This window comes from Actinacidiphila oryziradicis, assembly GCF_005047355.1.
In the GTDB taxonomy this organism is placed as follows: Bacteria; Actinomycetota; Actinomycetes; order Streptomycetales; family Streptomycetaceae; genus Actinacidiphila; species Actinacidiphila oryziradicis.
In genome coordinates, this window is the sequence record NZ_SUMC01000008.1 from 1 (window position 1) to 54,553 (window position 54,553).

At 69.7% G+C, this 54,553-nt stretch carries 58 protein-coding genes, 3 tRNA genes and 3 pseudogenes; 38 read left to right on the top strand and 26 right to left on the bottom strand.

Annotated elements, in window-relative coordinates:
• On the top strand, positions 1-990 hold a 990-nt coding region (locus FCI23_RS10850), incomplete at its 5' end, for a DEAD/DEAH box helicase (RefSeq protein WP_136723293.1).
• A 124-nt stretch (positions 991-1,114) separates the two neighbouring features.
• Here FCI23_RS10850 and FCI23_RS10855 read toward each other — a convergent pair.
• Positions 1,115-1,651 carry an ATP-binding protein gene (locus FCI23_RS10855; protein ID WP_169316759.1) on the bottom strand — a complete coding sequence of 179 codons (537 nt, stop codon included), beginning with the start codon at positions 1,649-1,651 and terminating at the stop codon, positions 1,115-1,117.
• A 437-nt stretch (positions 1,652-2,088) separates the two neighbouring features.
• Between FCI23_RS10855 and FCI23_RS10860 the strand changes: the two genes are divergently transcribed.
• From FCI23_RS10860 to FCI23_RS10875, 4 genes are all read left to right on the top strand, one after another.
• On the top strand, positions 2,089-3,363 hold the full coding sequence (locus FCI23_RS10860; RefSeq protein WP_136723295.1) for an FAD-binding protein: 1,275 nt from the start codon (positions 2,089-2,091) through the stop codon (positions 3,361-3,363).
• A gap of 56 nt (positions 3,364-3,419) precedes the next feature.
• Positions 3,420-4,007 (top strand): HhH-GPD-type base excision DNA repair protein, encoded by a 588-nt coding sequence (locus FCI23_RS10865; RefSeq protein WP_136723296.1) that lies wholly within the window; start codon positions 3,420-3,422, stop codon positions 4,005-4,007.
• Between the two features lie 150 nt (positions 4,008-4,157).
• Positions 4,158-4,454 carry a type II toxin-antitoxin system VapB family antitoxin gene (locus FCI23_RS10870; protein ID WP_136723297.1) on the top strand — a complete coding sequence of 99 codons (297 nt, stop codon included), beginning with the start codon at positions 4,158-4,160 and terminating at the stop codon, positions 4,452-4,454.
• A 135-nt stretch (positions 4,455-4,589) separates the two neighbouring features.
• Positions 4,590-5,261 carry a LytR C-terminal domain-containing protein gene (locus FCI23_RS10875; protein WP_136723298.1) on the top strand — a complete coding sequence of 224 codons (672 nt, stop codon included), beginning with the start codon at positions 4,590-4,592 and terminating at the stop codon, positions 5,259-5,261.
• 72 nt (positions 5,262-5,333) lie between these two features.
• On the opposite strand, the gene upp is transcribed toward FCI23_RS10875, so the two are convergent.
• Positions 5,334-5,969: a uracil phosphoribosyltransferase gene (gene upp, locus FCI23_RS10880; RefSeq protein ID WP_136723299.1), complete on the bottom strand. Its 636-nt coding sequence runs from the start codon at positions 5,967-5,969 to the stop codon at positions 5,334-5,336.
• Positions 5,970-6,073: 104 nt separating this feature from the next.
• Here upp and FCI23_RS10885 point away from each other — a divergent pair, with 104 nt between their 5' ends.
• The 8 genes from FCI23_RS10885 to FCI23_RS10920 all read left to right on the top strand — a co-directional run bounded on the left by FCI23_RS10885 (position 6,074) and on the right by FCI23_RS10920 (position 11,259).
• Positions 6,074-6,283 (top strand): hypothetical protein, encoded by a 210-nt coding sequence (locus FCI23_RS10885; RefSeq protein WP_136723300.1) that lies wholly within the window; start codon positions 6,074-6,076, stop codon positions 6,281-6,283.
• A 159-nt stretch (positions 6,284-6,442) separates the two neighbouring features.
• Positions 6,443-6,985, top strand: a complete 543-nt coding sequence (locus FCI23_RS10890; protein ID WP_136723301.1) for a tRNA adenosine deaminase-associated protein — start codon at positions 6,443-6,445, stop codon at positions 6,983-6,985.
• Positions 6,986-6,989: 4 nt separating this feature from the next.
• Entirely contained in the window at positions 6,990-7,514 is a 525-nt protein-coding gene (gene tadA, locus FCI23_RS10895; RefSeq protein ID WP_246143631.1) for a tRNA adenosine(34) deaminase TadA, read from the top strand.
• A gap of 10 nt (positions 7,515-7,524) precedes the next feature.
• Positions 7,525-7,611, top strand: a tRNA-Ser gene (locus tag FCI23_RS10900).
• A 493-nt stretch (positions 7,612-8,104) separates the two neighbouring features.
• A complete protein-coding gene (locus tag FCI23_RS56305; protein WP_169316760.1) occupies positions 8,105-8,269 on the top strand; it encodes a hypothetical protein in 165 nt (54 codons plus the stop codon).
• A 200-nt stretch (positions 8,270-8,469) separates the two neighbouring features.
• The gene (locus tag FCI23_RS10910) at positions 8,470-9,378 is read left to right on the top strand and encodes an RNA polymerase sigma factor SigF (RefSeq protein WP_407645946.1); all 909 of its coding nucleotides are present in this window, start codon (positions 8,470-8,472) and stop codon (positions 9,376-9,378) included.
• A gap of 178 nt (positions 9,379-9,556) precedes the next feature.
• On the top strand, positions 9,557-10,456 hold the full coding sequence (locus tag FCI23_RS10915; RefSeq protein ID WP_136723304.1) for an RNA polymerase sigma factor SigF: 900 nt from the start codon (positions 9,557-9,559) through the stop codon (positions 10,454-10,456).
• Between the two features lie 101 nt (positions 10,457-10,557).
• The gene (locus FCI23_RS10920; RefSeq protein ID WP_136723305.1) at positions 10,558-11,259 is read left to right on the top strand and encodes a hypothetical protein; all 702 of its coding nucleotides are present in this window, start codon (positions 10,558-10,560) and stop codon (positions 11,257-11,259) included.
• A gap of 45 nt (positions 11,260-11,304) precedes the next feature.
• Here the strand turns inward: FCI23_RS10920 and FCI23_RS10925 are convergent, their stop codons facing one another.
• Entirely contained in the window at positions 11,305-11,490 is a 186-nt protein-coding gene (locus FCI23_RS10925) for a hypothetical protein (protein WP_136723306.1), read from the bottom strand.
• Between the two features lie 184 nt (positions 11,491-11,674).
• Between FCI23_RS10925 and FCI23_RS10930 the strand changes: the two genes are divergently transcribed.
• From FCI23_RS10930 to FCI23_RS10955, 5 genes are all read left to right on the top strand, one after another.
• Entirely contained in the window at positions 11,675-12,589 is a 915-nt protein-coding gene (locus FCI23_RS10930) for an aldo/keto reductase (RefSeq protein WP_136723307.1), read from the top strand.
• 194 nt (positions 12,590-12,783) lie between these two features.
• Complete coding sequence (locus FCI23_RS10935; RefSeq protein ID WP_136723308.1) at positions 12,784-13,269, top strand: MarR family winged helix-turn-helix transcriptional regulator; 486 nt, start codon at positions 12,784-12,786, stop codon at positions 13,267-13,269.
• A 12-nt stretch (positions 13,270-13,281) separates the two neighbouring features.
• Positions 13,282-15,795, top strand: a complete 2,514-nt coding sequence (locus FCI23_RS10940; protein ID WP_136723309.1) for an MFS transporter — start codon at positions 13,282-13,284, stop codon at positions 15,793-15,795.
• Between the two features lie 351 nt (positions 15,796-16,146).
• Positions 16,147-16,977: a YceI family protein gene (locus FCI23_RS10950; RefSeq protein WP_136723311.1), complete on the top strand. Its 831-nt coding sequence runs from the start codon at positions 16,147-16,149 to the stop codon at positions 16,975-16,977.
• 100 nt (positions 16,978-17,077) lie between these two features.
• Positions 17,078-17,548 carry a PPOX class F420-dependent oxidoreductase gene (locus FCI23_RS10955; protein WP_136723312.1) on the top strand — a complete coding sequence of 157 codons (471 nt, stop codon included), beginning with the start codon at positions 17,078-17,080 and terminating at the stop codon, positions 17,546-17,548.
• Between the two features lie 82 nt (positions 17,549-17,630).
• Here FCI23_RS10955 and FCI23_RS10960 read toward each other — a convergent pair whose 3' ends face one another.
• Together FCI23_RS10960 and FCI23_RS10965 are read right to left on the bottom strand one after the other, a co-directional pair.
• Positions 17,631-18,011 carry an ATP-binding protein gene (locus FCI23_RS10960; protein WP_136723313.1) on the bottom strand — a complete coding sequence of 127 codons (381 nt, stop codon included), beginning with the start codon at positions 18,009-18,011 and terminating at the stop codon, positions 17,631-17,633.
• Between the two features lie 80 nt (positions 18,012-18,091).
• A complete protein-coding gene (locus FCI23_RS10965) occupies positions 18,092-18,430 on the bottom strand; it encodes a hypothetical protein (protein ID WP_136723314.1) in 339 nt (112 codons plus the stop codon).
• Positions 18,431-18,711: 281 nt separating this feature from the next.
• Here FCI23_RS10965 and FCI23_RS10970 point away from each other — a divergent pair, with 281 nt between their 5' ends.
• Together FCI23_RS10970 and FCI23_RS10975 are read left to right on the top strand one after the other, a co-directional pair.
• Positions 18,712-19,569 carry a helix-turn-helix domain-containing protein gene (locus FCI23_RS10970; RefSeq protein WP_136723315.1) on the top strand — a complete coding sequence of 286 codons (858 nt, stop codon included), beginning with the start codon at positions 18,712-18,714 and terminating at the stop codon, positions 19,567-19,569.
• Entirely contained in the window at positions 19,566-19,793 is a 228-nt protein-coding gene (locus FCI23_RS10975) for a DUF397 domain-containing protein (RefSeq protein ID WP_136723316.1), read from the top strand. Before FCI23_RS10970 ends, FCI23_RS10975 begins: the two co-directional genes overlap by 4 nt.
• Positions 19,794-20,179: 386 nt before the next feature.
• Here FCI23_RS10975 and FCI23_RS10980 read toward each other — a convergent pair whose 3' ends face one another.
• The 6 genes and pseudogenes from FCI23_RS10980 to FCI23_RS11005 form a co-directional block, all read right to left on the bottom strand.
• The gene (locus FCI23_RS10980) at positions 20,180-20,764 is read right to left on the bottom strand and encodes a hemopexin repeat-containing protein (RefSeq protein ID WP_169316761.1); all 585 of its coding nucleotides are present in this window, start codon (positions 20,762-20,764) and stop codon (positions 20,180-20,182) included.
• A 229-nt stretch (positions 20,765-20,993) separates the two neighbouring features.
• Positions 20,994-21,173 (bottom strand): annotated as a pseudogene (locus FCI23_RS10985) (ABC transporter permease); the annotation flags it as partial.
• 89 nt (positions 21,174-21,262) lie between these two features.
• On the bottom strand, positions 21,263-23,695 hold the full coding sequence (locus tag FCI23_RS10990) for an ArnT family glycosyltransferase (RefSeq protein WP_246143632.1): 2,433 nt from the start codon (positions 23,693-23,695) through the stop codon (positions 21,263-21,265).
• Positions 23,692-25,227 (bottom strand): bifunctional glycosyltransferase family 2/GtrA family protein, encoded by a 1,536-nt coding sequence (locus FCI23_RS10995; RefSeq protein WP_136723318.1) that lies wholly within the window; start codon positions 25,225-25,227, stop codon positions 23,692-23,694. Before FCI23_RS10995 ends, FCI23_RS10990 begins: the two co-directional genes overlap by 4 nt.
• Before the next feature lie 26 nt (positions 25,228-25,253).
• Positions 25,254-26,717: a sensor histidine kinase gene (locus FCI23_RS11000; RefSeq protein ID WP_136723319.1), complete on the bottom strand. Its 1,464-nt coding sequence runs from the start codon at positions 26,715-26,717 to the stop codon at positions 25,254-25,256.
• Positions 26,718-26,827: 110 nt separating this feature from the next.
• Positions 26,828-27,571 carry a response regulator transcription factor gene (locus FCI23_RS11005; RefSeq protein WP_136723320.1) on the bottom strand — a complete coding sequence of 248 codons (744 nt, stop codon included), beginning with the start codon at positions 27,569-27,571 and terminating at the stop codon, positions 26,828-26,830.
• A gap of 230 nt (positions 27,572-27,801) precedes the next feature.
• On the opposite strand from FCI23_RS11005, the gene FCI23_RS11010 reads away from it, so the two are divergent.
• The gene (locus tag FCI23_RS11010) at positions 27,802-28,647 is read left to right on the top strand and encodes an LLM class F420-dependent oxidoreductase (protein ID WP_136723321.1); all 846 of its coding nucleotides are present in this window, start codon (positions 27,802-27,804) and stop codon (positions 28,645-28,647) included.
• Between the two features lie 66 nt (positions 28,648-28,713).
• On the opposite strand, the gene FCI23_RS11015 is transcribed toward FCI23_RS11010, so the two are convergent.
• From FCI23_RS11015 to FCI23_RS11040, 6 genes are all read right to left on the bottom strand, one after another.
• Entirely contained in the window at positions 28,714-28,926 is a 213-nt protein-coding gene (locus tag FCI23_RS11015) for an EF-hand domain-containing protein (RefSeq protein WP_136723322.1), read from the bottom strand.
• Complete coding sequence (locus FCI23_RS59440) at positions 28,913-29,350, bottom strand: ester cyclase (protein WP_246143651.1); 438 nt, start codon at positions 29,348-29,350, stop codon at positions 28,913-28,915. Before FCI23_RS59440 ends, FCI23_RS11015 begins: the two co-directional genes overlap by 14 nt.
• Positions 29,351-29,423: 73 nt before the next feature.
• Positions 29,424-30,092 carry a histone deacetylase gene (locus FCI23_RS11025; RefSeq protein ID WP_407645952.1) on the bottom strand — a complete coding sequence of 223 codons (669 nt, stop codon included), beginning with the start codon at positions 30,090-30,092 and terminating at the stop codon, positions 29,424-29,426.
• A gap of 47 nt (positions 30,093-30,139) precedes the next feature.
• Positions 30,140-30,616: a hypothetical protein gene (locus FCI23_RS11030; RefSeq protein WP_136723323.1), complete on the bottom strand. Its 477-nt coding sequence runs from the start codon at positions 30,614-30,616 to the stop codon at positions 30,140-30,142.
• A gap of 212 nt (positions 30,617-30,828) precedes the next feature.
• Complete coding sequence (locus FCI23_RS11035; RefSeq protein WP_136723324.1) at positions 30,829-31,380, bottom strand: DUF3455 domain-containing protein; 552 nt, start codon at positions 31,378-31,380, stop codon at positions 30,829-30,831.
• Between the two features lie 145 nt (positions 31,381-31,525).
• Entirely contained in the window at positions 31,526-32,506 is a 981-nt protein-coding gene (locus tag FCI23_RS11040; RefSeq protein WP_136723325.1) for a serine hydrolase domain-containing protein, read from the bottom strand.
• Between the two features lie 180 nt (positions 32,507-32,686).
• Here FCI23_RS11040 and FCI23_RS11045 point away from each other — a divergent pair, with 180 nt between their 5' ends.
• The 4 genes from FCI23_RS11045 (at position 32,687) to FCI23_RS11060 (ending at position 34,614) form a co-directional block, all read left to right on the top strand.
• Positions 32,687-33,100, top strand: coding sequence for a MerR family transcriptional regulator (locus FCI23_RS11045; protein ID WP_136723326.1), 414 nt, complete (start codon positions 32,687-32,689; stop codon positions 33,098-33,100).
• A gap of 41 nt (positions 33,101-33,141) precedes the next feature.
• Entirely contained in the window at positions 33,142-33,474 is a 333-nt protein-coding gene (gene trxA, locus FCI23_RS11050; RefSeq protein WP_136723327.1) for a thioredoxin, read from the top strand.
• A 40-nt stretch (positions 33,475-33,514) separates the two neighbouring features.
• Positions 33,515-34,285, top strand: coding sequence for a maleylpyruvate isomerase family mycothiol-dependent enzyme (locus FCI23_RS11055; RefSeq protein ID WP_136723328.1), 771 nt, complete (start codon positions 33,515-33,517; stop codon positions 34,283-34,285).
• Between the two features lie 125 nt (positions 34,286-34,410).
• Positions 34,411-34,614, top strand: a complete 204-nt coding sequence (locus FCI23_RS11060; protein WP_136723329.1) for a GNAT family N-acetyltransferase — start codon at positions 34,411-34,413, stop codon at positions 34,612-34,614.
• 445 nt (positions 34,615-35,059) lie between these two features.
• On the opposite strand, the gene FCI23_RS11065 is transcribed toward FCI23_RS11060, so the two are convergent.
• Positions 35,060-36,463, bottom strand: coding sequence for an ABC transporter substrate-binding protein (locus tag FCI23_RS11065; protein WP_136723330.1), 1,404 nt, complete (start codon positions 36,461-36,463; stop codon positions 35,060-35,062).
• Positions 36,464-37,298: 835 nt separating this feature from the next.
• Here FCI23_RS11065 and FCI23_RS11070 point away from each other — a divergent pair.
• Together FCI23_RS11070 and FCI23_RS11080 are read left to right on the top strand one after the other, a co-directional pair.
• A pseudogene (locus tag FCI23_RS11070) lies at positions 37,299-38,271 on the top strand (ATP-binding protein); the annotation flags it as partial.
• A gap of 261 nt (positions 38,272-38,532) precedes the next feature.
• Positions 38,533-39,012: a hypothetical protein gene (locus FCI23_RS11080; RefSeq protein WP_136723333.1), complete on the top strand. Its 480-nt coding sequence runs from the start codon at positions 38,533-38,535 to the stop codon at positions 39,010-39,012.
• Between the two features lie 79 nt (positions 39,013-39,091).
• Here the strand turns inward: FCI23_RS11080 and FCI23_RS11085 are convergent, their stop codons facing one another.
• The 3 genes from FCI23_RS11085 to FCI23_RS11095 all read right to left on the bottom strand — a co-directional run bounded on the left by FCI23_RS11085 (position 39,092) and on the right by FCI23_RS11095 (position 40,865).
• The gene (locus FCI23_RS11085; RefSeq protein ID WP_136723334.1) at positions 39,092-39,412 is read right to left on the bottom strand and encodes a DUF6233 domain-containing protein; all 321 of its coding nucleotides are present in this window, start codon (positions 39,410-39,412) and stop codon (positions 39,092-39,094) included.
• 123 nt (positions 39,413-39,535) lie between these two features.
• Positions 39,536-40,093, bottom strand: coding sequence for a class IV adenylate cyclase (gene cyaB, locus FCI23_RS11090; RefSeq protein ID WP_211265283.1), 558 nt, complete (start codon positions 40,091-40,093; stop codon positions 39,536-39,538).
• A 16-nt stretch (positions 40,094-40,109) separates the two neighbouring features.
• Entirely contained in the window at positions 40,110-40,865 is a 756-nt protein-coding gene (locus tag FCI23_RS11095; RefSeq protein ID WP_246143633.1) for a helix-turn-helix domain-containing protein, read from the bottom strand.
• Positions 40,866-41,058: 193 nt separating this feature from the next.
• Between FCI23_RS11095 and FCI23_RS11100 the strand changes: the two genes are divergently transcribed.
• The 8 genes and pseudogenes from FCI23_RS11100 to FCI23_RS11130 form a co-directional block, all read left to right on the top strand.
• Positions 41,059-41,454 (top strand): hypothetical protein, encoded by a 396-nt coding sequence (locus FCI23_RS11100; protein ID WP_246143634.1) that lies wholly within the window; start codon positions 41,059-41,061, stop codon positions 41,452-41,454.
• Positions 41,451-41,705 carry a hypothetical protein gene (locus FCI23_RS11105; protein ID WP_136723336.1) on the top strand — a complete coding sequence of 85 codons (255 nt, stop codon included), beginning with the start codon at positions 41,451-41,453 and terminating at the stop codon, positions 41,703-41,705. The genes FCI23_RS11100 and FCI23_RS11105 overlap by 4 nt, the downstream gene beginning before the upstream one ends.
• Entirely contained in the window at positions 41,702-41,947 is a 246-nt protein-coding gene (locus tag FCI23_RS11110) for a DUF7848 domain-containing protein (RefSeq protein WP_136723337.1), read from the top strand. Before FCI23_RS11105 ends, FCI23_RS11110 begins: the two co-directional genes overlap by 4 nt.
• Before the next feature lie 108 nt (positions 41,948-42,055).
• Positions 42,056-42,508 (top strand): glycine-rich domain-containing protein, encoded by a 453-nt coding sequence (locus tag FCI23_RS11115; protein WP_136723338.1) that lies wholly within the window; start codon positions 42,056-42,058, stop codon positions 42,506-42,508.
• 43 nt (positions 42,509-42,551) lie between these two features.
• Positions 42,552-42,725: a hypothetical protein gene (locus tag FCI23_RS56310; protein ID WP_169316763.1), complete on the top strand. Its 174-nt coding sequence runs from the start codon at positions 42,552-42,554 to the stop codon at positions 42,723-42,725.
• An 82-nt stretch (positions 42,726-42,807) separates the two neighbouring features.
• Positions 42,808-43,032, top strand: a complete 225-nt coding sequence (locus FCI23_RS11120; protein WP_136723339.1) for a hypothetical protein — start codon at positions 42,808-42,810, stop codon at positions 43,030-43,032.
• Positions 43,033-43,397: 365 nt separating this feature from the next.
• A complete protein-coding gene (locus FCI23_RS11125; protein ID WP_136723340.1) occupies positions 43,398-43,925 on the top strand; it encodes a hypothetical protein in 528 nt (175 codons plus the stop codon).
• Between the two features lie 27 nt (positions 43,926-43,952).
• A pseudogene (locus FCI23_RS11130) lies at positions 43,953-44,471 on the top strand (site-specific integrase); the annotation flags it as partial.
• A gap of 78 nt (positions 44,472-44,549) precedes the next feature.
• Here FCI23_RS11130 and FCI23_RS11135 read toward each other — a convergent pair.
• Positions 44,550-44,622, bottom strand: a tRNA-Arg gene (locus FCI23_RS11135).
• A gap of 167 nt (positions 44,623-44,789) precedes the next feature.
• Positions 44,790-44,880 (bottom strand) — tRNA-Ser (locus tag FCI23_RS11140).
• 261 nt (positions 44,881-45,141) lie between these two features.
• On the opposite strand from FCI23_RS11140, the gene FCI23_RS11145 reads away from it, so the two are divergent.
• Both FCI23_RS11145 and FCI23_RS11150 read left to right on the top strand, forming a co-directional pair.
• The gene (locus FCI23_RS11145; RefSeq protein WP_136723342.1) at positions 45,142-45,564 is read left to right on the top strand and encodes an SSI family serine proteinase inhibitor; all 423 of its coding nucleotides are present in this window, start codon (positions 45,142-45,144) and stop codon (positions 45,562-45,564) included.
• Positions 45,565-45,793: 229 nt separating this feature from the next.
• Entirely contained in the window at positions 45,794-49,642 is a 3,849-nt protein-coding gene (locus FCI23_RS11150; RefSeq protein WP_136723343.1) for a response regulator, read from the top strand.
• A 52-nt stretch (positions 49,643-49,694) separates the two neighbouring features.
• On the opposite strand, the gene FCI23_RS11155 is transcribed toward FCI23_RS11150, so the two are convergent.
• Positions 49,695-50,447, bottom strand: coding sequence for an SDR family NAD(P)-dependent oxidoreductase (locus FCI23_RS11155; protein ID WP_136723344.1), 753 nt, complete (start codon positions 50,445-50,447; stop codon positions 49,695-49,697).
• A gap of 299 nt (positions 50,448-50,746) precedes the next feature.
• Positions 50,747-51,481, bottom strand: a complete 735-nt coding sequence (locus FCI23_RS11160; RefSeq protein WP_136723345.1) for an alpha/beta fold hydrolase — start codon at positions 51,479-51,481, stop codon at positions 50,747-50,749.
• Positions 51,482-51,544: 63 nt separating this feature from the next.
• On the opposite strand from FCI23_RS11160, the gene FCI23_RS11165 reads away from it, so the two are divergent.
• A complete protein-coding gene (locus FCI23_RS11165) occupies positions 51,545-52,711 on the top strand; it encodes a helix-turn-helix transcriptional regulator (protein ID WP_136723346.1) in 1,167 nt (388 codons plus the stop codon).
• 145 nt (positions 52,712-52,856) lie between these two features.
• On the opposite strand, the gene FCI23_RS11170 is transcribed toward FCI23_RS11165, so the two are convergent.
• Positions 52,857-54,506 carry a long-chain fatty acid--CoA ligase gene (locus FCI23_RS11170; protein ID WP_136723347.1) on the bottom strand — a complete coding sequence of 550 codons (1,650 nt, stop codon included), beginning with the start codon at positions 54,504-54,506 and terminating at the stop codon, positions 52,857-52,859.
• Between the last annotated feature and the right edge of the window lie 47 nt (positions 54,507-54,553).

Consider the following 54,553-nt stretch of genomic DNA (forward strand, 5'->3'; position numbering starts at 1 on the left):
GCCACGGTGGTCGGCGGTATGTCGATCGGCCGGCAGTCCAGTGCGCTGCGCGGCGGCGCCGAGGTCGTTGTCGCGACCCCGGGACGGCTCAAGGACCTGATCGAACGTGGCGACTGCCGCCTGGACCGGGTAAAGATCACGGTGCTGGACGAGGCCGACCAGATGGCCGACATGGGCTTCATGCCGCAGGTCACGGCCCTGCTGGACCAGGTGCTCCCCGGCGGCCAGCGGATGCTGTTCTCGGCCACCCTGGACCGTAACGTCGACCGGCTGGTGCGCCAGTACCTGCACGACCCGGTGGTCCACTCGGTGGACCCCTCAACCAGCACGGTCACCACGATGGAGCACCACGTGCTGCATGTTCACGACGCCGACAAGCGCGCCACGACCACCGAGATCGCGGCCCGCGACGGCCGGGTGCTCATGTTCCTGGACACCAAGCACGCCGTCGACCAGCTGACCAAAGAGCTGCTGAACAGCGGCGTACGGGCGGCGGCGCTGCACGGTGGCAAGTCCCAGCCGCAGCGCACCCGCACCCTCGCCCAGTTCAAGACCGGTCACGTCACGGTGCTGGTGGCCACCAATGTCGCGGCCCGCGGCATCCACGTCGACAACCTCGACATGGTCGTGAATGTGGACCCGCCCACGGACCACAAGGACTATCTGCACCGTGGCGGCCGCACCGCCCGCGCCGGTGAGTCCGGCATCGTCGTCACCCTGGTGCTGCCCAGCCAACGCCGGGAGATGACGCGCCTGATGGCCGACGCCGGCATCACCCCGCGCACCGCCCAGGTCCGCTCCGGTGACGCCGAGCTGACCCGTATCACCGGCGCCCAGGCGCCCTCCGGCATCCCCGTCACCATCACCGCTCCGGTCGCCGAGCGGCCGCAGCGCAGCGCCGCCTCGGCCCGTGGCCGGCGCAGCCGCCCCGCGCAATCGCGCCGCACCGGAATGACGGACCGATCAGGCCCCCGCAGGGCCGCCGCCTGAGCCGGTCTCGTAGGCCATGACTGGCCATGAACTGGAGGCTCCCACCGCTGAGCGAGCGGTGGGAGCCTCCAGCGTTCGGTGGGGGCTTTCAGCGAGCGAGCCGTGAGCTCACGGCCGACGGTCGTCAGGGACAGCCGAGGAGGCAGCCGAGGCTCAGCTCGCACCAGACCACCTTGCCGCCGGCCGGCGCCGGGAACCAGCTCCACCGGTCGGCCACGGCGGCGACAACCGCCAGGCCCCGGCCGTTGGTGCTGCCCGGGCTGCTGCAGCGGGGCACGGGCGGGCGGTCGTCGTGGTCCCACACCTCGATCCGCAACCGCGACTTCGTGCGGCGCAGGGTCAGCACCACGTTCTCCGTCGTGCCGGTGTGCACCACCGCGTTGGTGACCAGCTCGGTGACGGCGAGCTCGGCGGAGTCCACGGCGTCCTGGTCGGCGTCCCAGGAGGACAGCGCCGCCCGGGTATGCCGGCGCGCCCGCGCCGGCGCGGTGTACTCGGCGGCCAGCTCCACCCGGATCACGGACGCCGGGCCGGCCGTGACGGGGGACGTCACGGCGGGCGTCAGAGTCGGAGTCGGCGTCACCGCCGCCGGCTCCGGGCCGGGCTGCCGGGGCAGAACGCCCATGAGGGCTGCCATGGGGTGCGGCGGGGAAGTGTTCACCGGGCGGCCTCCTGTGGGGCGGTGGCCAACCGCGCGGTTCGCCCGTGCAGTTGCCCGTACGTGGGGGTCCCGGGCCGTCAGTTCGCCGCCGCTCGCGGGTGGCGCCCCGAAAGCGGCAAGCAGGTCCTCCGCTCGCTGTTCCGGGCTGGTCATCGTGGCTCCTGTGGGCCAGAAGTGCGGACAGGGCGGAGTCGGGTGCGGGCATGTTGCCGACGCCCGGTAGAGGCGCGGGGTCCGACCATGTTCCCCGTGCCGGAGCGGATGGGCTACCCCCGGATGGGGGGGCTCTGCACACCCCTCTGCAGGCGGTCGTCGCCACCCAGCGGCTGGACCTGCTGCCCTGATCGGCCCTGACCGGCCCTTACCGTCTTCGTCCGGCAAGGTCGTACGCTCCAATCCGACAGGAAAAGGGAAAACGGGGACCGGAGAGGGGCACGATGGCCGCGAACGCGAAACTGACGAACTGGGCGGGCAATGTCGAGTTCACGGCAGAGCGGCTGCACCGCCCGGCATCGGTGGCGGAACTCCGGGCCATCGTCACCGTTGCCGCCGCCGGGAACGGCCGGCTGCGCGCCCTGGGGACCGGCCACTCCTTCAACCGTGTCGCGGACACGCCCGGCGCATTGATCACCCTGGAGAAGCTTCCCCGCCTCGTGGAGATCGACCCCGTCGGACGGACGGCGCGGGTAGGGGCCGGCCTGACCCTCGGCGAGCTGTGCACGGCGCTGAGGCAGCACGGGCTGGCGCTGCCGAATCTGCCTTCGACGCCGCATTTCACCATCGCCGGTGCGTGCGCCACGGGCACCCACGGTTCGGGGAACTCCAACGGCACGCTGGCCTCGTTCGTCAGCTCCATCGAGCTGATCACCGCGGATGGCACGCCCACCACGCTCTCGCGCGGCTCGGAGGGGTTCGAGGGGGCCGTGACCTCGCTCGGCTCGCTCGGGATCGCCACCGCCCTCACCTTGGACCTGCGCCCGGCGTTCGAGGTCGAACAGTACGTCTACGAGGGCCTGGCCTGGCCCTCACTCATCGAGCACTTCGATGACATCTTCGCCGCCGCCTACAGCGTCAGCGCCTTCACCGACTGGTCCGGCGCCGTCCGCCTGTGGGTGAAACGCCGGGTCGGCGACCCCCTCCCCGACCTCGCCCCGACCGGCGCCCGCCCCGCCGAAGGACAACGCCACCCGATCGACGGCATGCCCCTGGCCAACGCCACCGAGCAGCTGGGCGTCCCCGGGCCCTGGGACGAGCGGCTCCCCCATTTCCGCGCCGGGTTCGTGCCCAGCGTGGGAGCCGAACTGCAGTCGGAGTACTTCGTCGCCGCCGCCGACGCCCCCGAGGCGGTGAAGGCGCTCCGGGAGCTTCAGCCGTGGATCTCCCCCGTACTCCTCGTGTCCGAGATGCGCACCATCGCGGCCGACACCTGCTGGCTCAGCCCCAGCAACGGCAGGGCCAGCGTCGCCTTCCACTTCACCTGGATCGCCGACCCCGAGGCCGTCGCCCCCGTACTCGTACGCATTGAAGAAGCGCTCGCGCCCTTCGATGCCCGCCCGCACTGGGGAAAGCTCTCCTCCACCGCCCCGGAGACACTCAGCGCCTCCTACAAGCACTGGGAGAGCTTCCGCGGCCTGCTCAGCCGCTTCGACCCCGCGGGCACGTTCCGCAACCCGCTGATCGATCACTACTTTCCGCGCGAAACGGCCGGATAGGGAAAAATGGGTTCACAAGCACCGCGCCGCAAGCCGGAAAGGAGGGCGCGACCACCATGGACACCACACTGCGACTCGCCCAGCAGCCGGAAGCCGACGCACTGCTCAGCCGCAGCCCGTTGGCCCTTCTGATCGGCATGCTCCTCGATCAGCAGGTCCCCATGGAGTGGGCCTTCTCCGGCCCTTACACCATCGCGCAACGCCTCGGCCGCGACGACCTGGACGCCCACGAGATCGCCGGCTACGACCCCGACGCCTTCGTCGCGCTCCTCTCGGCCAAGCCCGCCGTCCACCGCTACCCGGGGTCCATGGCGAAGCGCATCCAGCAGCTCTGTCAGTATCTCGTCGAGCACTACGACGGCGACGCCGCCGCCGTATGGCGTGACGTCCGCACCGGCAAGGAACTCCTCGACCGCCTCATGGCCCTTCCCGGCTTCGGGAAGCAGAAGGCCCAGATCTTCCTGGCCCTCCTGGGCAAGCAGTTCGGCATCCGGCCGGAAGGCTGGCGCGAGGCCGCCGGCCCGTACGGGGAAGAGGGCTCGTACCGTTCGGTCGCCGATATCACCGGCCCCGAGTCACTGGAAAAGGTCCGCGCCTACAAACAGCAAGCCAAACGTGCCGCCAAGGGGGCCGCGGCCGGCTAGCGGGGCAGCCCGGCCTGCCATCGCCGGCCCGCTCCTCAGCCCTCCCCACCGCTTCGGTCATGGCTAACTCACCCTATCGGAGCGTTTGTCCGCCATTGCGCTCCTCGGTCATTGCTGCGCCGGTACGCGCTTGACCGGTAGGCTTTCCGTGTGATCTTCAAGCGCATCGGAAGCGGGCGGCCGTACCCCGACCATGGCCGGACAAGTACCCGCGAATGGGCGGACGTCGCGCCGCGCCCGGTACGTCTCGACCAGCTCGTCACCACAAAGGGAAATCTCGACCTGGAGACCCTTCTGGCCGAGGACTCCACCTTTTACGGGGATCTCTTCGCGCATGTCGTGAAATGGCGGGGTGATCTCTATCTGGAGGACGGCCTGCACCGCGCGGTGCGGGCCGCGTTGCAGCAGCGCCAGGTGCTGCACGCGCGCGTGCTCGAAATGGACTGACGTCCGATCAAGGTGCCCGATGGCGAGGCCGATCACGAGTCCATCTGGGCGGCCGTTCCCCCTTTCGGGTCCATCTAGGGCCGATTGGTTGATCATTTAGTAGGCCTGGCTCGATTCCCGCACTACGCTTCACTTATGAGCATGCTCACTCCCCCCGGCATGGGCGGGAAGTACCGTGTCACCGGGACCCAGTACCCGAGGATGCGCCGCACCAGAAGCCGCCGCCGCATCGTCGCGTCCACCGTCGCGGTGACCGTAGCGCTGAGCTTCGCCGGCTGGGGCACGCTACAGCTCATCGATACCTTCGGTGGCCGCAGCGGCAGCAAGAAGGCGAACGCCGCCCCGGCGTCCTGCAGGCGGTCCACGCCCTCCGCGACAGCGTCGGCGGCGAAGGCGGTGCCTTCTTCGGCGCCTTCGGCGGCGGCATTGCCGAAGCCGGGTGCCATCACCGTCAACGTCTACAACGCCACGTCCAAGAGCGGCCTGGCCAAGTCCACCGCTGACGCGCTGGCCGCCCGCGGCTTCAAGATCGGGACATTCGGCAACGCCCCGGCTACGTACGACAAGAAGGTCATGCAGTCCGCCCTCCTCGTCGGCGGCGCGAAAGCCGGGCCCGCCCTCAGTGTCGTCAGCGCCCAGATCACCGGCACCGCCACCAAGACCGACCCCAAGCTCGCCGGCACCACCGTCGACCTGATGATCGGCAAGGCCTTCACCAAGCTCTCCAGCGACGCCCAGGTCAAGCAGGCCCTCACCGCCCTCGCCCACCCCTCGCCCGCGGCAGGCAGCACCGGCAAGGCCTGCTGACCCCGACCCAGGACAGCGCCGTGCCCCCAACCCATGGGCGGGGGCACACGGCAGCGCGAACGTGTCCCGCCGTTACCCCACAGTGCCGTAAAGCCGGTCGCCCGCGTCGCCGAGCCCCGGCACGATGTAGCCGTGCTCATTGAGCCGCTCATCCACCGCGGCCGTCACCACAGTGACCGGCAGGCCGGTGAGCTGCCGCTCCATCGTCTCGACGCCTTCCGGCGAAGCCAGCAGCACGACAGCGGTGACGTCATCGGCGCCGCGCTCGATGAGCAGTTCGATCGCGGCGATGAGCGTGCCGCCGGTGGCGAGCATGGGATCGAGGACATAGACCTGCCGGCCGGAGAGATCCTCCGGCATACGCGTGGCGTACGTCTTGGCCTGCAGGGTCTGCTCGTCGCGGATCATGCCGAGGAAGCCGACCTCGGCGGTCGGCAGCAGCCGCATGAGGCCTTCCAGCATGCCCAGACCCGCCCTGAGGATGGGGACGACCAGAGGCCGGGGGTGGGAGAGCCGGACGCCGATGGTGGGGGCGACGGGGGTGACGATGTCGACCTGCTCGGTCCGCACGTCACGGGTCGCCTCGTAGGCGAGGAGGGTGACCAGTTCGTCGGCGAGCCGACGGAAGGTCGGCGAGTCGGTGCGCTCGTCGCGCAGGGTGGTGAGTTTGTGCGCCACCAGGGGGTGGTCGACGACATGGATCCGCATGCGCACGACTCTAACCGGGCCCCGGCCGTGCCCGCCGCCCTGCGAAAGCCGCGGCTTCGAACGACACTGATGGGGGAAGGCGCCCGTACGAGAGGTGATGCCTCATGCCGGAGCAGTCGGAGCGGCCGGAGGAGCCGGAGACGGCGGACGAACCGAGCACGCAGCGGGAGCACGACGCACAGCGCCGGCGGCGCCGCGCAGTGTTCCTGCGGGAGCTCAACGAGGCCAAGGAACTGCGTGAGCGGGTGCAGCCACGCCGGGCACGCGCGGCCCGTATGCGGCAGCAGATGCGGATGCGTACCTTCCGCTGGTGACCAGCCAAATGCAAAAATGGCGGAAGGCCTCGCACGACGCAGGCCCGAAGACCCTTCGCATCGGCCCGCTTTCTGCCACGATGCCGATGGGAGGGCCGACAAACGTGCAAAGAGGCCCTGCCCAGTCCGGACGGCCTTTAGACCTGTGGGAGAGTCACGGTGTACTTCGCCGCACTGCTCGCGCGCAACGAGGACGGTTGGCAAGCGAGCGAGCCCGATCTCGACGATGTGGAAACCCTCGGGGACCTGAGTGACCTGGCCCGCCAGGCCTCAGCCGAGGAGGAAACGGTTTTGGTCTTCATCGAACAGGAGGACGCCTGGTTCGGCGTCGTCCGTGTCGACGGTGAAGAGGACCCCCGGATCTACGTGTCCGACGCGGCGGCCGCAGCCCGCAGCTCGTACGGCGAGATCCTGCTCACCGATGAACTTCTCGGCCGCGACCCCGAAGACCTCGAGGACCTGGTCGACCTTGACGGCACCGAGGACGGTGACACCTCGGACGACGATCCAGAGGCCGACGCCGGCCTCATGGACGACCCGGTCCCCGTCGGTCCGCTCGGCGACGCCGACATACTGACCGACCTGGGCCTCAGCCGCAAAGAGCTGCTCGCTCTCAGCGGCGACGGTGCCCTGACCGGCGAAGCCCTCGGCGAGATCGCCGAAGCCATCGGCTGCGCAGATGTCCTGGAGGCGGTCCGCTGATCCCATGAGCACCCCGTCAGACCCTCTGCGCGCCCCCTGGGCCGCGCCCATGCGGCTCGCCCTCACCGAGGCCGCGCTCGCCCCGCTCACCGGTGACGTCCCGGTGGGCGCGGTCGTGCTCGGCCCCGACGGCGCCACCGTCATCGGCCGCGGCCACAATGAGCGCGAAGCCACCGGCGACCCGACCGCCCACGCCGAAATCCTCGCCATCCGCGAGGCGGCCGCGGCGGTCGGCGAGTGGCGCCTCACCGGCTGCACCCTCGTCGTCACCCTGGAGCCCTGCACCATGTGCGCCGGCGCCACCGTCCTGTCCCGCGTCGATCGCGTCGTCTACGGCGCGCTGGACACCAAGGCCGGTGCCGCCGGGTCCCTCTGGGACGTCGTACGCGACCGCCGGCTCAACCACCGCCCCGAGGTGATCCACGGCGTCCTGGCCGAGGAGTGCGCGGGGCTCCTCACCGCCTTCTTCCGGTCAGCCGGACCATCGGCGCGAGGAAGGGATTTCGGAGCACGCCCAGGCGTCCGCTAAGCTCTCTCTCGGTAGCGTGTCCGAGCGGCCTAAGGAGCACGCCTCGAAAGCGTGTGAGGGGGCAACTCCTCCGTGGGTTCAAATCCCACCGCTACCGCTCTGAGCAGGTAAAACGAAGGGCCCGACCATCATAACGGTCGGGCCCTTCGGCAGCTCGGTCTCAATTTCCGTCTCACTTCGCCGGGACGAGCGCCGCCCCGGCGCGAACGTCATCGCCGTCGTCCGACGCCCACGAGGAGATGGGGGGTTGCCCGTCCAGCGCGTGTCGGACGGCACCTGCTCGCCGCGCATGACCAGGGAGGAGGGGCCTATCACGGTGCCGTCGCCGACGGTGGCGCCGGGCAGCACGATCGAGTGCGGGCCGAGCGTGGCGCCCGGGTGCGGTCGGACGCGGAACCCGGAAGCCCGTCCGGCGACAGCTCTCCCAGGAGGTCGGTCCTCCACCGCCGACGCCACCCCTCACGTGGGGCGAAACCTTCATCAGATGATCGGCTCGGGCCCGTTCCCGTACGCCATTCGGCGGATAGACTCCAGCGAATGCGTATGTGGGACCGTCGTTTTGGCGGGGCTGCGGCCGGGGAGGCAGAGGCATGGCGCAGGCGAAGAAGATCACCATGTATGTGATCGTGGTGTTTGTGCTGTACACGATCATCACGTCGCCGGCGCGTGCGGCCGATCTCGTGCAGGTGGGGTTCCAGGGCATATCCGACGCCGCTCGGGGCATCGGACAGTTCATGACTCAGCTGATCAAGTAACTCGGCGGACGCCGGCGCGACAGGCGTCACCGACCGCTCATTCCAGGGACAGGTGTTCCCGCAAGCCCCTCACCGGACCGGTGTGGGGCTTTTTGTCGCCCGTCAAGTCCAACTCGCCTTCAACACGGCATTATGCGGTGCTTGCGCACGGTACACATGAATTGTGATGCTATGACCGCTTTTGACGGATGAGTGGACCGATGAGGGTGGGTGGAATGTCCGTGTCGGCCCATACGGCGTCACCAGCGACACCAGCAGTACCGGCTGCCCCAGTGGCACCGACTGCACCAGCGGCACCAGCCGCCGCTCCACCGCCGACCCCACCGGCGCGGGTCCCCAACAGCAACGCCGTAGAAGCACGGGCGCTGACACAGGTGCTGTTCGACGAGCTCTCCGATCTGGAGCCGGGCACATCCGAGCACTCGAGGGTGCGGGCCGCGCTGATCGAGGTCAATCTGCCGCTGGTGCGGTACGCGGCGGCGCGCTTCCGGAGCCGTAACGAGCCCATGGAGGACGTGGTGCAGGTGGGTACCATCGGGTTGATCAACGCGATCGACAGGTTCGACCCGGAGCGCGGAGTGCAGTTCCCCACCTTCGCGATGCCGACGGTGGTGGGGGAGATCAAACGCTACTTCAGGGACAACGTCCGGACAGTGCATGTGCCACGCCGGCTGCACGAGCTGTGGGTGCAGGTGAGCGGTGCGATCGAGGACCTGACGGTGCTGCACGGCCGCTCGCCGACGACGGCCGAGATCGCGGACCGGCTGAAGCTGTCGGAGGAGGAGGTGCTGGCCTGCCTGGAGGCCGGGCGGGCGTACCATGCGACGTCCCTGGAGGCGGCCCAGGAGGGCGGGGACGGGGCGCCCGGGCTGCTGGACCGGCTCGGGTACGAGGACCCCGCGCTGGTCGGCGTGGAGCACCGGGACCTGGTGCGGCATCTGCTCGTTCAGCTGCCCGAGCGGGAGCGGCGGATTCTGCTGCTGCGGTACTTCGGGAATCTGACACAGTCGCAGATCAGTGCGGAGCTGGGGGTGTCGCAGATGCATGTGTCGCGGCTGCTGTCGCGAAGCTTCGCCCGGTTGAGATCCGCAAATCAGCTCGAAACGTAGCTGAAACGGATGTAAGCGGACCAGTAACCGCAGGGAGATTTGTCGACATGGCGCTACAGCGTGTTGCCGACATGTGACATTCTGCGGGAACTGCGTTTGTCGCGGCCCGGCCTCCGGTATTCAGGTGGAGGAACCAACCGTCGCCCGCGACACCCGTCCGCGACCTCAAGGGGGTGGCATGTCCGTAGAAGTGGGCAGTCCGAAGGTGCTCAGTGCTAACGACTCAGCACCGCACGATGCTCGCAACGGCGAGGCCATCGACATCGTCGTCGTCGACACTGCCGTCGACACAGCCGTCACCGTTGTCGACACTGCCGTCGACACCCGCACCCTGTCCCGCTCGCTCTTCGTGCGGCTCGCGCAGCTCTCCAAGGGCAGCGTCGAACACACATATGTGCGGGACACGCTGATCGAGCTGAACCTGCCGCTCGTGCGGTACGCGGCGGCGCGCTTCCGCAGCCGTAACGAACCGATGGAGGACATCGTCCAGGTCGGCACGATCGGTCTGATCAAGGCGATCGATCGCTTCGACTGCGAGCGGGGTGTCGAATTCCCGACCTTCGCCATGCCTACGATCGTCGGCGAGGTGAAGCGGTTCTTCCGCGACACGTCGTGGTCGGTGCGCGTGCCGCGCCGGCTTCAGGAGCTGCGGCTCGCGCTGACCAAGACGAGTGACGAGCTGGCTCAGAAGCTCGACCGCTCGCCCACTGTGGCCGAACTCGCGGTCGCCCTCGGCGTGTCCGAGGAAGACGTCGTCGACGGCCTCGCGGTCGGCAACGCGTACACCGCGAGCTCACTGGACTCCCCGCCCCCGGAGGACGACGGCGGCGAGGGCACCCTCGCGGACCGACTGGGGTACGAGGACACCGCGCTGGAGGGCGTGGAGTACCGGGAGTCCCTCAAGCCACTACTGGCCCAACTACCCCCGCGCGAGCGGCGGATCATCATGCTCCGCTTCTTCGCCAACATGACGCAGTCGCAGATCGGCGAGGAGGTCGGCATCTCCCAGATGCACGTCTCCCGGCTGCTGACCCGGACTCTGACCCAGCTCCGGGCCGGACTCACGGCCGAGCCGTAGCCGACGGGGACCCGGGTCCCCGTCGACCTGCCCTCCCCCGTCGCCGGCCTACCACCGACCTACCACTGACTTTCCTGACGTCGCGTCAGTACACTGGCGCCATGGTGCGAATCAGTGCGCTGCACCGCCACAGCCGCCTGGGCGCGGTCCTTGCCGCCGCCTCTGCGGCTGTGGCGTTCCTCGGGCTCGTCGCGACCTTCAGCCCGGGCAATAGCGGCCATTCCAGTCATATAGCCGTCGGCGCGGTCGGCGCCTCACCCGGCCCTACGGCGAACATTCCCCCGGACGAGGGCGTGGCCCTGGTTCCCCTGGACCCTTCCAGCTCCCGTTCCCCGTCCGCGTCGCGGCCGGACCCCGCCGCCATAGGTACGAGCGCAGGCACAGGCGCAGGTACGGGCGCAGACGGGACCGACGCCTCGCACGCGTCCGCGATCCCCACGACGGGCGCCGACGCACCGCAGAGCTCGCCATCGGCACCCGAAGGGTCTTCCGTACCCGCCAAGCCGGCCCACCTGATCGTGAGCGCGGTCGAGCGCACGCCGGAGGACGTCCGGTGGTGCGAAAGGGTGACCGTCACCTTTCGCAACACCGGCGACAGAGCAGCCACCTCCGGCGCCGTGGCCTTCGGCACCCATATCATCGATGCGTTCGGCATAGACTGGGCGACCGTCGGGACGGACGAGCCGGTACCGGTACCGATCAGGGGCGGCGCGAAGAGGGAGAAGGCCTGGGAGGTCTGCGTGGACGCCTGCCGGGTACCGCTGGGCATGCACATAGAGACCCAGGACGTCTCGCTCGCCTGAGAGCCGCCCGTACGCGCCTACGGGGCCGTACGGGGCTGTACGGGGCTACTTGAACGCGACGAAAACGATCACAGCGAGCACCACCACGACGGCGACCACGCCGACGATCAGACCCGTCTTACTGCCGCCGGACGCCACCGTTGCCGGCTGCGGCGGCTCCTCGTCCACGAAGGCACGGAACATCTGTGTGCTGCCGGCCGGGTCGTAGTTGTTCTCAGGGTTGTGAGCCATAGGCCAGGACCCTAGCGAATCCACAGCCCCACCGGCACCCCCGGGCTCCCTGTCATCCCCGCCGCACACTCGCGCTTTGAGCTCATATGCCCGGTAAGACGGATTTGCCACCCGCGGCCGGCGGATACATTCACGCCACCGCCACACAGGAATGCACCTCGGCCATGAGCCGTTGAAATATGCCATGACACGTATTGGCACCTCAAATCTCGACGTCTTCCCGCTCTCCCTCGGCGGCAATGTCTTCGGCTGGACGGCCGACGAAGCGGCCTCCTTCGCCGTACTCGACGCCTACGCCGCGGCGGGCGGCAATTTCATCGATACCGCGGACATGTACTCCGGTGGGGAGTCGGAGACGATCATCGGAAAGTGGCTGGCGGCGCGCGGCAAGCGCGACGAGATCGTGGTCGCCACGAAGGTGGGCGCGCACCCGGATCTCAAGGGCCTGAAGCCGGAAACCATCAAGCGGGGCGCCGAGGGCTCGCTACGACGGCTGGGCACGGACCACATCGACCTTTACTACACCCACTTCGACGACCCCGAGATCCCGGTCGAGGAGATCATCGGCACCCTCGACCAGCTGGTCCGGGAGGGGAAGGTACGGCACATCGCGGCGTCCAACATCAGCCCGGAGCGGCTGGCAGCGTCGCTCGCCTTCTCGGAGCGCGAGGGGCTGGCGAAGTACGTCGCGCTGCAGCAGCACTACAACCTGGTGGAACGGGCCGGTTACGAGGGCCCGCTCGCGGCCGTCGTCAAGGAGCACGGGCTCTCGTCCGTGCCGTATTTCGGGCTGGCGAAGGGCTTCCTGACCGGTAAGTACCGCCCCGGCGTGGTGGTGGACAGCCCGCGGGCGGGCAGGGCCGGGGAGTACCTGGAGAGCGAGCGCGGGCAGCGGGTGCTGGCGGCACTGGACGAGGTGTCGGCGGCGCGCGGCGCGGAGCAGGCGACGGTGGCGCTGGCATGGCTGCGGGCGCAGCCGACGGTGGCGGCGCCGATCGCGAGCGCGCGGTCGGTGGAGCAGCTGCCGGCACTACTGGCATCGGTGGAGCTTGAGCTGACTGCGGACGAGCTGGCGAGGCTGACCGTGGCGTCCGCCTGAGCGTTGACCGAGTGACAGCTGAGCGGTGACCGAGCAGCGCTCAGCTGCACTTTTTACAGCCTCCAGTGGCTCTCTTTGCCAAGAGCAGTCAGAGAATTTGGTCTTTCTTGACCTCTCGATGGCAAATCAGCTTGCATTCAGCAACCAATTAGCCTTAAGGTTGCCTCAGGCAACGATCGATCACGGGAGGTGCGGTGACTGGCAACGTCCAGTACGCGGAGCTCGCCGAGCAGCTCAGCGTGGTCAGCGCGGTCAAGCGGGAGCTCGGCCGCGTACTGCCCCCGGACTGCCCGCCTGCCACGGCGGCCGTGCTGGCCATCCTGCAGCGCCATGGCGAGATGCGGATGAGCAAGCTGGCCGAACTGCTGGGCGTCGACATGTCGGTCACCAGCCGCCACGTGGCACATGTCGCTGAGCGCGGCTGGATCGACCGCACCCCCGATCCCCTCGACGGGCGCTCGCGACTACTGCGCCTCACTCCCGAGGGTGAGCGGGTGCTGGCCGACAATTCGGTCCGCTACACCGACATGCTCGCCGCCGTCCTGGCCGACTGGCCGGACGAGGACGTGGCGCAGCTCACGGAGCTGCTGGCCCGGCTGCGAAGCAGCTTCGGCGACTGCCGCCCACGGGCCCACCTGTCCCACACCCCATTCGTCATCACCCGCACAACCACAGACTGAACAAGGAGAAGCATGGCTACCACCGCACCGAAGCATGGTGTGCGGGAGGCGGCGGCACATGGGGCCCACACGGCCCAGCCCGACGCCGCACCCATGTCACACCGGCAGATCATGGAAGCCCTTTCCGGGCTGCTGCTCGGCATGTTCGTGGCGATTCTGTCGTCCACGATCGTCACCAACGCGCTTCCGCACATCGTCACCAGCCTGCACGGTAGCCAGAGCGCCTACACCTGGGTCGTCACCGCCTCGCTCCTCGCGATGACCGTGACCACCCCGCTGTGGGGCAAGCTCGCCGACCTCACCAGCAAGAAACTGCTGGTACAGATAGCCCTGATCATCTACGTCCTCGGTTCGGCCGCGGCCGGCCTGTCGCAGAACACCAGCACACTGATCGGCTTCCGGGTCGTCCAGGGTGTGGGCGTCGGCGGCCTGTCGGCCCTGGCCCAGATCGTCATGGCCGCGATGATCTCCCCGCGTGAGCGCGGCCGCTACAGCGGCTACCTGGGCGCGACCTTCGCCATCGCGACCGTCGGCGGCCCGCTGATCGGCGGTGTGATCACCGACACCAGCTGGCTCGGCTGGCGCTGGTGCTTCTACGTCGGTGTGCCGTTCGCCATCATCGCGCTGATCGTGCTGCAGAAGACCCTGCACCTCCCGACCGTCAAGCGGGACGTCAAGGTCGACTGGACCGGCGCCTTCTTCCTCGCCGCCGCCGTCTCGCTGCTGATGGTCTGGGTGACCTTCGCGGGCATCAATTACAACTGGATCTCCTGGCAGACCTGGACCATGGTCGGCGGCGCGGTGCTGCTCGGCCTGATCTTCGTCCTCATCGAGTCCAAGGTGAACGAGCCGCTCGTCCCGCTGCGGCTGTTCCGCAACAAGACGATCACCCTCACCTCGATCGCCAGCCTGTTCGTCGGTGTCGGGATGTTCTCCGGCACCGTCTTCCTCAGCCAGTACTTCCAGCTGGCGCGCGACAAGTCGCCGACGATGTCCGGTGTGATGACGATCCCGCTGATCGGCGGCCTGTTCATCGCTTCCACCGTCTCCGGCCAGATCATCACCAGGACCGGCCGCTGGAAGGCGTTCCTGGTCTCCGGCTCTGTGCTGCTCACGGCGGGCCTCGGCCTGCTGGGCACCATCCGCTACGACACCGTGTACTGGCACACCGCCATCTTCATGGCACTCGTCGGCCTCGGCATCGGCATGATGATGCAGAACCTCGTGCTCGCCGCCCAGAACCAGGTCCAGGCGCATGAGCTCGGCGCGGCCAGCTCACTGGTCACCTTCTTCCGCAGCCTCGGCGGCGCGGTGGGCGTCTCGGCGCTCGGCGCGGTGCTCTCCAACCGCATCACCCACTACATGAAGGACGGCATGGCCGGCCTCGGTGTCACAAGCACCGGCTCCAGCGATTCCGTGCCCGACCTGTCCACGCTGACTGCCCCGGTCCGCAAGGTCGTCGAAGGCGCCTACGGACACGGTGTCGCGGATGTCTTCCTCTACGCCGCGCCGCTCGCTCTCATCGCCTTCTTCATCGTCCTGTTCATCAAGGAAGTGGCCCTGAGGTCCAGCAGCGGACTGGAGCAGGCCGCCACCGCAGCGGCCACCGCTGACGCGCCTGCGGTCGGGCAGCAGCCCGCCCCGGAGCCGGAGCTGGTCTCCGTCGGCGCCACCTCGGTGGCCGACAGGCGCGCCGAGACCGTCCTCCAGCCGGTCGCCGCTTACGCCTCAGTGGGCGGGGGCACCCCGACACTCCCGGGCGGCACCGAAATCCGTGGCCAGGTGCGTAATTCCGATGGCACCGGGGTGGCCCACGCCACCCTCACGCTGATCTCGCTCACCGGCCGCCAGCTGGGCCGGGCCACCACCCGGTCGGGCGGCGGCTACTCCCTGGAGGCCCCGGGCTCCGGCTCGTACGTCCTGATCGCCGCCGCCGACGGGCACCAGCCGCAGGCCGCCACCGTCGTGGTCGGCGACGAGCCGGTCCCGTACGACGTGGTCCTCTCCGGCACCAACGGGCTCGCCGGCGTGGTCGTCAGCGCCGCCGACACCCTGCCGATCGGCGATGCCGTGGTCGTCGTCACGGATATCCGGGGCGAGGTGATCACCACCAGCAAGACCGCCGACAGCGGTGCCTTCAGCTTCGAGGAGCTGCCGCCGGGCGACTTCACCCTGGCCGTCAACGCGGCCGGCTTCCGGCCGACGGCGCTGCCCGTCGAGGTCGCCGGCACCGGCACCACCCGGATCGAGATCGCGCTCCGGGCCGGCGCCCAGCTCCAGGGCACCATACGGGCCGGCGCCGACCGGAGGCCGCTGGCCGACGCCCGGGTGACCCTCGTCGACGCGGCCGGGAACGTGGTCGGCACCGCCACCACGGGCTCCGACGGCGCCTACGCCTTCACCGACCTCGACGCGGGCGAGTACTCGCTCGTCGCGAGCGGCTACCCGCCGGCCGCCACGGCGCTGACGGTCGGCGGACACGGAACGAACGGCTTCGACATGGAGCTCAACCACCCCGAGGGGTGACATTCAACCCGGACAGCCGGCCGGTGCGCACAGCGGAGAGCGCACTGACCGGCCCACGGGCCCCGGCCGACGGCCGGAGCAGGGGACGGCCGAGGCCGCCCCGGCCGGGGCCCACCCCCTCGCCTGCGGCGAGCGCCTCTCGGCGGCCCCGGGGCGCCTGCGGCGCCCAACCCCTCCCCACCCCTTCCCTAAACTGGGACTCCGGCCCAGGCCCGGTCCTCAAACGCCGGACGGACTGGATAGTGCGACTGTTGTGGGCAGGCGTTCCGCAGGGCGGAACGAGTGAGCACAAGACCGGCCACCGGCCCGCCGCAGGCGCCCGCACATCGTGACAGAAGGCGAGCAGAGCAGATGAGTGTCAACACCAGCGGCGTACGCGCCCGAATCCGCACCAAGGACGGCTGGGCCGTCCAGCACGCGGTGCTGACCGTCACCGACATGGCTGGCAACCAAGTGGTCCGGGAAGCCGCCGACCACGAGGGGGTCGTAAGGACCGGGCCCCTGGCGCCCGGTCCTTACACAGCCATCGTCACGGCCGTCGGCTACCGGCCCGCCGCCTCAACCGCGCTCGTCACCGCCTCCGGCTCCGCCGAGCTCGGCGTCCTCGTACTCGCGCGGTCCGGCGGCACCGAGCTGCCGCCACCCGGCCCCTGGACCATCGACCCGGCGCACTCCTCCGTGAGCGCGGGCGCCCAGCACCTCGGCCTCTCCAGCGTGCACGGACGCTTCACCGAGTTCGGCGGCCGCATCGACATCGCCGAGAACGTCCTCGAATCGACCGTCGACGCCGTCATCGAGGCCGCCTCCATCGACACCGCCAACCCCATGCGCGACGGCCATCTCCGCTCCGCCGACTTCCTCGACGTCGACGTCCATCCCAAGCTCACCTACCGCGGTACGGGCCTGACCCCGGCCGGCGAGGACCGCTGGACGGTGCGCGGCGAACTCGCCATGCACGGCGTGATCCGCCCGGTCAGCCTCGATCTGGCCTACCTGGGCACGGGCCCGGACGCGTGGGGCGGCGTGAGGGCCTCCTTCCGGGCGACGGCCGAGCTGCGGCGCGAGGACTTCTCGATGAACTACAACCAGGTCGTCCAGGCAGGCATAGCCCTGATCGGCACCACCCTGCGGGTCGAGCTCGACATCCAGGCGGTCCAGGGAACGGCGCTCCCCAGCGCATAGCCGGTATCCCGTAGCGCCCATTGGCTCCGATCTCCTCGGCTACCGCCCACATGGGGTGCACCGCCCTGAACCGGCCCGCTCCACAACATAAGCTGAGATCATGGCTGCCTACATCGCGACCAACACGGTCGTGGCTCTCGACCAGCTGCTGGAGTTCGTCCGTCCCCGGCACCGCGCGATCCTGCTCACCACACGGGCCGACGGGCGGCCCCAGGGATCACCCCTGACCCTTGGGGTCGACTTCTCGGGCCGGCTGGTCCTGTCCACCTACCCCGAACGCGCCAAGACCCGTAACGCCCAACGGGATCCCCGCGTCAGCGTCATCATCCTCTCCGACGAGTGGAACGGCCCCTGGGTGCAGATCGACGGCACCGCCGAGGTCATCGACGCCCCCGATTCCGTCGAGCCCCTCGTCGAGTACTACCGCACCATCTCGGGCGAGCACCCCGACTGGGACGAGTACCGCGCCGCCATGCTCAAGCAAGGCAAATCCCTCATCCGTATCACCCCCACCCGCTGGGGCCCCATCGCCACCGGCGGCTTCCCCGCCCGCTTGGTCCAAGAGGACTGACGGGCCCATGACCGCACACAGGTTCCGGCTGCCCGCGCGGGCAGCCGGAACCCGAACCCGCGGTCAGCCGCACCGCCACAGCTCAGTACGCACGGCCCACCTTCATCCCGGCAACGGCCCGCTTGCCCCACCACGCACCGCCGAGTGCCTCGTAGCGGAACGACTCGCACACACTGCTGACGATCCAGAGTCCCCGACCGCGCGACGCCCCGAAGTCCGGCGGTTCCCGGGGAATCTCTGGCAGCACCGGCGAACTGTCGGCGACCGCCACCCGCAGCACCCCGCCGGTGAAGTCGAATCTCACCGAACACCGCCCCGGCGCATACCGGAGCACATTTGTCAGCAACTCGCTGACTACGAGCGTCATTTCCTCCGTCGCCCGTTGACCACACTTCCAACTGCCCAGCAGGCGTACCGCGATGTGCCGGACGTCCTGAGGCGTGTCCTCCTCTACGGCCCTCATCCGCACTACATACGGCCCCCGAGGTCCCAGCGGATGACTCCGGAGTCGGGCAGGAGCCCGTCGGGGCTCGTCCGCGACTGTCACCGCGCCACCTCCACGCCGTGGATCCGGCGCGGACCGATATCGATGCCCACGGTCGCCAGGACGAGCGCCCGGCGTCGCCACCACTGCTGACGCGGTTCGCCGTCCGCGATGAAGCAGAGGTGGATCGTGGCGCTGCCCTCGGGCCCCAGCGGCAACCGGACCCGGTACTGTCCCGGCTGCGCCGGGAGTGCCGGGAGCGCCAGGAGCGCCTTGGCACGTAGTTTGGGCGGCCGTTGCCCGTGAACGGCGAGGTGGGCGCGTGTGTGCCGCCCGGGCGGGCGTGGCGCGGAGAACACCCGCACCCATGCGAACCAGAGAACGATAAGGTTTTTCACGTCGACCTGCTTTCTTCAGGTTGACCACGCCCCGGGACCGGTACAGCGGTCGCCGGGGTCTGTCATTGGCCGTACGACAAGGACGCGGGCAGGTAGGCCCGCAAATGGACATCACCGAAAGTGATGGTTCCGACACTCGCTGAAGCATGCCGACTTCCACCCAGGCATTGCAAGGCCATCACCCGAAAGTGCATATGCACCACAAATGGCGGCTTGCCGCTGCCCCTGTGCGGGACACTGTGAGCCCATAACGCCCATAGCGCCTCCGTGGAGGTTCCAACGTGCCTGCGACACCCACCATGCGCCGCCGTATGCTCGGCGCCGAGTTGCGCAAGAGCCGCGAGGGACTGGGGCTCACGGTCGACCAGGCGGCCGAGCGCCTCGGGTGGCATCAGTCCAAGGTGAGCCGAGTCGAGACCGGTCGCTCCGGCGTCCGTGCCAACGAGGTCGGGACACTGCTGGACGCCTACGAGATCAACGACCCGCAGACGCGGGAAGCCCTCGCGACGCTGGCAAGGGAAGGCAAGCGTCGGGTGTGGTGGGCGCCGTACTCCGATGTGATCACGCACCGATACGCGTCATTCATCGCGTTCGAAGCGGAAGCGGCCTCGGTGCGGAGCTTCCAGACCACGCTGGTCCACGGCCTCCTACAAACGCCTGAGTACGCCCGCGCGGTAACCAACGCGCTCCAGCCGGGCACGCCGCAGGACGAAATCGACGCCCTCGTGAACGTCCGGCTCGCGCGGCAGAACGCCACCCTCCGCAGGGCGGATCCACTCAAGGTCTGGGCCATCATGGACGAGGCCGTCCTGCGCCGGGAGATCGGCGGCGCTGAGGTCATGACCAAGCAGCTGCGTCACCTGCGGGAAGCCTCGGAAGAGCCCAACATCACCGTGCAAGTGCTGCCGTACCAGGCCGGCGCTCACGCAGGACTGCACGGTTCATTCACCATCCTGGAGTTCCCCGTCCGGAGCGATCTCGACGTGGTGTACGCCGATTCGCTGACGAGTAACCTCTATCTCGAACGGGATGAGGACCTCGCGCTCTACAGCGAGGCCTTTGACCGGCTCCGGGCGGCAGCGCTCGATGTGGCGCCGTCGCGCGAACTCATCGCACACGCCATTAAGGATCTTCAATGAGGCATTCGGACCGGCCCGTCATAGACCTCGGCCACGCTGCGTGGCGCAAAAGCACCTACAGCGCAAATCAGGGCGAGTGCCTAGAGGTCGCCGACGGCGTCCCCCGCACCGTCCCGGTCCGGGACTCCAAGGACCCGCACGGTCCGGCGCTGCTCTTCCCCGCACCGGCCTGGACCGCATTCGTGGCCGGCCTGAAGGCCGGGGGCTTGCCCTCCGCTCGCTGATGTAGCTTCCCCGGGAGCGTGGCCAATTCCCAGCGTTAATGGCCACTCGATGGCGAGTTGGCCACGGTTGAACCACCGGGAGCCTCAAGCGTAGGCACTTCGTCCCGGCGGTCACGGGTACGAGTGACGGCCGAGCTGTGGCCCGAACCCGCAGGCTGGGACCGAGCGGGGCATTAGGTGCCGGGGTGGGACGGCCGTTTTACGGTGTGCCATTGTCCTGACCCAGCACCTAATCCAGGGTTGTTGCAAAGTCCCTGCCTGCGAGATCAGCCGTGGTCGTCGCGGTGCGCCTGGCGGAACAAGTCGGCCTGACCCGGGCGCCGGGCCCACGCGCTCTGCCTCTCCGCGCTTTGACACCGCGCGGAGAGGCAGTCAGGGGCTGGCGCCTACGGGAGGCCTGGCCAGCCGCTGGAGATCGGCTTCGGGTAGCCGGGGTCGGTCTTGTCCTTGGCGATGTCGTAGCGCACATACTCCGAGCCGCGGAAGAAGTACGCCTTGCCGTTATTCCACACGACGCCGCCGTTGAGGTCCGCGGGCCACAGCCCGGGCCAGTTTTCAGCGATCGGCTTCGGGTAGCCGGGGTCGGTCTTGTCCTTGGCGATGTCGTAGCGCACGTACTCCGAGCCGCGGAAGAAGTACGCCTTGCCGTTCGGCCACACCACACTGGCGTCGATCCGGTCCGTGAACAGCCCGGGCCAGCCCTTGGAGATCGGCTTCGGGTAGCCCGAGTCGGTCCGGTCGGCGGCCATGTCGTAGCGCGTGTACTCCGAGCCGCGGAAGAAGTACGCCTTGCCGTTGTTCCACACCACGCCGGCGTCGACCCGGTCCGGGAACAGCCCGGGCCAGTGGTCGGCGATCGCCTTCGGGTAGCCGGGGTCGGTCTTGTCGGCCGCTACGTCGTAGCGGTAGTAGATTCGGCCTTCGAACAGGTACGCTTTGCCGTTGTTCCAGAGCACCGGTGCTGTAACCATATGCTCAGACACCTCCTGCGTGACGTACTTCTCGGCTGACCAACTCTCTGCCATCCAGCTAAGACCACTCATCTGGGTTCGGCAATTTGGGGGATATGTTGGCAAATCAATTGAATGTGGGACATTCCGTGAGTTCCCCACGTTCCCCCCTGCTGATCGGTCAGAAGACGCCATCCACTACGCGGACTCGGCGCTGCTGAAACACCGTCACGACGCCTGTCCGGTACAACTAGGCTTTGGCGTCCCGGTTGAAAGCCGCCCGCGCCCACAGGTAGCCGGTCAGGGTGAGACCAACGCACCAGGCGAGGGCGATGATCGCGCTGTTGCCGATCGGAGTGCCCATCAGCAGGCCCCGCAGCGTCTCGATGATCGGTGTGAAGGGCTGGTACTCGGCGAACCAGCGCAGCCCGGTGCGGACAAGGGGCGGTGCCCCGGGGAGAAGACCCCGGGGCACCGCCCCTGCTGGTGGTCGCTACGACTCGATGGTCTTGATGCCTGCTACGACTTGGGGACGGTCAGGTCATAGACCGTGTCACTGCCGACAGTCTTCTTGGTGAAGCTGGACTCGACCCAGGACGTGATCGAGGTGCCGGTGCCGGAGCTGCCGCCACCCATGGCACCGCCACGGCCGCCGCCGCTGCCGGAGCCGATGAAGTAGTGGATCTTGCCATCGGCCACGTACTTCTTGAACTGGGCGAGGGTGGGGGAGGGGTCGGTGCCGTTGAAGCCGCCGATGGCCATCACCGGGTCGTTGGTGGCCAGCTGGTAGCTGGACGAGTTCTGGGAGCCGATGGTGGCGGCGACCCAGGTGTACTTGGAGGCGTCCGTCTCAAGAAGCGTCTTCATGGCGGTGCTGACGGTGGCGCCGTCGAGCAGACCGCCCATGCCGCCCATGCCGCCACCACCGCCCATGCCACCGCGTGCGCCCGCACCGCCGGGGAAGCCCTGCTGGCCCTGCCCCTGCTGCGGGGGCTGGCCGTTCTGGCCGCCCTGGGCGCCGCCGGGAAAGCCGCCGGCCCGGGTTCCGCCGGCCGCGCCGCCGGGAAAGCCGCCGCGGCCGCCACCACCGCCGCCGAAGCCGCCCCTGCCGCCCTGGACAGCGGGACCGGCGGTGACGATGGAGCCGCTGTGCCCGGTGTTCACGGTCTGGAGGGTGTAGGCCAGCGGGCCGCCGACCGAGGCCGCGATGCCCAGGCCCGCCGCGGCGAGGGCGAGCTGCCTGCCGAGCTTGGCGACAAGGAGCAGGCCGACAGCGGCGACGACGCCGCCGATGAGGACCGCGTAGCGGACGCCGGGGTACCAGTCGGTGCTGCGGTTGAGCAGGACGTACGACCAGATCGCCGTGACTACGACGGTGACGGCGAGCACCGCCGAGGCGGCGATCTGCGAGCGCCGCTCCCACAGCATCGTGGCGCCCATGCCGACGAGGGCGCCGATGTAGGGCGCGAGGGCGATGTTGTAGTACTGGTGGAAGATGCCCGACATGAAGCTGAAGGTCAGGAAGGTCATCAGCAGCGCCCCGCCCCAAGCGAGGAACGCACCGCGCTGAGTGTCGGTGCGCTTGGCGCGCCAGGTCAGCCACAGACCCGCGACGAGCAGGATGAACGCCGCCGGAAGCAGCCAGGCGATCTGGCCGCCCATGTCCGCGGCGAAGAGCCGGGTGATACCGGTCGCGCCCCACCGGCTGCCGCCGGCGCCGCCACCGCCGCCGCCCACGGAGCCGGTCTCGTTGCCGGTGATCCGGCCGAAGCCGTTGTACCCGAAGGTGAGGCCGAGGAAGCTGTTGTCCTGCGAGCCGCCGATGTACGGGCGGGACGACGCGGGCCACAGCTCGACGATGGCGACCCACCAGCCGGCCGAGACCAGGATCGCGAGCCCGGCGAGGCCGATCTGGCCGAGCCGCTTGCGCAAGGTCGTCGGGGCGAGCACCCCGTAGACGATCGCGAGTGGCGGCAGGATCAGCCAGGCCTGAAGGGTCTTGGCGAGGAAGGCGAGACCGAAGGCCGCACCGGCCAGCAGCAGCCACTTGGTGTTCGCGTTCTCCAGCGCGCGCAGCACGCAGTAGATGGCGACGACCATGAACAGCGCCAGCATCGCGTCCGGGTTGTTGAAGCGGAACATCAGCGCCGCGACCGGCGTGACGGCCAGGACGCCGCCCGCGATCAGGCCCGCGGCCGCGTTGAAGCGGCGGCGTACGGCGGCGTAGAGCACAGCCACGGTCGCGACACCCATGAGGGCCTCGGGGGCGAGGATGGCCCAGGAGTTGAGCCCGAAGAGGCGGACGGAGAGCGCCATCGGCCACAGGGCGCCGGCGGGCTTGTCGACGGTGATGGAGTTGCCGGAGTCGAGGGATCCGAAGAGGAAGGCCTTCCAGCTCTTGCTGCCCGCCTGGACCGCGGCGGAGTAGAAGGAGTTGGCCCAGCCGGAGTTGTTCAGGTCCCAGAAGTAGAGGACCGCAGTGACCAGCAGCAGCCCGAGGAACGCCGGGCGCACCCATTGCGGGTCCTCCGGGCGCCCGCGCCAGACGCGGGCCGGGAAGCCGCTCGGGCCTTCGCCGTCGCCACCGCCGCCTCCGCCTTCGCCGGGTTCGTCGGCGGGCGGCTGCCCGCCGGGTCCGGCCGGTGTGGGGAGGGTGCCGGGCTCCGCCGCGGCGAGCTGCGCGGTCGCCGTGCCGGTCGTTGTCCCGCCCTGGGTGGTGGTCGCGAGGGCCGTCCCGCTCGTCCCGGCCGTGGCCCGGGGGCCCGACGGCGGGGGCGCGTCGGCCGGTACGGGGGTGCGCTGTACGCCGGCCGGCGCCTGGGCCGGCGCCGGTGGTGGTGCGGACGCGCCCGGAGGCGCCGGAGACATGGCCTCCGGCGCCTGCCAGGGTGAAGACGTTCCGCTCGCCGGGACCTTTGGAATCTGGGCCTCGTCGTTGCGAGACGTGGTCATCGAGAGCTCCTCGGATCATGCTGTTCGTGGGGGTTCACAACCGGCAGTTGCGCCGTCGCGTCCCAGGAGTTGGACGAGTCGAACGAGTTGGGGTGGCTGGTCGGGCTGGTCGGGTCGGACGTCGGGTAGGCGGGATCCTGGGTGGCCCAGGGCTGGGCGCCCTGGGAGGCATAGGGCTGCGGCTGGGCGTCGTACGGCGTACCCGGGCGCACCGGCAGCCAGGCCGGGGCCGGGGCGGGGACCACCTGCTGCTCCACGCCATCGGTGTCCTGGCGGTCCGGGAAGACCCAGGCGCGGAAGAGCAGGAAGCGCAGGACCGTCGCGGCGAGGTTGGCCGCTATGAGGACGGCGACCTCGGTACCGTGCGTGGGTGAGGGGTTCGCGATGTGCAGCGCGGCGAGGGAGCCGCTGGTCAGCGCGAGCCCGATGGCGAAGACGACCAGGCCCATGGCCTGGTGGCGGGCGGCGCCGTCACGGCCCTTGACCCCGAAGGTGAGCCGGCGGTTGGCGGAGGTGTTGGCGACGGCGGAGACCAGCAGCGCCAGCGCGTTGGCGACCTGGGAGCCGGTGCCCATCCGGAAGAGGGAGAAGAGCAGCAAGTAGAAGAGGGTGCTCAGGCCGCCGACGACACAGAAGCCGACCAACTGGCGGGCCAGGCCGACCGGCACGTCGTCGATGTCGCGGTCACGCGGGTCGTCGCCGAAGGGGCGGCGCAGCCGGTCGAGCGGCAGGGCGCCGGTGGCGAGGGCGCGGCCGACCCGCAGGACGCCCTTCAGGTCGTCGGTCGCGGTCTTGACGATGTGGACGGTCGAGTCCGGGTCGTCCACCCAGTCGACCGGCACTTCGTGGATCCGCAAGCCCGCCCGCTCGGCGAGCACAAGCATCTCGGTGTCGAAGAACCAGCCATTGTCCTCCACCATCGGCAGCAGCCGCTCGGCGACGTCCTTGCGGATCGCCTTGAAGCCGCACTGCGCGTCGGAGAAGCGGGCGGCGAGCGAGCCGCGCAGGATCAGGTTGTACGTACGGGAGATGAACTCCCGCTTGGCACCCCGTACGACGCGCGAGGAGCGGGCCAGCCGGGAGCCGATCGCGAGGTCGGAGTGGCCGGAGATCAGCGGGGCGACCAGCGGCAGCAGCGCGTTGAGGTCCGTCGACAGGTCGACGTCCATGTAGGCGAGGACGGGTGCGTCGGATGCGGACCAGACGGTGTTGAGGGCGCGGCCCCGGCCCTTCTGCTCCAGACGGAAGGCGTGCACCTGGGGGATCTCGGCCTGGAGGTCCTGGGAGACGATCGGAGTTCGGTCGGTGCTCGCGTTGTCCGCGATGGTGATGCGAAAGGGGTACGGGAAGGTCCGGGTGAGGTGGGCGTGAAGTCTGCGCACGCACATCTCGAGGTCCTTCTCCTCGTTGTATACGGGGATCACGACATCGAGCACTGGTTTGCTGTGCGAGACGGCCAGGTGCTCTCGTGCGGGCAGAGTGCCCAGGACCTGGGCCTGGGATCCGTTCGGCGAAAGCTGTTGGGTGCGCATGGCAACTACTTTCCCGTGAGGCGCTGTCATGACGTTGTGGCGAGACTGAGAGGCACCTGTGAGTGCGTTACGGGCAGGTGAACCCTGAATATCGTGTTGCCTGGGACGCTCTCGATGACGACCTTTCCGCGGTGCGCGGCGACCACCGCGTGCACGATCGCCAGCCCCAGTCCGGTACTGCCGGCCGCGCGGGAGCGCGAGGCGTCGCCGCGGGCGAACCGCTCGAAGACATGGGGCAGGAGCGCGGGCGGGATGCCGGGGCCGTTGTCGGCGACCTCGATCAGTACTTCGGGCCCGCGCGGGACGACCCGGGCGATGACGGTGGTGCCGGGCGGGGTGTGGGTGCGGGCGTTGGCGAGCAGATTGGTCAGCACCTGGTGCAGCCGGGCGGGGTCGGCCTGCACGGTCGCGGGGTCGTCGGGCAGTTCCAGCCGCCACACGTGGTCGCGCCCGGCGGCGCTGGCCCTGGCGTCGCTGACGGCGTCAACGACCAGCGGCGACATATCGGTCTCGACGAGATCGAGGGGGCGGCCGGCGTCGAGCCGGGCGAGCAGCAGCAGGTCCTCGACGAGGGTGGTCATCCGGCTGGCCTCGGACTCGATCCGGCCCAGCGCGTGCCGCGTTTCCGGGCCGATCTCCTCCCGGCCGCGCCTGGTCAGTTCGGCGTAGCCGCGGATCGAGGCCAGCGGTGTACGCAGCTCATGACTGGCGTCGGCGACGAACTGCCGGACCCTGGTCTCGCTCGCCTGCCGGGCGTGCAGCGCGTAGCCGACGTGGTCGAGCATACGGTTGAGCGCCGCGCCGACCTGGCCGACCTCGGTCCTCGGGTCGGTGTCCACTTCGGGGACGCGCTCATGGAGGGTCACCTCGCCGCGGGCGAGGGGGAGTTCGGAGACCCGGCCGGCGGTGGCGGCGACCCGGTGCAGCGGGCGCAGGGAGTAGCGGATGGTGAGCGATCCGGCGAGCCCGGCGGCGGCGAGGCCGGCCGCGGTGAGGCAGAGCTCGACGATCAGGAGGGTGTTGACGGTGTCCCGGATGCTCGAGATGGACAGCCCGACGACGATCGGCATTGCGCCGGATATTTGCTTGGTGATCACAATCACCCGGTAGCTGCCATGTCCGGGGATGACGATGGTGTGCGCGTGGTGGTCGTTGGCCACTCCGGCGAAGGCCTTGGCCTGCTCGGCGCTGAAGGTGGTGATGTCGAGGTCGCGGTAGTCGTTCGACGGGACCGAGACTCCGGCTGCGGTCACCTCGCCGCTGTTGTTCAGTTGCGCGCCCACGACGCCGGGTCCGAGCACCGGGTTGGTGAGGAAGTCGATGCCGCTGAACTTGGAGGGCCCGCCCACCGCGCGCTGAGCGACGTCGGCCACCTGCTTGTCCACCTTCTGGAAGAGAAAGGACCGCAGCGCGAGTGTGGTGACCGCGCCGATCACCGAGCAAACCACCGCGATCATCACGATCGACGAGACCACCAACCGGGTCCGCATCGACCACTTCCGCCGCGGCCGGTGACCCGGCTTGTACCCGGGTCTGTGGCCGGGCCGCGGCGGCCCGAGCGGGGGGCTTCCTGGGTGGGGGCCCGGTGGGGACGGGACACTCACGTCGCCTCGCCTGGCTTGATCAAATAGCCCGCTCCTCGCCGCGTGTGGATCATCGGGGTACGTCCGGCGTCGATCTTGCGGCGGAGGTACGAGATATAGAGCTCGACGACATTGGCCTGTCCGCCGAAGTCGTAGGACCAGACCCGGTCGAGTATCTGGGCCTTGCTGAGCACCCGGCGCGGGTTGCGCATCAGATACCGCAGGAGCTCGAACTCGGTGGCGGTGAGGTGGATACCGGTGCCGGACCGGCTGACCTCATGACTGTCCTCGTTGAGCACCAGGTCACCGACGCACAGCAGGGATTCGGTACGGGCGGTGGCCGCGCCGGCCCGGCGCAGGAGTCCGCGCAGCCGGGCGACGACCTCCTCTAGGCTGAAGGGCTTGGTGACGTAGTCGTCGCCGCCGGCGGTCAGGCCCGCGATGCGGTCCTCCACGGCGTCCTTCGCCGTGAGGAAGAGCACGGGCACGTCCGGGGTCTCACGGCGTAGCCGGGCCAGCACCTCCAGCCCGTCCATATCGGGGAGCATGACATCGAGGACCACAGCGTCGGGGCGGATGTCGCGCGCCGAGCGCAGGGCGTCGGCCCCATTGCCCTCGGTGTGGACTTCCCAGCCTTCGTAGCGCAGGGCCATGGACAGCAGGTCGGCGAGTGCCGCCTCGTCGTCGACGACGAGAACCCGGACGGCTGAGCCGTCGGGGCGCGTGAGGTCGGTGGCGGCGGGAGATGAGGACGCGGTCATGGGGCCAATCCTGTGAGCGGGGCCTGAGAGGGGCCTTGCTCTTATCTGTGATTTACCTGAGAAAATCCTGTCCCTGGCCAATGACGCTCCAGTGACATCATCTGAGGACGCTAGGGCTCCGCCCTGACAGAACCGTGAGTTGGCCATGAGAAACCGATGAGCATGCGGAATAGCCCCCTTCGGTGCGGGGTTGGCACCGCAATCACCGGACTTCGACGGGAGCCAGAACGATGAGTGGGCTGCGGGACAGGGTTGGCCGCTACGGGATCTGGAGCTCGGGGGCTCATCGCGGCGAGATCCCGGAGGCCGCCGCCGAGTTGGAGGAGCTCGGCTACGGTGCCGTCTGGCTGGGCGGCAGCAGCGGCGTCCAGCACGCGGTGCCACTGGTGGAGGCCACGTCCAAGCTCACCGTCGCCACCGGGATCCTCAGCATCTGGCAGTACGAGGCCGCCGACGCCGCCGCCCGCTTCCTGGAGCTGGATTCCGCGCATCCCGGGCGTTTCCTGCTGGGCCTCGGGGTGAGCCACGCTCAGATCGCCGACCAGTACCGGCGCCCCTACTCTGCGATGGTCGAGTATCTGGACGCCTTGGAGACGGCCGGCGTCCCGGCCGGGCGTGTCGTGCTGGGCGCCCTCGGCCCGAAGATGCTCGAACTCTCCCGCGACCGCGCCGGGGGCGCCCACCCGTACCTCGTCACCGAGGAGCACACCGCGCAGGCCCGCGAAATCCTCGGCCCCGGCCCGCTCCTCGCCCCCGAGCTGAAGGTCGTCCTGGAGGCGGACCCGGACACCGCCCGCACCATTGCCCGCCAGTACCTCGCCAGGTATCTGGCGCTGCCGAACTATACGAACGGATGGCTGCGGCTCGGCTTCACAGAGAACGACTTCACGGGCGGCGGCAGCGACCGGCTCATCGACGCCGTGTACGCCTGGGGCGACGACGCACGCATCCGCAGCCGCATCGACGCCTTCCACGCGGCCGGCGCGGACCACGTCGCCCTGCAGATCGTCACCGGCGGCGCCCCCGGTGCCCTGCCCCGGGCGGAATGGCGCCGGCTCGCCGAGGTGCTGGCGTGACGGCGGCCGGGGTCGTCCCGGCCACGACGGCGGGACGACCCGGGCCGCCGTCGGGCGTCGCGGGGCTCAGGCCTGCCGGGCCGCCCAGAACTCTTCCCAGGAGATCTTGCCGTCCCCATCGGTATCGACGCGCTTGATCAAGCTCTGCGCGACGGTCTCGGTGACGTTGAAGTCCCCGAGCTCCGCCATCACGCTCTTGAACTCAGCGGCCGTGATCAGCCCGTCCCCGTCGATGTCAAAGCGCTCGAACGCCTTCTTCGCCGACTCAATGTCCGCCATGTGTGGCAACCCCTCCATGTACGTTCCGTTCCCGACCCGCACACATTAGACGACCAACTTGGAGGCCGCGCCCGAGGTGCCGCACGGCATCGTCAGCGTCAACTCCCCAACTGTTCCCGTTCCGACGAGGACCGGGCGGCCGCCACCGGCTCCTTCGCACGCGGACCGGGCACGACCGCGCCGCCTCGCACCCACAGCTCCGGCCACCTCCACCGGCCCCGGTGGGCGGTACGCCGAGGAAGGCCCCGGTGTGGCGGCCCGTGCTGCGCCAGCGGATCGCCGGCCGGTCGCCATCCTCGACGATCTCCTCGATCTCGGTCCGCAGTTCGGGAAAGGCCAGGCGTCCGACAGCGAGCACCACCGCGTGCTCGGCCTGATCCTCGCCAAGGACGGCGACGGCGCCGAGCGCGTGATGCGCGAGCATGTCCGTCTCAGCCACCAGGCCCTCATGGCCGGGATCGACGAACAGCAGGACCAGGTCCTGTCCGGGCGATCGCCTAGAGGACCAACGCCGCGATCTCGTCAGGACTCCATGCCCCGGCCGCCCCCGGCCGTCCCGCGAGGTACGCCGTGATCTCCCCGGCCTCCCAGCCGCCCGCCTCGGCCAACCCGCCCGCGATGTACGCCAGATAGCGTGCGGACGGCCTGTTCAGAGCCAGGTCACCCATCCCGCCCGGCGCCGTGCAGGTCAGTGCCGGCACACCGTCCAGCGCGCCGGCGCACACCAGCCTCCCGTAGCGGGTGGACCCCAGCCGCGCCCGGCCGTGCGCCAGCACCTCCGCCAGGTCCAGGTCCCGGTCGGGGGCCCACAGCATCTCCTGGGCAGCGATGTCCGAGAACTGTCCCGCCGTCACCAGGTACGCCCGCCCCCACAGCTCGCCCGGCGCCTCCGGGTCGTAGAACCCCATCCCGCCCGTCCACGCCGGCGACTCCCCCGCGAAGTACAGGCTCCCCGGCAGCACCACCGGCACCGACCGCTCCGGCCGCCGCGCGTCCCTGCACCCGGGATACGTACGTGCTCCGCCCGGCGGCCGGCCTCCCGCCAGGTAGTACTCCAGCCGCGCCCGGTGCATGTTCGACCCGAACGCCACGTACCAGACCTGCCCGACGGCGGACGGCAGCAGCGGCATGACGGGCACCGGTCGCCGCGGGACGGTCAAAGGCATGCTCACCCTCACAACGGTAGGTCCCGCTCATGTCGTCGGTCAGGACGTCAGTCGCGGCTCGCCCCCTGCGGCCATACGACCCGCACGGGTATCCCGGTACGCAGGGCGTAGGTCACCACGTCCGCGGTACCGCCGTACCCGTGCGCGGGCCCGCCGTCCCATACGGCGATGAGCTGGTCCGCCAGGCCGACGAGCACCTCACTGCCGACCATGTACGCATGCGGGTCAGCGTCCGACAGCCCCGTCTGGTGCACCTCGGACGCCCGGCCGATCAGTTCGTCGTATATGGGTCGGTGCCGCTGCGGTAGCGTTTCCCGGTACTTCAGCGCGGGCACAACGACCTCAAGCCTCCCACCGTGTTCGAGGACGGCCTGCGCGAACCACGCGTCCGGTCCCTCCGCGATGCAGGACACCCCCACCAGCTCATCAGCGGGCTGGCGGCCCACGACCCCACGGATAGCTTCCTTCACCATGTCCTCGGTCTTCTCCGACAGGCTCCGGTGTCCAGTGATTCCGACGCGCATAGGTTCCCTCTCCTTTGTCACAGAGGCACGCCGTGGATCTTGGGCGGCGCGCTAAAGCTATACGCACACCGGCAGATCCGCGTTCGTCCGGCCGCCCCATCCACCTCACCCCCGTCGAACGCCCGATGCACCGGCAACAGCGGCATCCTGCCACGGACACGCCAAAAGCCCCCCGGGACCGTCCCAAGGGGCTTCCGAGCAACGCCGGATCGTCAGGCGGCGGGCGCGTAGAACGCGTACGTCGCCGAGTACGGCACCCCTGTCTGGCCCGTGCCCGTGCACGTGCCGGTCGGCGCGACGCCGCCCTCCGTCCGCAGCCGCTGGACGTAACTGACCTTGCCGAAGACGCCGTCCCCGCGGGTGGCCGTCGCCTTCAGCAGCAGCTCGGGCACGGCACCGTCACGGGCAACGCTCGCCACCGCACTGGCATTGACCGCACTGCCGTCCACCGTCGAGACCCAGACCGGCCCGCGCGAGTGCAGCGCGACCGTCTTCTTCCCCGGGTCCTTCTTGTCCCAGAGCGTGGCCGCCGGCTCCACGAACTTCCACGCGCCGTCGGTGCACGCGTACACCTGCACGCCCTTCGCACCGAAGACGCCCACCCGCTCGTTCCCCGCCGGGACCTGCAACGCGGCCGGGATCCCGGACAATTGCGGCTCGTGCTGCGGTGCCGCGGCCTGTCCCGACGTCGCACTCACCAGCAGCGCCGCCCCTGCGAAGACGAGGCTTCCGGCGGCGAGCGTGAGGCGTTTGGCAAGCTTCATTACGTAAGTCTCCAGAAGAATTCGGTAAACGCGGTTCCATGAACGTCCCTCTCCCCGGAAACTACGTTCCGCGGGTCCGATCCGCTCAAAGCCTCCGCGAACGTAAGAAGTCCGTAACCGGGCTGCCCGGCCAGGCAAGCCCGGCTCAGGACGGGTCGTCGGGCTCGAGGAATTCGCGTATGGCCGCCAGGATCCCGTCGGTGCACTTGCTGGACGCCGTCACCGCGACGATGATGCCGCGCGACGGCTGGACGACCGCGAACTGGCCGTAGGCGCCGTCCGCGCGGAACGTCCCGGCGAGGCCGCGCCAGAACTGGAACCCGTAGCCCTGTGCCCACTCGCCCGGCAGATCGGTCTCGATCCGGACCCCGGTGGCCTGCTCCACCCAGTCCTCGCTGACGAGACGGCGGTCACCCCACCGGCCGCCGTCGAGATAGAGCTGACCGAGCGCGGCCAGGTCGGCCGTCCGCAGCCACATGCCCCTGCCGCCCTCGGGGATGCCGCGGCTGTCGGTGTCCCAGCGCGGTGGCGCGATGCCAAGCGGTTCGAACAGGCGGGGAGCCAGAAACTCGGCCATGGTGCGGCCCGTGCGGTTCGCCAGCGCGGCCGACAGCAGGTGGCTGTTCGCGGAGCTGTAGCGAAACCCCGCGCCGGGCGCCAGTTCGAGCGGCGTCTCGAGAAACATACGCACCCAGTCCGCGTCGGGACTGTCCTTCATCGTCGGCCACAGCTCGGATCCATGGCCGCTGGACATCGTGAGCAGATGGCGCAGCGACATCGCTCCGACGTTCGCCCGCACCGACGCGGACGCGTACGTCGGAAAGAACGCGAGTACGGGCTCGTCGACGCCGAGCAGTCCCTCGTCGCACGCCATGCCAACGGCGGTCGACGTGAAGCTCTTGGTCACCGAGAACATCTCGTGCGCGCGCGACGGCGACTGCTCGTGCCACCACCGCTCGAACAGGACCGCGCCGTTCCTGAGCACCATCAGGCTGTCGACTCCGAGGTCGTCGGCGGCGAGCCGGCCGGACAGGTCCGCGAGGCTCGCCGGGTCCACGCCGTACTCGGCCGGCGTCGCCCTCGGCAACGCCGGCATCGGCGCGTCGACGTCCAGAACGCTCGTCATCAGTTCCTGCCCTTCGTTGTGTGGCCCGCGCCATTCTCCTTCCCCGAGGTCGGCCCGAGACGGCCACCACGACGAGGCGGTGCTCACATCCGCTTCACAGGCACCTCAGCTGGCGTTGACGCCCACGGCAAGGTCTACCGTCGTGAGTGTTGGCGCGGGATGCCGAAATGAGGTACTCGGATGCGGATTGGCGAGCTGGCTGAGCACGCGGGGACGACGACCCGCACGTTGCGGTACTACGAGTCGCTGGGGCTGCTCCCGGCGGCCCGCACGGAGAACGGGTACCGGCGCTATGACGCGGACGCCCTGAGGCTGTTGCGGCAGATCCAGACGCTCCAGGCGTTCGGCTTCGAGCTGGAGGAGACCCGCCCCTTCGTCGAGTGCCTGCAAGCGGGCCATCCGGCGGGGGATTCCTGCCCGGCATCCCTGGAGGTCTACCGGCGCAAGCTGGCCGAGCTGGACGACTGCGTCACCCGGCTGGTGCAGGTGCGGGACCAGGTCGCGGCGCAACTGGCCCTGGCGGAGCTGGAAACCGCCGCGAAGGTTCCCGGCGGCCCGGAGCCGCGTTGCGAGCTGGCGCCGCACGAGTCGTGACTCGTAAGCCGAATCGATGAGAGACGAGAAGGGAAGAGCGGATGACACAAACACAGAGTGTGATGTCGGTGACAGATGAGACGTTCGCCGAAGAGGTGCTGCGGTCCGACGTTCCCGTGCTGGTGGACTTCACCGCTTCGTGGTGCCCGCCATGCCGGATGATCGCCCCGGTCCTGGAGGCAGTGGCTGAGGAGCAGGCCGGCCGGCTCAAGGTGGTGCAGCTCGACGTGGATGCGGATCCGGCGACCGCGGCGGCGTACGGGGTGCTGTCGATGCCGACACTCATGGTGTTCCGGGCCGGTGAGCCGGTGAAGTCGATGGTGGGCGCGCGCCCCAAGCGGCGGCTGCTGCAGGAGCTTTCCGACGTCGTATAAATGAGCGGCCCGTCCCGCCGTGGCTGAGTAGGGTCGGGCGATGACTGAGATTACTGGTCCGAAGCACGAGCGGTACTGCGCGGCGGTCGAAGCCGAAGTCGCGCGTTTTGTCGGATTGGTAGGCGCAGCCGATCCGACGACGCCCGTACCGACCTGCCCCGGTTGGACGATCGCCGACCTCGTCAAGCACCACGGCACCACCCACCGATGGGTGGAGCACCTGGTACGGCACCGCGCTACAGAGCGGATCTGGTCCCGGGACGTCCCGCTCGACCTGCCGGAGAACGAGTCCCAGTACCCGGCCTGGCTCGCGGCGGGAGGGTCGGCGGCACTGCGGACCCTGCGCGCCGCCGACCCCGACACGCCCGTGTGGTCGCACGGCGCCGACCAGCATGTGCGGTTCTGGCCGCGCCGGCTGCTCTTCGAGGCCGTCGTCCATCTGGCGGACGCCGAGCTCGCCCTTGGCCGCCGGCCGCAGATCGACGGGGAGACGGCGGCCGACGGCGTCGATGAGCTCCTGCAGCACCTCCCCTTCGCCGCCAGGGTCGCCGAAAACATCCGCCAGTTGGGCCTGGACGGTGAGGCCGTGCACCTGTACGCCACCGACACGGGCACCGAGTGGGTGATCAAGATCGGCGGCGGCGGCTTCACCTGGGAACGCGGCCACAGCGAAGGCACGGCCACCGCGCGGGCCACGGCAGGCGACCTGCTGCTGCTCGTCTACGGCCGGCTGCGGCCGGAACATGAGCGAATCACCACCGCCGGGGATCACGAACTGCTGGCCTCATGGCTGGCGGCCACCGCGCTCTGACCCCCAGAAGGCGCCGGACGGGCGCGGGCGCGTTTGTGGGCGACGGCAGCGCGACGACCCGCCGCCGCGCAATCTAATCCACCCTTTAGATTCCTGGGTTCACCTTCCGGGTAGCCGGGTTATGCATGGCCTGGCTCAAAGTCCAGGCCCCCAACACCGCGGCGATGGCCGCCTACACCAACGCCGGATTCCGTCCCGCCGGGCGCCTGCGCCAAGCCGGGCAGTGGCTCGGCGAGCCCGTCGACAAAGTCCTGACGGACTGCCAACCGGCGACATTCCACACCACCTGGCCTACGTGCGCCCTGCCGTGGGCGACCAACGAGACATAAGGGAGGAGGGAACCCCATGAAGGGATTCATCCTGCGGTCCTGCGATATCCCCGGCTGCCGCAAAGGCGGCTGCTCGACGCCGGACTCCGGCAGCAGCAGCAACGGCGGAAAGTGAAGGATGCGGCCCCCCGGTCACCCGATGACCGGGGCCGCAGCCAAGCCCGTAAAGAGACGCACGTCCGTCCGGCCTCATCGGGACGCCTTCCGGCGTCGCCACCAAGCGGTCACCACGCCGATCTCCCCGCCTCCCCGCGCATGCGCGGCGGCACCAGGAACCATGAACCCGAGGATCCCGGCAACGGCCATGGTGACGTGTTACGACGAGCGTCTGTTGTCGAAGACCAAGGTCTCGTACACGTCGACCTTCACCGTCAAGCGTCAGGCCGGCTGAGCGACACCAACGGCAGGCCGGAGCAGGCGCGGCCGTGTCGCGTCAGCGCGCCGGTCATGACGGCAGTGATCGTTCCCAGGATGCCTGCGCGTTCTTGAGAGCTGTTTCGGCGCTCTGCTTGCCCTCGATGGCCAGGGCGAGTTGGTCGAGCAGGGCCTGGAGGTTGCGGGGGGCGTTGGGGTCTTTCGGCCAGGGCATCGTAGGGCCGTCGAGTCCGGCCCGGATCAGGTTGACAGCGACCGGTGTGGCTTGGGCGTAGGCCGAGGAGTGCAGGATGCTTTTGCGATTGGGGTCGATGGCGCTGTCCGGCGCGGTGGTCTGCACGAGCATTTCGCTGGTACTTGTCACCCACTTGGCGAACGCCAGCGCCTCGGCCTGGTGGCTCGAGGCGGTCGAGACGCCGAGGCCGTATCCCGTGTTGAGCGGGGTGCGGTGCCTGGTGTTGCTTCCGCCGAGCGGTAGCGCCACCGCGCCCCACTTGCCGACGATCTTCGACAGTGCGGGGTCGGCGGCCCGCTGTGCCATGCCCGTCCAGGTTTCGATCATCGCAGCCTCGCCGCTGAGGAAGGCTGCGTTGGAGCTGTCCAAACCAACCGTCAGGGGTGTGGGCAGTGCGTACGGGTTGATGTCGATCAGCTGTTGGGCAGCGGCTACGGCAGCGTCGCTGGTGAGGGTCGGCTTGCCGGAGTGGTCGACGAGGGTGCCTCCGTACCCGACGAGGCGGTTGATGAAGGCGCAGCCCAGGATCAGTGCTTGAGGCTGCCCCTGCACGACAGCCCCGTAGTATTTACCGCCGCCGGCTTGGGTGATCTTCTTGGCGGCGGCGTAGTACTCGTCCCAGGTTGTCGGCGGTTCCAGGGCGTATTTGTCGAAGATCTCTGTGTTGTAGTAGAGGAGGTGCTGGTCGCCGTCGTACGGCAGGCCGTAGCGTCGGCCCTTGTAGAGGGTGTACGTGTCGTAGATGGACGGCAGGAAGTCGCGGGTGTTCAGGTCTTTCTGCCTGGCGATCCAGTCCGTCATATCGAGAAGGGCCCCCGCGTCCACCAACGAACCGAGCCCGTAGTAGAAGTAGTCGAAAAGGTCGAACTCGCCTGCCCCGCTCTGCACATCCGCGATCTGCTTGTCCGTCAACTGGTCGTAGGCAACAGCCGTTACGTCGAGCTTGCCTCCGGTCATCTTCTCCCAGGCCGGGGCCACAACTTTGGTGAGAATGGGGACATGCGGCGTGTTGACCAACACCTTGAGCGTGACGCCTGCGGCAATGGCCTTGGCCTTGGCCCCGGCGGCCTGCGTGCTGATCGACTCATCGTCGGCGTAGGCGGGCAGGGTGGGTCCGAAAGCGGCGAGCCCGGCGAACGCGGCGGCGCCGTGGAGCAGTCTCCGGCGCGTCCATGTCCGGGCGGGGCCGGGCCCTTGGGGCGTGGCGTCGGCAGGACTGTTGGAGTGGGGGGAGGACATTGTGATCCTTCCGTTGTAGGGCTGCTCGAACAGGGGGGTCGGCTCTCAATATCGGCGCACCAGTAGCCGAGCCCAGTGCGCCGGGGGCCGGGGACCGGGGACCGGGGGCCGCCCATCTCGGTCGGAAGCTCCGCGGTGCATTTGGTAATTTCCGCTGACGGCTCAAATGCAGAAATCGCGGGACGATGAGGGTGCCAGTTAACCGGGTGGCCGACAAATGCGTTCACATAGGTGCCGGCCGTCCGTACCCATACAAACCAGCGCGGCGACGACGTCAGGCCGGGGCAGTGGTTCGCGGATGCCTTCCAGAGATGGTGGTCCCGACAACTGCCCACCCAAGCCCGGGCGTTCGCGTTGACGCCGGCTACGTGCTGCCAATCGTCTCATGGTCACATTCTTTCGATCCGGTGGCGGGATCACCGAGGCAGTGGGATCCATGTGGTATGCACCCGTTGGGATGCTCCCCGTAGGTGCACTCGGGGTCAAGACGCGGTGCGGTCTTCTCATTGACTTGCAAGGCAGTTCTCAGTAATTCGATGAGATTTCACAGCAGCAGCCCCGTCCTGCCCATCTCACATGACGGCCAGTCATGTTTGTTGACGGATACCGGTTCCACCCGTCCCAGCCGGGGAACGCGCGCTGCCGTCGGCAGGCCTTCGAGCCCGCGCCGGAATCCTCTTCGCCGACTTCAACCACGTCGAAGCCCTCACCGGCAGCCATGACACCATCGCGGACAACAACGGGTCCGGATTGGCCGCGCTCGGGGGTGGGACGGCCTCCCTGACGGCGAGCGTGGTGACGGGCAACAGCCCCAACTGCGCCGAGATCGATCTCCGCGGCACGGGCCCTGGCGTTGTGGCTGGCCCTCGACCCCACGGTCGAGTTCCGCATCGGCGACCTCAAAGGCGCCGGCGGCTGGGGGATGTTCGACGGCCTGGCCACCGTGCTGATCCAGGGTCCGATGGATGAGCACGTCATCACCGTGACGGAGATGCTGGAAGAGGGCGTGCGGGAGATGCAGAGGCGCCTCATGGCCCCGCCGGGAACGAAGTTCAAGCCGCTGATCGTGGACGAGGCGCAGGTCGCGTTCATGTGCCCGGCCAAGGGCGAGGACGGGCGCCAGTACGGCGGGACGAAGGCCACCTCGCGATACTTCAAGGCGGCCCGCGAACTGCACAATCAGGGCCGTCGCGCGGACGTGCTGCTCTACCAGGGCACGCAGGACCCGACCGACCAGAACCTCCCGAAGCTGGTCCGCGAGGGCGCTCACATCCGTGCCTCGCTGGTCGTCGGCACCGAGTCGCAGGCCAAGATGGCGCTCGGCGACAAGGCCATCGATGGCGGCGCGGCGCCGCACAAGCTCCGCCAGGGCCTCGACAAGGTCACGCTGGTGGTGGCCTGGCTCCGGCATGCAACTGGCCCCGGGCGAGGCGTCCGTCACCATCCGGACGCACTTCATCGACGACGAGCAAGCCGCCGAGATCGCCGACCGAGGCAAGGCTCGCCGGTCCGGCGTGAGCACCCGGGCCGCGGTCGAGCCGGCCGAGAAGGTCGACCCGCTCGCCGACGTCGCCGCCGTCCTCGGCGACGAGCCGCGCATGCTCACTGATGAGGTCCGGCAGCGGCTCGTCGAGCGCAACCCCAGCCACTACCGCGGCTGGACTGCATCGGACCTGACGCAGTTGCTCAGGCCTTTCGGTGCCGAGCCGTACAAGACCAACAGCGAGAAGATGCACGTGAGTCGCGCCAGGGTCCTGGAAGCCCTCGCGGAGCGCGCCAACGACACCGAAGAAAGTGACTCTGAGTAAGGAGAGGCCGCTAAGGAGGCGGGGAGTTCTCCCTCACTGCCTCCCTGACCCCAGCTCCCTGGATTGACCAGCGGTAAAGCCCCTGGTGGGGAAGCAGGCCGTAGACCAGCCTCGCAGGCCCGAAAACGGGCCCCTCCAGCCCCGCGGTTCATTCCTCCCCTGACGCACAGTGACAGGCCCGCGCCTACGGGCACGGCACCCGCTGATACTGGCGACGTAAATCCCTTGCCACGGTAGATCGCGTTCGCAGAAGCTGTCGAAATGACAGAACCCGCACCCGTAGCCATCAATATGGACGATTTCGATCGCAGACTTGGAGCGATGGTCCGCGAGGCGGCGATGACGGATATCTATCTCGTGATTGTTGCGCAGCAGTTGTGCGACAGCCCCTACGGGGCTCTGTTGGTTGCCGGCGAGTCGTCCTCGAGAGCCATAGAGGTGTGCAAGACGCTGATCGACGCGCACACCGACATAGCCGAAGCGAAGCGAGTCGAGCTCAGGGAGCTGCTCAGGCGTGCGGCCGAGCTGGTCAAGCGACGGAATCGGTACGTACACGGCACGGCCATCTACGACGCCGCAGGGATCGCGCACACCTTCCGCATGCGCCATCGCAAGGTCGGGTTGGAGAGGGCCCCCGTCGACCTTGAAGACCTGTCCGACATCGCCCACGGCTTTGTGACACTCAGCATCGCCTTCAATGAATGGATCGCCGCGGTGTACGGCGAGGACCAGGCGGCCTAGCCGGACCGACCGCCCGGCATCGACCACGGCGCCCCCTCCGCGGCCAGCGGGAGGGGCGCTTCGTTGCGTCCGGGGCCGGTCATGGGTCGAGGCCGCGTTCCGGTTGGCAGATGCTGCACGTCGTGACATCCGGCATGGTCAGCGCCAGATCCAGCGCCTTCCGGTCGAGCCGTCCGCCGCCCTTGATGCGGCAGCTATCACGGTGCACCACGCCGTGGCCAGTCTCGCCATCAGGGTTGGGCACGTGCTGCAGCCGCCACGCCAGCTCGGTACGTGGCTCCGGCGGCGCCGCGGCAGCCTTCTCGGCCTGCTGAATCTTCGCGTCGACCGCGGCGAGCTGCATCTGCAGGTAGACACGGATCACCCGGAGGCGCTCCAGGTCCGGCGGCAACTCGTACATACATTCGAGAGTAGCCACGCGGCGCGGGGTCAGCCAGATGACGGGCTCTCGTGCCGGACTGACCGAGCACGGCGAAGCCCCCGCCCGGTACGCCGGCGCGGGGGCTTCCGTGCGTTCCGGGGGTCAGGCGTTGCGGCGGGCGACTACGGCGTCGGTGTAGAGCTCGGTCGTCAGGTCCTGCTCCCCGATGCCGAGTTCGGCCAGCACCTGGCGGACATCGGCGAGGGCCGTGTGCACGTCGTCCTCGTCGACGATCGTCTCGACCTCGATGAAGGTTCCGTCGATTTCCGGGACGCGGACCAGGGTGGCCAGCATGCGGCGGCCGGCCGCGGTGAAGTCGTAGTTCCTGCAGCGCTTCTCGAACGCGATGGTGGGCACGTAGCCGAGGCCGCGCAGCATGGCGTGCACCGCCTCCGGATCCTCGACTCGCGTCTCGTGCTCCGGCTTCGACCCTGACGCGGTATCCACCCGGGCGCCCTTGTAGGTGAGGACCGAGCGGGTGTCGTCCGGCCCGTGAACGGTGCGTACCCGCAACTCGCGGTCGCTCGCGTCGAGGCCGCCTGCGGGGTCGTCGTAGTACGTATCCCGGTACACCTCCGGGCGCCCCGGAACGCGCTTCTCCAGGCGCGCCATGACGCCCTCCGGATCCTGGACGCGCGCCTTCAACTCGGCCTCGATCACGGACCGCCCCTCCTTCTCAGATCGTCTGCTCGGCATCGCCGATCAGGGCCTCGAACATCCGCCGGAAGCCCCGGTACAGCGGGCCGTGCGGCGTCTCCATCACCTTGTACGTCGCGCTCTCGTGGCCTTCCCACCCGGCGTCGAAAGCAGACACGTACATGGTCGTGTCCAGGCGGATGATGCGCCACGTCGGCAAGATCCGGTACCGGTACGCCCTCAGGTCGCACGCGCCGGACAGTTCCCGCAAGCGGGTCTCCGCGAGCCGTACCCCGCCGGCCAGGGACTCGGCGGACTCCCCGATCTCCGCTGCCCGCAGCGCGACTGCGGGCGACTCGGGGTGGAGCAGCAGCACCCGCACGCGCGGCGCCTCGCCGTCTGCGCGCGTCATGGAGCCTCGCAGTAGGGAGTCGTTGAGGCCGACGATGCCGAGGCCGCGCACCGCGAGGACGTCCAGCTCTGCGGCGGCGCGGGCCTGAATCTGGATTTCCTGAGCGGCCGAGGCCTGCGAGGCGTAGACCCGCACCACCTCCGGGAACGCGGCGAGATCGAACGCCTGCCCCCCGCTGCGCACTTCACGGCCGGCGGCCAGGCCAAGCAGGTGCCGGGCGTCGTCGGGCATGCCGAGCCCGTCGGCGATCCGCTGGTACACGTCCAGGCGGGACACCTCCCGACGGCCGTTGATGACCTCGTTCACCCGGCCCTGCGTCATGTCAACGGCCGCCGCGATCTTGGCTTGGCTGGCGCCGCTGTACTGCTGCACGTAGCGGAACACTGCGCCGACGTCGCGGGAGCGCAGGGCTTGGCGGACCTCAGCGCGCTGCCATGCTCAGTCAGGCAGGCCGATCGGTACGAGCGCTGCCGGCATCGCTGCCCCCGGGTGTTCATGGCGGGATGGAAAGTGATTCCACTGTGAGATTACCGGTCGGGTATCGAGCCGATACGCGGAGTCACCAGATCCTGTCAGGGTGACCAAGAGCACCGAGCACCCCCTTGAATGGCTTCCCACCGGCCGAACCGTCGCCATGCGCGCGGCGGGCGAGTGGTGGGACGCCGTGCGTGTCCCGCGCTACCTCGGTGAGAGCGTCCTGACTGCCCTCGGCCCGGCGTGCGGCGCAGTCATCAAGGACCCCAGCGGAGCACTCCTGTACTGGCTCGTACCGCCGGGAGAAGCCGAGGTCTGGCAGATCCGGCCAGGGTCGGGCGTGTACGTCCAGGGCGCTGCCACGCATCTTGCCGTGCCCGGCCCGCAGCGCACCGGGGGGCCGCACTGGCGTGTACCCCCGACGCGGACTCGGTGCCTCACTGACCCGGTCTCTCTGCGCCACGCCCTGGCCACTCTCGACGCGGCAGTCATCCGGTGAACACCACCGAGGGGACCAGATGGCCGGAGGGCGTACCGCCGGTCGGGGCGTTCGTGCGCGACACCAAGCGCTCCCGCGACGCCGTCGTGATGGCGGCTATCGGCGGCTACGTACAGCTGCGCGGCATCGAGGGCGGCACCGAGTGGGACGTGAAGCCCGAGAAGATCCGGCCCCTGACCGCGCGGGAAGAGCTGAGCGCACGGACGTCGGTACGGAACACGGCTATGCGCCTGCGGGTGGGTGGCCAGTGAAGAGAGCGGTACTGCGGTTCGTCGCATGGACGATCGCCCTCAACCAGGAGCCGGACGCGGAGCCGATCACCCACGCCATGCAGTGCGCGGCGTGCGGAGAGAAGTCCCTGCCGTTCGAGGACATCGAGCCCGCGCAGCTGTGGGCCCTCAAGCACGCCGGTCGTACCCGCCACGACATCTACCGCGAGGCCATCACCCGGCCGTGGCGAGCCCTGCCAGCCGACGGGGCGCCGCCCCCATAGACCGCCGCCCGTCCGCCGGTACCTCCACGACGGCAGGCGGGCGGTGCACCACCGCAAAAGCACAACGGCGCGGGGCAGTCCCGCGCCGCCAACGAAAGGGGAGGACGTATGACCCACTACGCACGAGGACTCATCGACGACGAAACATTCACGGCGGTCGTCAAGACCGTCCAGGGCAACAACCCCGAGATGGCGCAGGAGATGTGCGAGCGGATCGTCACGGAGGCGCTCAAGTTCGTCGCCACCGGAGCCGAGCACCCGAACGCCGGCATCGCACCCTCCCGCGTCGTCGACGAGGGGTGGCACGCCCTCATCCTCCACACGAAGGCGTACACGAAGCTCTGCGACGGACTGGGCGGCTACGTCCACCACCAGCCGCAGCAGCCCGACCCCGACCGCTACGACCCGACGGTCATCACCCGTACGACCACGCTCATGGCGACGGCGGGGTACGCGCCCGATCTGGAACTGTGGGGCAGCCCCACCGAGGGTCTCGCCCTGGCGGTCGCCGCAGACTGCCAGCACTCGCCCAACTGTGAAGTGACGTGCATGAACCCCTGAGCCCGGCAAGCCGTGCCATGCTCGACACAAATAGGAGGTGCCCATGGAGTGGGTCAACCCGAAGTACGTCCGGCTCGCTGAGTACGCCAGGAAGCTGCAAGCCGTCGCCCCGCGCGGGAGGGGCCCGAAGCGGCTCGGTGCCGCCACGGTCATCGACGCGGACGGCGCGCCGTACACCGTGACGTATGGCCAGCCCGGCGACGGGCCGACCCGCTGATCCACCTACGAGCCCCGTCCGCTGAGCACTCGCGGTCGGGGCTCACCCATACGCCCAGGTCGACCCCACATACACTCCCTCGATGAACAACATACGGTGCACCCATTGCGGTCAGGTTGGGCTGGAGCAGGGCTTCGTAAGCGACACCGGCCAAGGCGCCCGCGGGGACGCGCGGTGGATCGGGGGCCTGCTTGAGCGGGGCATGTTGGGCATGGCTAAGACGCGGGGCCTGCCGCAATGGCGGATCGACGCCTTCCGCTGTCCGAACTGCGCACACCTGGAACTGTTCGCCGTCCAGCGGTTGTGACGTCCGCAGTCGCAGATCCGCCGACGGGCCACTGCAACCGCGGCCCGCGCCGAGAGCCGGAAGGTGCGCATTTACGCACCCTGCGAAGCACTGGTCAGAGGGATGGACCAGTAAGACACTGGCCCAGCTCGGCGAAGGGTGGGAGGCAGCTCCCACCCCGCGTTGCCCGGAAGGCGACGCAGGTCGTCCGCGGGCTTAGCGGGGCCGGTCCTCGCGCGCCAAAACTTTCCCGAGTCCGGGAAAACATCTGGCCGACTGCCCGGCCGCATGACGCGCCGGAACCGCAGCGTCACGAATCGGCAACTCCTCCCCCGAACTCCCGGGCGATCCGGTCGAATGAGCCATCACACGCCCAAGGGGGACCAATGCACCACACCCGCACCGCCGCGCTACCCGCGGCAGGCGCCGTTCTGCTCCTCGCAGGATGCGGCACTAGCCCCAGACCGAACGCACCCGCCGCCGGCAGCCCAGCCGCGACCCAGGGCACCGCCGCCAGCACACCGCTCGACGCCAGTGCGGCACTCAAGGCCATCTCCACGACCGTGACCACCGCCCGGCTCACCGGGGTCGTCACCGCCGAAAACGACGGCAACCACCTGCTCGGCCGCCCCAACCAGTACACATCGAAGGTGACGTTCGCGGACTCCCGTATCTCCAAGGCCGACACCGCGTACTTCAAGAAGGGCGACGTGGAGCTCGGTGGCGGCGTGGAGGTGTTCACGAGTCAGGCCGACGCGGAGGCCCGCGCCAAGTACATCCAGGCGGTGACCAAGAGCATTCCCGCCCTCGTCGAATACGACTACGTCCACGGCGCCACCGTGGTTCGCGTCTCCCAGCTCCTCACCCCGACGCAGGCCGGCGAGTATAAGACGGCAGCTGCCAAGCTCGGCTGAGTAGCGCACGGACCCCGGACATACAGGCTGCGCCGGGGTGAGGTGCTGGGCCTGTCCTGGGACGCGGTGGACTTCGAGGCGGGCACGCTACGTGTCGATGAGCAGTTGCAGCGCGCTGGCCGTGAGTTGCTGCACCGCGAGGCAAAAACGGAGGAGTCTGACGACGAACTGCCGCTCCCAGCACTCTGCTTGGCCGCGCTCAAGATCCGTCGTGATCAGCAGCGCAAGGCACGGACGGACGCCGGGGAGCTGTGGCAGGACAGGGCCGGTCCGGTCTTCACCACCCGCTACGGCACGCCCATCGAGCCGGGGAACCTGTCGCGCATGTTCCCAGCCCGGTCCCGTCGCGCTGGCGTCCGGGTGATCCGGCGGCACGACACCCGGCACACGTGCAGCTCGCTCCTGGTCGCCCTCGACGTGCACCCGAAGGCGGCGCAGAAGATCCTTCTGCACTCGCAGATCTCGATGACGCCGGAGGTCTGCGCCCATGTGACCGACGAGCAGACCCGCGAAGCGCTGCGGCGGCAGGGTGAACTCTTCGGCTGAGGCCGTTGCTCTACTTCGCTGCTGTACGGCACGAAAAAGCCCCTTCCCGGATGATCGAGAGGGGGCTTTGACCTGCTGTGCACTCGGCAGGATTCGAACCTGCAACCTTCTGATCCGTAGTCAGATGCTCTATCCGTTGAGCTACGAGTGCTCGTGCTTCCCGGTGTTTTTGGCCGGTCTGCTTCGCGGGAACAACATTACATGACCTGCGGCGCGAGGTGAAATCCGTTTGCCGCACACTTGCCGCACCACCACTGACCTGCGGAAACGCTCGAAAACGCCAGAAGCCCCGGCGGGTGGCCGGGGCTTCTCGGGGAGCGGAGGCTCGGGGATTTGAACCCCGGATGGGATGTAAGTCCCAAACCGCATTAGCAGTGCGGCGCCATAGACCGGACTAGGCGAAGCCTCCCCGCACATCCGCGCGTGCGCGGTGTGTGTGGACGATGATGACACAGCCCAGTGGGCCGCCACCAATCGCAGTCCACAGTACTAGGCCGCCCATGCGCAGGGCAAAGGCCTTCCGTCGGCGCGCCCCTCGGCCGGCGGTCCGGGCGCGGGCGGGCTCGGCGGACGGGGCCGGCCGGGGGCGGTGCCGGGGGCGGGGTGGCGACGCGCCCACGATCGGGTGAGATGCGCGGCATATAGGGGCGGGAGGAGATAGGGACAGGGCATGAGATTCACCCGGGTGCCTTTGACTGCCGCGTTCGCGCTGGGCCTGCCGTTGCTGGGCGGGGCGCCGGCGATGGCGGACCCCGGCTCCTCAGGCGACCACCTGACTGTGACGGTGGACGATGGAGCGGGGCGCAGAGTGTCGTACGAGCTGGAGTGTGACCCGCCCAGCGGCACACATCCGGATCCGGAGAGGGCGTGCGAAAGGCTGGAGGAGCTGGGCGGGCCGATGGGGCCGGTGCCGACGGGACGGATGTGCACGATGATCTACGGCGGGTCGCAGACGGCGACCGTGACGGGGCGCTGGCACGGGATGCCCGTGCACGCGGCCTACAGCAAGGCGAACGGCTGCGAGATCGCCCGCTGGCGGAATATGGCGCCGGTATTGTCGGAACCGCGCTGGGGTATGCAGGATGACGGGTGACCGAGGACACACTCCGGCTAGTCAACCTCGAACGCTCAGAGGGCGTGGGGGACATGGGCATCTGCGGCCACCGCCCCAACGCCTGCCCGTACACTCCCTCTAGTGACATGCCGCGGAGGCGGCGGCAAGATGGGCCGCCCACCGGTATCGGCCGAAGGCCGCAGGCAGTCGCGCAGGTGGCAGGTGTTGCAGGTATCGCAGGAGCGGTATTCCAGGGAGGACGCGTCTCGTGAGCAGCAGGCCATCCCGAGGCGCTGCTCGCCTCGCGGCAATACTGGACGCCCTACCGGACGCGCTGCTGTTGGTCAATGCCAATGGCACTGTGGTCAACGCGAATTCCATAGCGCTTGAGACCTTCGAGGTGCCGGGGACCGCACTCGTCGGCCGTGGGCTGCTCGATCTGCTGCCGGCCTTCGACTCACGGCGGATCCCGGGCACCATGCGCCGTCCCGACGAGGACGACAGCCGTACGAAGCCGACCCGGATGGTGGCCCGGCGTACCGATGGCAGCGAGTTCCCGGTCGAGGTGACCAGCGCGAATCTGGACGACGCGCGCACCCCGTTCGCGGAGACGTACAGCTATACGGGCGACGAGCTGCTGATGCTGGTCGTACGGGACCTCACCGGCACCCTGGACACCGAGGCCGAACTCGCGCGCCAGCAGCGCCAGACCGAGATGATCCTGCGGGCGGCGAGCGAGGGCGTCGTCGGGGTGGACACCGACGGCAAGGTGGTGCTGGTCAACCCGTCCGCCGCGCAGATCCTGGGCTACCGGGCCAGCGACCTGGGCGGCCAGGAGCTGCACCCGCTGATCCAGCACTCGCGCGCGGACGGCACCCCGCTCCCGTACGAGGAGACTTCGCTCGCCGAGACGCTGCGCTCCGGCCTCAAGCACCGGGTACGCGGCCAGGTGCTGTGGCGCAAGGACGGCCGGGCGGTGCCGGTGGACCTGACGACCGCTCCCGTGCGGGAGGGCGAGCAGCTGGTCGGCGCGGTCATGACCTTCACCGACCGGTCCCGCTACGACGCCTTGGCCGCCCGTTCGGCCCAGTTGCAGGCGGTGTTGTCGGTGGCGCTGCGCGGGCCGATCGACGAGATGCGCGGCGAGCTGGCGGGGCTGGCCGCCGACCCGGCGGGATCTCTGTGGCCCGAGGCCAACCAGATTCTGCACCACCTCACGGCGGGGTATGCGCGGATCACCACGCTCATCGACAATGTGCTCGCCTTCCAGCGGTTCGACAGCGGCGAGGGCAAGCTCGAGCGGGTGCCGACCGGCATGGACAAGGTCGTCGCGGCGGGCGTGGAGGGCGCGATCGAGCTGATCGGACCCGGGCGCGCGCAGTACGCGGTGCACGCGCCGCCCATCGAGGCGTCGGTCGACGCGGAACGGCTGGCGCAGGCCATCGCACACCTGATCGCGGATGTCGCCGGGGTCGACGCGGCGGGCAAGGCGATCGCCGCCCCGGGCGTTGGCGACTCCACGATCGTGGTCGCGGCGGCGCAGCGCGGTGACACCGTACGGATCGAGGTGCGCGGCCCGCACCCGGGCGGCCATCCGGTGCATGTGCCGATAGCGCGCGGGATCGTCGAGCGGCACGGCGGTGTCCTGCAGACGCACGAGGTGCGGGGGCAGGGCAGCTCTTACGTACTCGAAGTGCCGGTCGGGAAGAAGGGCGACGCGTCCGCGAGGGCCGCTGCCGCCGCCAGGGAACCGGCGCGTGAGTCGGAGACGACGGTCATGCCGGTGCCGGTGGAGCCGAAGCGCGGCACCGCGGCGGCACCTGCGCCGGGCCCGCGCGCCCTGGGCCCGGCGAACCCTGGCGGGCAGCCGCCCGGGCCCCGGCAGGCGACCGGCGACGCGTCGGGCCCAGGCAGCGCACTCGCGCTGCCGCCGGGGCCGAGCGCGAGTCAGGACGATGGCCCCGGCACGGCGGAGCCGCCGACCGGGCGGAGGCGGGCGATGCGCGGCCCGGAACCGAACGCCGAGGGCGGCGAGGCGCCCGTCCCTGACGGGCAGCCGAGCGGCCGCAGGGCACGTCGTCCGCTGGCGGAGAGCCAGGGCCGGCGGCCCGATGAGGCCGTCCAGGCCCCGGCGCTGCCCGCACTGCCCGCACTCCCTTCCGGGCCCTCGGGCCCTTCCGGGAACGCACCGCAGCAGCAGGCCTCCGCAGGCGCGTCGGACGCCTCCCAGCTGGCCCCGACCGGCCGCAGGGCACGTCGCCCCGAGGCCGGGGGAGGGCCGCAGCCGAGCGGCTCCGGCGTCCCCGCGCTCCCGGCGGCACCGGCCGCCCAGCAATGGCCGGACGCCAATGGCTCGGCCCCGCGCAACCCGGCCATAGTCGACCCCCGACGGCTCCCGAGCCAGGCCCGGCCCAGGCAGGACAACCTGGCGGGACCGCTCGCGATCGAGGCGGCCAGTGGCGGGCAGCAGCAGCCACAGCCGCAGCCCGCTCCTGCCGTGGAGGCAGAGGTCGCGGTGGTCCGGCAGGGCATCCCTGCGCAGACCCAGCGGGCTCCGCAGGCCCCGCAGGCCGCGCTGTCGGTCGCCGGGAATTCGCTGGAGCAGGAGCAGGAGCAGGCCCAGGCCCAGGCCCAGCAGGCGCAGCTTCAGGCCCAAGCCCAAGCCCAGGCCCAAGCGCAGGCACAAGCGCAGGCCCAGCTTGAGGCGCAAGCCCAGGCCCAGGCCCGCTCGATCAGTGTGCACACCCTTGGCCAGGGGGTCGCGTTCGCGCAGCAACTCGGCGAGCAGCCCCAGGCCCGGCCGCAACTCCAGGTCCCGGCCCAGCCGCAGCCCCTGGCCCAGCCTGGCGTACCCCAGCGAGCCCCCGCACCCGGCACCCAGGGCCAGGGCGTGCCGTACCCGCAGCAGACCGGCGAGCAGTCCCTCGCCCAGCCGGGCGTACCTCAGCAGGGCCCCGCACCGACCCCCTCCGGTCGCCGCCGCAAGCTCAACGCCCCCGGCGAGGGCGAGCCCCGCCAGCACCCGGAGCCGGATCCCACGCCCTCTCCCACACCCCTGGCGCCCCTTGCCCCCGGCCGTGCGTACGCCATAGGTGCCCCCGCCGAGGGCGACGAGGGCCCCGAGCCCCTGGACGGCCCCAACGGCGCGATCGAGGTCACGGACACCGGCCAGGGCGCGATCCCGGCGGTCCCGGGCATGAACACAGGCCCCAGCACGGGCGGCCAGTTCCCCGTACAGCAGGTGCGGCAGAGGCAGCAGCCGCCCCAGGCAGCGCCGCAGCCGCCCCAGGCAGCACTTCAGCCCTCCCAGGCAGCACTACAGCCACAACAGCAACAGCACCAGCACCAGCACCAACACCCACAACAGCACCCCCACATGGACGGTCTCGCACCCGCCCCCGGCGAACCGTTCGAGGAACCGCGCAGACTGCTCGTCTGGCCGGAGCCGGATGTCTCGACCCGCCAGGCGCTGACCGACCGTGGCTACCGCCCGGTGATCGTGCGCTCCCGCGAAGAGGTCGACGCGCAGGTCGCCGACCCGCCCGCCGCGCTCTTCGTGGACCCGCTGACCGGCCCCATCACCCGTACCGCCCTGCAGTCGCTGCGCCAGGCCGCCGCCCAGGCCGAGGTCCCGGTCCTGGTCACGGCCGGTCTCGGCCAGGCGACCCGGGAGGCGGCGTACGGTGCCGATCCGGCGGTACTCCTCAAGGCGCTGGCGCCGCGCGACAGTGAGCAGCACCCGCCGCGAGTGCTGCTGGTCGAGAACCACCTCCCCATCGCGCAGGCGTTCACGGCGACATTGGAGCGGCGCGGCATGCAGGTCGGGCACGCGCTGTCGGAGGCGGACGCGATGACGCTGGCGGGGCAGTTCCACCCGAATCTGGTGGTGATGGACCTGATGCTGGTACGGCGCCGCCAGCCAGGGATCGTCGACTGGCTGCGGGCCAATTTCCGGCTGCACCAGACCCCGATGGTCGTCTACACCTCCGTGGACATTGACCCGGCGGAACTCCCACGCCTGGCCTCCGGCGAGACGGTTCTCTTCCTCGCGGAGCGGTCGACGAGTGCGGACGTCCAAGCCCGCATCGTCGACCTGCTCAGCAAGATCGGCTCGTAGCCAAGCCTTGGTATTGCGGGCGATCACTGATGGATCGCGGCTGGTAGCTCGCTTACGCCGCGTTGCGGCCGCCGTCGACGTCGAGGATGGCGCCATGGACGAAGGTCGCGTCCTTACTGACGAGGTAGGTGATGGCGGCGGCGATCTCCTCGGGTGCCGCCGGTCGCCCTGCGGGAGCGAGTGAGGCGAGCTGGTCGATCTGTTCGCCGAACCGCTCGGTCCCCTCGGTGCGGGTAGGCCCCGGACTGACCGCGTTGACCCGCACGCCACGGGGTCCGAATTCCGCTGCCCATGCCTTGGTGAGCAGGGTCAGCGCCGCCTTGCTGGAGCCGTAAAGAGCCATCCCGGCCACCCCGAAATGGGCGACCATGCTCAGCACGTTGACGACGGCCCCCTGGCCGCGCGCAGCCATCGCGGGAGCAAGCTCGGCGACCAGGATGAATGGTGCACGGACGTTGACCGCGTACACGGAGTCGATGTCGTCGTCGGTGGTATCGGGGGTGGGGCCGGCGGGGAAGATGCCGGCGTTGTTGATGAGGATGTCGACGTGTCCGCCGCCGAGGTCGATGGCCTGGCGGGCCAGCGCCCGGACGGCGTCGGCGTCACCAAGGTCGCTCGCGATGAAGTCGGCCTTGCCCCCCGAGGAGCGGATCGCGGTGACGACCTGGTCGCCGCGGGCAGTGTCCCGGCCACTGATAAGGACGTGGGCGCCGCGTCCGGCGAGCGAGCGGGCCGCTGCGCGGCCGATGCCGCTGGTGGCGCCGGTGACCAGCGCAGTCGCACCGGCGAGGTCGGTCGAGGTCATGAAATGTTCCCTTTGTCGTGTGAGTTTCGTTGTGTGGATCACGCCGCAGCAGGCTCGCCCGACCCCTTCTTCTCGAGTTCTTCTCGAGTCAGAAGTGACACCAACTGGCATCAATCCGGCAAAGCACCACTAGGACCCGGGTCTTGGCCCGCAGGGTTCGTTGACGCTGCCCGAAACACCGGTGAGCTCGTCGATGCCGCGCCCGGCCCGGCGGTCCGGGCCCGGACCCGGGCCCGGACCGCGCTCGGCCCTGCCCCGGCTGGCGGAGAGCCGGCCGGGCGCGGCGTGCGGGCTGCCGGTCAGGCCGCCTCGTGCAGAATCGCCGCCAGCTCGCCGGGCCGGTCGAACATCGGCCAATGCCAGCCGAGCAGCTCCCGGTAGGCCCAGCCTTCGGCCGCCATGTGCCGGAATGCGGGAACGGTGCCGGCCTTCGCCCGGACCTGCTCCGCCCCGAAGCTGCACAGCACGTGCAGCCGCGGAAGCTTCTCCCAGGCCTCGGTCAGCCGGACCGGGGTGGTGGCGGTGGCCCACGGCTGCGGCACCGACAGCTGCGCCAGCCGCTCGAGCGTGCCGCCGGGCAGCCCGGGCACCCCGGCAGCCAACTGCGGCCACGACGGGGGCGACAGCCGCCAGCCGTCCCCCACCGTGCGTACCAGCTCGGCGTTGCGGGCCTGCTGCTCCGGCGGGACGAACTGCGCGTGGGACATTCCGTCCGGCAGCGGTCCGCTGTCGATGAACACCAGCCGGGCGATCCGTTCCGGCATCCGGTCCGCCACGCTCGGGACCACCACAGCACCGGCGTAGCTGTGCCCGACCAGCACCACGTCGTGCAGGTCCTCGTAACGGATCAAATTGAGCACGTCGGTGACGTGCGTCTCCAGGTCGGTGTCGGGCCGGGCCAGGTGCGCCCGCTCGCCCATCCCGGTCAAGCTCAGCGGGTGAACGTCGTGCCCACGGCTGCGCAGTTCGGCCGCCACCGAGCGCCAGGCCCAGGCCCCGAGCCAGAACCCGGGGAGAAGTACGTAGGTTGACATGACAGGCACGCTAAGACGAATACAGGACAGTATCCGCCCGGTATTCGCGGGACACTTTCAAACATGACCCGACCGACCGCCCGAGTGCTCGCCCTGCTGGAGATCCTCCAGACCGGCGGTACCCGCACCGTCGCCGACCTGGCCGGCCGACTCGACGTGGACGAGCGCACCGTCCGGCGCTACGTCGACCACCTGATCGACCTGGACGTCCCGGTCCGGTCGGTGCGCGGCCGGTACGGTGGCTACCGACTCGCCCCCGGCTACCGGATGCCCCCGCTGATGCTCACCGACGACGAGGCACTGGCCGTAATGCTCGGCCTGGTCGCCGGCCGGCAGGCCGGGCTGGTGACCAAGTCCGCCACAGCCATGGAGAGCGCCGCCGCCAAGATGCGCCGAGTGCTGCCAGAGGCGCTCGGCCGCCGACTGGACGCGCTGCTGGCGACCGTCGACTTCACCGCCCCGGCCCGTCCTGCAGCCATCCAGGAGACGGGCGTGCTGCTGATGCTCGCGGAGGCCGCGTGGCACCGCCAGCCGGTCGCCGTCAGCTACACCGCCCGGGACGGGAGGCGCAGCGAACGCACCGTGCACCCGTACGGGATCGTCGTCCACTCCGGGCGCTGGTACGTGACCGGGGCGGACTCGGCCAGCGGCGAGGTACGCACGTTCCGGCTGGACCGGATCGAGACCGCGAGGGTGCTGCCGGGGTCGTTCGAGACACCCGCAGGGTTCGACCCGGCCGGCCGGGTGCTGTCCGGGCTCGCCGAGGTGCCCTACCGGCACGAGGTGTCGCTACGGGTCCGGGGCACGGCCGAGCAGGTCCGCGACCGGCTCCCGGCCGGGCTCGCCACCGTGCAGGAGCTCCCGGCCGACCCGGCGCAGGATCCCGCCGTGGAGGCAGCCGGTGATTCGCCGGAGTCCTCCGGGCCATCAGCTGTCTCCGGGGCGGGGGAGGGCTGGGGGTCCCCCCGGCCGGAGGCTGGGGGAGGGTGGGTGCGGGTCCGGCTGCGGGCCGAGCGGCTGGAGTGGGTCCCTTCCGTGCTCGCCTGGCTGGACCGCCCGTTCGTGATCGAGTATCCGGACGCTCTGCGCGACCACGTGCACGCCCTGGCCCGCCGACTCGCCACCAGCGCCGACGACGTCCCGGATGCCGTCGGCCGAACAGCAGGGTCAGCCCGGCCGGCCCCGCCACCGCCGGCCCCTCCACCGCCGACGCCTCCAACCCGGCCATGAACACGCCGGCGAACGCCGTGGCCACGGTCGGGAAGACGTAGGCGCACAGACGTCGTGGCAGAACACCGCCGTCGCAGCCATCGCCGACGGCAGCGGATCACCGCCCACCCAGAAGTCACCCAGAAGTTCAGCCGAGGCAGGACCGTCAGCGCAACTTCGTGACGTCCAGCCTGCCCTCCGCGTAGTCCCGCCGGATCACCTTCTTGTCGAACTTGCCGACCGACGTCTTCGGCACGGCCGGAATCACCGCCCACCGCTCGGGCAGCTGCCAGTGCGCGATGCGTTCCGCCAGGAAGTCGCGCAGCGTGTCGTACGTCGCCGTCGAGCCCTCCTTGAGTACGACGGTGGCCAGCGGCCGCTCGCCCCACTTGTCGTCCGGGACGGCGACGACCGCGGCTTCGGCGACATCCGGGTGGGCCATGAGGTGGTTCTCCAGGTCGACCGACGAGATCCACTCCCCGCCCGACTTGATGACGTCCTTGACCCGGTCGGTCAGCGTCAGATAGCCGTCGGGCGTGATCGTGCCCACGTCCCCCGTCCGCAGCCAGCCATCGTCGCTGAACTTGTCCTCGGGCCGCACCGGATCGCTGCCGGCGCCGCCGTAGTAGGCCCCGGCGATCCAGGGGCCGCGCACTTCGAGCTCACCGGCGGACTCGCCGTCCCAGGGCAGGAACTCGCCGCCGGGCCCGGCGAGGCGGGCCTCGACGGAGGCGGGGAAACGGCCCTGGCTGACCCGGTACGGCCACTCCTCTTCCGGCGTGAGCCCGCCCGGCGGCCGGGCGACGGTGCCGAGGGGTGAGGTCTCCGTCATGCCCCAGGCGTGGCAGACCCGGACGCCGTAAGGGTCGAAGGCGGTCATCAGGGCGGGCGGGCAGGCGGAGCCGCCGATGACGACGTTGGCGAGGGAGGAGATGTCGCGCGGCTTGGCGGTGAGCTCGGCGAGCAGGCCCTGCCAGATGGTGGGGACGGCGGCGGCGTGCGTGGGCCGTACGGTCTCGATCATCTCGGCGAGCGGGGCGGGCTGGAGGAAGCGGTCGGGCATCAGCAGATTGATGCCGGTCATGAAGGCCGCGTGCGGGATGCCCCAGGCGTTGACGTGGAACATCGGGACGACGGGGAGGGTGGTGTCCGCCGTCGTCAGCGCGAAGGACTCGGCCATGTTGACCTGCATGGAGTGCAGATAGACCGAGCGGTGCGAGAAAAGCACACCCTTGGGGTCACCGGTGGTGCCGGAGGTGTAGCACATGGCGGCGGCGGAGCGTTCGTCCAGCTCGGGCCAGTCGTACGTGGTCGGGCGCCCGGCGATCAGGGCCTCGTACTCGTGCACGGCGGGGCGGCAGCCGGCCAGCAGTGAGGTGTCCCCGGGCCCTACGACGACGATGTGCTCGACCGGCTCCAGTGCGGGGAGCAGCGGCGCGAGCAGCGGCAGCAGTGAGCCGTTGACGAGGATGACCTTGTCGGCGGCGTGGTTGACGACCCAGACCAGCTGCTCGGCGGGAAGCCGGAGATTGAGGGTGTGGAGGATCGAACCCATGGAGGGGATCGCGAGATAGGCCTCCATATGTTCGGCGTTGTTCCACATGAGCGTCGCTACGCGTGCGTCGCGCTCCACGCCCAGCTCGTCGCGGAGCGCGTTCGCCAGCTGTACGGCCCGGTCGCCGACCTCCGCGAAACTCCGGCGCTGCGGCTGGCCGTCGCCGGTCCAGGTCGTGACGGTGGACCGGCCGTGCACGGTCCTTCCATGGGTCAGGATGCGGGTGACGGTAAGCGGAACGTCCTGCATTGTGCTCAGCACCGGGGGGAGCCTCCTCGAACTGCGTGCGGCTACGCGAGGGTGGGTTT

Bases quoted from the DNA above. Each gene is read 5' to 3' on its own strand.
- FCI23_RS10860 (WP_136723295.1), top strand. From the start codon at position 2,089: ATGGCCGCGAACGCGAAACTGACGAACTGGGCGGGCAATGTCGAGTTC.
- FCI23_RS10865 (WP_136723296.1), top strand. From the start codon at position 3,420: ATGGACACCACACTGCGACTCGCCCAGCAGCCGGAAGCCGACGCACTG.
- FCI23_RS10875 (WP_136723298.1), top strand. From the start codon at position 4,590: ATGAGCATGCTCACTCCCCCCGGCATGGGCGGGAAGTACCGTGTCACC.
- upp (WP_136723299.1), bottom strand. From the start codon at position 5,969: ATGCGGATCCATGTCGTCGACCACCCCCTGGTGGCGCACAAACTCACC.
- FCI23_RS10885 (WP_136723300.1), top strand. From the start codon at position 6,074: ATGCCGGAGCAGTCGGAGCGGCCGGAGGAGCCGGAGACGGCGGACGAA.
- tadA (WP_246143631.1), top strand. From the start codon at position 6,990: ATGAGCACCCCGTCAGACCCTCTGCGCGCCCCCTGGGCCGCGCCCATG.
- FCI23_RS56305 (WP_169316760.1), top strand. From the start codon at position 8,105: ATGGCGCAGGCGAAGAAGATCACCATGTATGTGATCGTGGTGTTTGTG.
- FCI23_RS10910 (WP_407645946.1), top strand. From the start codon at position 8,470: ATGAGGGTGGGTGGAATGTCCGTGTCGGCCCATACGGCGTCACCAGCG.
- FCI23_RS10915 (WP_136723304.1), top strand. From the start codon at position 9,557: ATGTCCGTAGAAGTGGGCAGTCCGAAGGTGCTCAGTGCTAACGACTCA.
- FCI23_RS10920 (WP_136723305.1), top strand. From the start codon at position 10,558: ATGGTGCGAATCAGTGCGCTGCACCGCCACAGCCGCCTGGGCGCGGTC.
- FCI23_RS10925 (WP_136723306.1), bottom strand. From the start codon at position 11,490: ATGGCTCACAACCCTGAGAACAACTACGACCCGGCCGGCAGCACACAG.
- FCI23_RS10930 (WP_136723307.1), top strand. From the start codon at position 11,675: ATGACACGTATTGGCACCTCAAATCTCGACGTCTTCCCGCTCTCCCTC.
- FCI23_RS10940 (WP_136723309.1), top strand. From the start codon at position 13,282: ATGGCTACCACCGCACCGAAGCATGGTGTGCGGGAGGCGGCGGCACAT.
- FCI23_RS10950 (WP_136723311.1), top strand. From the start codon at position 16,147: ATGAGTGTCAACACCAGCGGCGTACGCGCCCGAATCCGCACCAAGGAC.
- FCI23_RS10955 (WP_136723312.1), top strand. From the start codon at position 17,078: ATGGCTGCCTACATCGCGACCAACACGGTCGTGGCTCTCGACCAGCTG.
- FCI23_RS10960 (WP_136723313.1), bottom strand. From the start codon at position 18,011: ATGAGGGCCGTAGAGGAGGACACGCCTCAGGACGTCCGGCACATCGCG.
- FCI23_RS10975 (WP_136723316.1), top strand. From the start codon at position 19,566: ATGAGGCATTCGGACCGGCCCGTCATAGACCTCGGCCACGCTGCGTGG.
- FCI23_RS10980 (WP_169316761.1), bottom strand. From the start codon at position 20,764: ATGGTTACAGCACCGGTGCTCTGGAACAACGGCAAAGCGTACCTGTTC.
- FCI23_RS10990 (WP_246143632.1), bottom strand. From the start codon at position 23,695: ATGACCACGTCTCGCAACGACGAGGCCCAGATTCCAAAGGTCCCGGCG.
- FCI23_RS10995 (WP_136723318.1), bottom strand. From the start codon at position 25,227: ATGCGCACCCAACAGCTTTCGCCGAACGGATCCCAGGCCCAGGTCCTG.
- FCI23_RS11000 (WP_136723319.1), bottom strand. From the start codon at position 26,717: ATGCGGACCCGGTTGGTGGTCTCGTCGATCGTGATGATCGCGGTGGTT.
- FCI23_RS11005 (WP_136723320.1), bottom strand. From the start codon at position 27,571: ATGACCGCGTCCTCATCTCCCGCCGCCACCGACCTCACGCGCCCCGAC.
- FCI23_RS11010 (WP_136723321.1), top strand. From the start codon at position 27,802: ATGAGTGGGCTGCGGGACAGGGTTGGCCGCTACGGGATCTGGAGCTCG.
- FCI23_RS11015 (WP_136723322.1), bottom strand. From the start codon at position 28,926: ATGGCGGACATTGAGTCGGCGAAGAAGGCGTTCGAGCGCTTTGACATC.
- FCI23_RS59440 (WP_246143651.1), bottom strand. From the start codon at position 29,350: ATGCTCGCGCATCACGCGCTCGGCGCCGTCGCCGTCCTTGGCGAGGAT.
- FCI23_RS11025 (WP_407645952.1), bottom strand. From the start codon at position 30,092: ATGCCTTTGACCGTCCCGCGGCGACCGGTGCCCGTCATGCCGCTGCTG.
- FCI23_RS11030 (WP_136723323.1), bottom strand. From the start codon at position 30,616: ATGCGCGTCGGAATCACTGGACACCGGAGCCTGTCGGAGAAGACCGAG.
- FCI23_RS11035 (WP_136723324.1), bottom strand. From the start codon at position 31,380: ATGAAGCTTGCCAAACGCCTCACGCTCGCCGCCGGAAGCCTCGTCTTC.
- FCI23_RS11040 (WP_136723325.1), bottom strand. From the start codon at position 32,506: ATGACGAGCGTTCTGGACGTCGACGCGCCGATGCCGGCGTTGCCGAGG.
- FCI23_RS11045 (WP_136723326.1), top strand. From the start codon at position 32,687: ATGCGGATTGGCGAGCTGGCTGAGCACGCGGGGACGACGACCCGCACG.
- trxA (WP_136723327.1), top strand. From the start codon at position 33,142: ATGACACAAACACAGAGTGTGATGTCGGTGACAGATGAGACGTTCGCC.
- FCI23_RS11055 (WP_136723328.1), top strand. From the start codon at position 33,515: ATGACTGAGATTACTGGTCCGAAGCACGAGCGGTACTGCGCGGCGGTC.
- FCI23_RS11060 (WP_136723329.1), top strand. From the start codon at position 34,411: ATGGCCTGGCTCAAAGTCCAGGCCCCCAACACCGCGGCGATGGCCGCC.
- FCI23_RS11065 (WP_136723330.1), bottom strand. From the start codon at position 36,463: ATGTCCTCCCCCCACTCCAACAGTCCTGCCGACGCCACGCCCCAAGGG.
- FCI23_RS11080 (WP_136723333.1), top strand. From the start codon at position 38,533: ATGACAGAACCCGCACCCGTAGCCATCAATATGGACGATTTCGATCGC.
- FCI23_RS11085 (WP_136723334.1), bottom strand. From the start codon at position 39,412: ATGTACGAGTTGCCGCCGGACCTGGAGCGCCTCCGGGTGATCCGTGTC.
- FCI23_RS11115 (WP_136723338.1), top strand. From the start codon at position 42,056: ATGACCCACTACGCACGAGGACTCATCGACGACGAAACATTCACGGCG.
- FCI23_RS56310 (WP_169316763.1), top strand. From the start codon at position 42,552: ATGGAGTGGGTCAACCCGAAGTACGTCCGGCTCGCTGAGTACGCCAGG.
- FCI23_RS11120 (WP_136723339.1), top strand. From the start codon at position 42,808: ATGAACAACATACGGTGCACCCATTGCGGTCAGGTTGGGCTGGAGCAG.
- FCI23_RS11125 (WP_136723340.1), top strand. From the start codon at position 43,398: ATGCACCACACCCGCACCGCCGCGCTACCCGCGGCAGGCGCCGTTCTG.
- FCI23_RS11145 (WP_136723342.1), top strand. From the start codon at position 45,142: ATGAGATTCACCCGGGTGCCTTTGACTGCCGCGTTCGCGCTGGGCCTG.
- FCI23_RS11155 (WP_136723344.1), bottom strand. From the start codon at position 50,447: ATGACCTCGACCGACCTCGCCGGTGCGACTGCGCTGGTCACCGGCGCC.
- FCI23_RS11160 (WP_136723345.1), bottom strand. From the start codon at position 51,481: ATGTCAACCTACGTACTTCTCCCCGGGTTCTGGCTCGGGGCCTGGGCC.
- FCI23_RS11165 (WP_136723346.1), top strand. From the start codon at position 51,545: ATGACCCGACCGACCGCCCGAGTGCTCGCCCTGCTGGAGATCCTCCAG.